General features: G+C 62.2%; 53 protein-coding genes and 1 pseudogene (2 of these 54 cut by a window edge). 20 read left to right on the forward strand and 34 right to left on the reverse strand.

The window, feature by feature from the left end:
* Positions 1-278: the 5' portion of a MarR family winged helix-turn-helix transcriptional regulator gene (locus tag AC3ANQ_RS17310; protein ID WP_488302171.1), read on the reverse strand. The gene continues 175 nt to the left of window position 1, outside the view; the window shows 278 of its 453 coding nt (coding positions 1-278); it begins with the start codon at positions 276-278; the stop codon falls past the left edge of the window.
* A gap of 54 nt (positions 279-332) precedes the next feature.
* On the opposite strand from AC3ANQ_RS17310, the gene AC3ANQ_RS17315 reads away from it, so the two are divergent.
* Positions 333-701 (forward strand): VOC family protein, encoded by a 369-nt coding sequence (locus AC3ANQ_RS17315; RefSeq protein WP_488302172.1) that lies wholly within the window; start codon positions 333-335, stop codon positions 699-701.
* A 72-nt stretch (positions 702-773) separates the two neighbouring features.
* On the opposite strand, the gene AC3ANQ_RS17320 is transcribed toward AC3ANQ_RS17315, so the two are convergent.
* Positions 774-1073 carry a hypothetical protein gene (locus AC3ANQ_RS17320; protein WP_488302173.1) on the reverse strand — a complete coding sequence of 100 codons (300 nt, stop codon included), beginning with the start codon at positions 1071-1073 and terminating at the stop codon, positions 774-776.
* 383 nt (positions 1074-1456) lie between these two features.
* On the opposite strand from AC3ANQ_RS17320, the gene AC3ANQ_RS17325 reads away from it, so the two are divergent.
* From AC3ANQ_RS17325 to AC3ANQ_RS17340, 4 genes are all read left to right on the forward strand, one after another.
* The gene (locus tag AC3ANQ_RS17325; protein WP_488302174.1) at positions 1457-2737 is read left to right on the forward strand and encodes a flavin-containing monooxygenase; all 1281 of its coding nucleotides are present in this window, start codon (positions 1457-1459) and stop codon (positions 2735-2737) included.
* A 1029-nt stretch (positions 2738-3766) separates the two neighbouring features.
* Entirely contained in the window at positions 3767-3907 is a 141-nt protein-coding gene (locus AC3ANQ_RS17330) for a hypothetical protein (RefSeq protein ID WP_488302175.1), read from the forward strand.
* 576 nt (positions 3908-4483) lie between these two features.
* Positions 4484-4978 (forward strand): hypothetical protein, encoded by a 495-nt coding sequence (locus AC3ANQ_RS17335; RefSeq protein ID WP_488302176.1) that lies wholly within the window; start codon positions 4484-4486, stop codon positions 4976-4978.
* Positions 4979-5053: 75 nt separating this feature from the next.
* Complete coding sequence (locus AC3ANQ_RS17340) at positions 5054-5419, forward strand: TfoX/Sxy family protein (RefSeq protein WP_488302177.1); 366 nt, start codon at positions 5054-5056, stop codon at positions 5417-5419.
* 154 nt (positions 5420-5573) lie between these two features.
* Here AC3ANQ_RS17340 and mgtA read toward each other — a convergent pair whose 3' ends face one another.
* Complete coding sequence (gene mgtA, locus AC3ANQ_RS17345; RefSeq protein ID WP_488302178.1) at positions 5574-8282, reverse strand: magnesium-translocating P-type ATPase; 2709 nt, start codon at positions 8280-8282, stop codon at positions 5574-5576.
* 790 nt (positions 8283-9072) lie between these two features.
* On the opposite strand from mgtA, the gene AC3ANQ_RS17350 reads away from it, so the two are divergent.
* A complete protein-coding gene (locus tag AC3ANQ_RS17350) occupies positions 9073-9321 on the forward strand; it encodes a hypothetical protein (RefSeq protein WP_488302179.1) in 249 nt (82 codons plus the stop codon).
* 329 nt (positions 9322-9650) lie between these two features.
* Positions 9651-10691, forward strand: coding sequence for a hypothetical protein (locus AC3ANQ_RS17355; protein WP_488302180.1), 1041 nt, complete (start codon positions 9651-9653; stop codon positions 10689-10691).
* A gap of 169 nt (positions 10692-10860) precedes the next feature.
* Here AC3ANQ_RS17355 and AC3ANQ_RS17360 read toward each other — a convergent pair whose 3' ends face one another.
* Complete coding sequence (locus AC3ANQ_RS17360; RefSeq protein ID WP_488302181.1) at positions 10861-11268, reverse strand: very short patch repair endonuclease; 408 nt, start codon at positions 11266-11268, stop codon at positions 10861-10863.
* 170 nt (positions 11269-11438) lie between these two features.
* Here AC3ANQ_RS17360 and AC3ANQ_RS17365 point away from each other — a divergent pair, with 170 nt between their 5' ends.
* Both AC3ANQ_RS17365 and AC3ANQ_RS17370 read left to right on the forward strand, forming a co-directional pair.
* Positions 11439-12818, forward strand: coding sequence for a DNA cytosine methyltransferase (locus tag AC3ANQ_RS17365; protein WP_488302182.1), 1380 nt, complete (start codon positions 11439-11441; stop codon positions 12816-12818).
* Positions 12819-12838: 20 nt separating this feature from the next.
* Positions 12839-13993 (forward strand): MvaI/BcnI family restriction endonuclease, encoded by a 1155-nt coding sequence (locus AC3ANQ_RS17370; protein ID WP_488302183.1) that lies wholly within the window; start codon positions 12839-12841, stop codon positions 13991-13993.
* Between the two features lie 323 nt (positions 13994-14316).
* Here the strand turns inward: AC3ANQ_RS17370 and AC3ANQ_RS17375 are convergent, their stop codons facing one another.
* The 5 genes from AC3ANQ_RS17375 to AC3ANQ_RS17395 all read right to left on the reverse strand — a co-directional run bounded on the left by AC3ANQ_RS17375 (position 14317) and on the right by AC3ANQ_RS17395 (position 18981).
* Positions 14317-14478 carry a hypothetical protein gene (locus AC3ANQ_RS17375; protein WP_488302184.1) on the reverse strand — a complete coding sequence of 54 codons (162 nt, stop codon included), beginning with the start codon at positions 14476-14478 and terminating at the stop codon, positions 14317-14319.
* Positions 14479-14934: 456 nt separating this feature from the next.
* Positions 14935-15975 (reverse strand): tyrosine-type recombinase/integrase, encoded by a 1041-nt coding sequence (locus AC3ANQ_RS17380; protein WP_488302185.1) that lies wholly within the window; start codon positions 15973-15975, stop codon positions 14935-14937.
* Positions 15972-16931 (reverse strand): tyrosine-type recombinase/integrase, encoded by a 960-nt coding sequence (locus AC3ANQ_RS17385; protein ID WP_488302186.1) that lies wholly within the window; start codon positions 16929-16931, stop codon positions 15972-15974. Before AC3ANQ_RS17385 ends, AC3ANQ_RS17380 begins: the two co-directional genes overlap by 4 nt.
* Positions 16928-18145 carry a site-specific integrase gene (locus tag AC3ANQ_RS17390; RefSeq protein WP_488302187.1) on the reverse strand — a complete coding sequence of 406 codons (1218 nt, stop codon included), beginning with the start codon at positions 18143-18145 and terminating at the stop codon, positions 16928-16930. The genes AC3ANQ_RS17385 and AC3ANQ_RS17390 overlap by 4 nt, the downstream gene beginning before the upstream one ends.
* A 140-nt stretch (positions 18146-18285) precedes the next feature.
* The gene (locus AC3ANQ_RS17395; RefSeq protein ID WP_488302188.1) at positions 18286-18981 is read right to left on the reverse strand and encodes a transposase; all 696 of its coding nucleotides are present in this window, start codon (positions 18979-18981) and stop codon (positions 18286-18288) included.
* Between the two features lie 395 nt (positions 18982-19376).
* Between AC3ANQ_RS17395 and AC3ANQ_RS17400 the strand changes: the two genes are divergently transcribed.
* Positions 19377-21482 carry a hypothetical protein gene (locus tag AC3ANQ_RS17400; RefSeq protein WP_488302189.1) on the forward strand — a complete coding sequence of 702 codons (2106 nt, stop codon included), beginning with the start codon at positions 19377-19379 and terminating at the stop codon, positions 21480-21482.
* Positions 21483-21532: 50 nt separating this feature from the next.
* Positions 21533-21895, forward strand: a complete 363-nt coding sequence (locus AC3ANQ_RS17405) for an aldo/keto reductase (RefSeq protein ID WP_488305361.1) — start codon at positions 21533-21535, stop codon at positions 21893-21895.
* On the opposite strand, the gene AC3ANQ_RS17410 is transcribed toward AC3ANQ_RS17405, so the two are convergent.
* The 7 genes from AC3ANQ_RS17410 to AC3ANQ_RS17440 all read right to left on the reverse strand — a co-directional run bounded on the left by AC3ANQ_RS17410 (position 21858) and on the right by AC3ANQ_RS17440 (position 27075).
* Entirely contained in the window at positions 21858-22739 is an 882-nt protein-coding gene (locus AC3ANQ_RS17410; protein ID WP_488302190.1) for an ISL3 family transposase, read from the reverse strand. The genes AC3ANQ_RS17405 and AC3ANQ_RS17410 overlap by 38 nt on opposite strands.
* 127 nt (positions 22740-22866) lie before the next feature.
* Positions 22867-23151, reverse strand: coding sequence for a transposase family protein (locus AC3ANQ_RS17415; protein ID WP_488302191.1), 285 nt, complete (start codon positions 23149-23151; stop codon positions 22867-22869).
* A 277-nt stretch (positions 23152-23428) separates the two neighbouring features.
* Positions 23429-24046, reverse strand: a complete 618-nt coding sequence (locus AC3ANQ_RS17420; protein ID WP_488302192.1) for a 4Fe-4S single cluster domain-containing protein — start codon at positions 24044-24046, stop codon at positions 23429-23431.
* Entirely contained in the window at positions 24036-24806 is a 771-nt protein-coding gene (locus tag AC3ANQ_RS17425; RefSeq protein WP_488302193.1) for a ComEA family DNA-binding protein, read from the reverse strand. Before AC3ANQ_RS17425 ends, AC3ANQ_RS17420 begins: the two co-directional genes overlap by 11 nt.
* The gene (locus AC3ANQ_RS17430; RefSeq protein WP_488302194.1) at positions 24803-25021 is read right to left on the reverse strand and encodes a DUF2997 domain-containing protein; all 219 of its coding nucleotides are present in this window, start codon (positions 25019-25021) and stop codon (positions 24803-24805) included. Before AC3ANQ_RS17430 ends, AC3ANQ_RS17425 begins: the two co-directional genes overlap by 4 nt.
* Positions 25018-25443 carry a hypothetical protein gene (locus AC3ANQ_RS17435; RefSeq protein ID WP_488302195.1) on the reverse strand — a complete coding sequence of 142 codons (426 nt, stop codon included), beginning with the start codon at positions 25441-25443 and terminating at the stop codon, positions 25018-25020. Before AC3ANQ_RS17435 ends, AC3ANQ_RS17430 begins: the two co-directional genes overlap by 4 nt.
* A 6-nt stretch (positions 25444-25449) precedes the next feature.
* The gene (locus tag AC3ANQ_RS17440; protein ID WP_488302196.1) at positions 25450-27075 is read right to left on the reverse strand and encodes an AAA family ATPase; all 1626 of its coding nucleotides are present in this window, start codon (positions 27073-27075) and stop codon (positions 25450-25452) included.
* A 449-nt stretch (positions 27076-27524) separates the two neighbouring features.
* On the opposite strand from AC3ANQ_RS17440, the gene AC3ANQ_RS17445 reads away from it, so the two are divergent.
* Complete coding sequence (locus AC3ANQ_RS17445; RefSeq protein ID WP_488302197.1) at positions 27525-27755, forward strand: aldo/keto reductase; 231 nt, start codon at positions 27525-27527, stop codon at positions 27753-27755.
* On the opposite strand, the gene AC3ANQ_RS17450 is transcribed toward AC3ANQ_RS17445, so the two are convergent.
* The gene (locus tag AC3ANQ_RS17450) at positions 27752-28732 is read right to left on the reverse strand and encodes a 2-hydroxyacid dehydrogenase (protein ID WP_488302198.1); all 981 of its coding nucleotides are present in this window, start codon (positions 28730-28732) and stop codon (positions 27752-27754) included. The genes AC3ANQ_RS17445 and AC3ANQ_RS17450 overlap by 4 nt on opposite strands.
* Positions 28733-29322: 590 nt before the next feature.
* On the opposite strand from AC3ANQ_RS17450, the gene AC3ANQ_RS17455 reads away from it, so the two are divergent.
* Positions 29323-29547, forward strand: a complete 225-nt coding sequence (locus AC3ANQ_RS17455) for a hypothetical protein (protein ID WP_488302199.1) — start codon at positions 29323-29325, stop codon at positions 29545-29547.
* Between the two features lie 76 nt (positions 29548-29623).
* On the opposite strand, the gene AC3ANQ_RS17460 is transcribed toward AC3ANQ_RS17455, so the two are convergent.
* The 3 genes from AC3ANQ_RS17460 to AC3ANQ_RS17470 all read right to left on the reverse strand — a co-directional run bounded on the left by AC3ANQ_RS17460 (position 29624) and on the right by AC3ANQ_RS17470 (position 32377).
* Positions 29624-30424, reverse strand: a complete 801-nt coding sequence (locus AC3ANQ_RS17460; protein WP_488302200.1) for a glycoside hydrolase family 25 domain-containing protein — start codon at positions 30422-30424, stop codon at positions 29624-29626.
* Between the two features lie 70 nt (positions 30425-30494).
* Positions 30495-31655 carry an alpha/beta fold hydrolase gene (locus tag AC3ANQ_RS17465; protein WP_488302201.1) on the reverse strand — a complete coding sequence of 387 codons (1161 nt, stop codon included), beginning with the start codon at positions 31653-31655 and terminating at the stop codon, positions 30495-30497.
* Between the two features lie 161 nt (positions 31656-31816).
* Positions 31817-32377, reverse strand: a complete 561-nt coding sequence (locus tag AC3ANQ_RS17470) for a YceI family protein (RefSeq protein ID WP_488302202.1) — start codon at positions 32375-32377, stop codon at positions 31817-31819.
* 130 nt (positions 32378-32507) lie between these two features.
* Here AC3ANQ_RS17470 and AC3ANQ_RS17475 point away from each other — a divergent pair, with 130 nt between their 5' ends.
* Positions 32508-33839 (forward strand): DUF2254 domain-containing protein, encoded by a 1332-nt coding sequence (locus tag AC3ANQ_RS17475; protein WP_488302203.1) that lies wholly within the window; start codon positions 32508-32510, stop codon positions 33837-33839.
* 19 nt (positions 33840-33858) lie between these two features.
* Here the strand turns inward: AC3ANQ_RS17475 and AC3ANQ_RS17480 are convergent, their stop codons facing one another.
* The 7 genes and pseudogenes from AC3ANQ_RS17480 to AC3ANQ_RS17510 all read right to left on the reverse strand — a co-directional run bounded on the left by AC3ANQ_RS17480 (position 33859) and on the right by AC3ANQ_RS17510 (position 40535).
* Positions 33859-35250: an APC family permease gene (locus AC3ANQ_RS17480; RefSeq protein WP_488302204.1), complete on the reverse strand. Its 1392-nt coding sequence runs from the start codon at positions 35248-35250 to the stop codon at positions 33859-33861.
* Between the two features lie 103 nt (positions 35251-35353).
* On the reverse strand, positions 35354-35770 hold the full coding sequence (locus tag AC3ANQ_RS17485; RefSeq protein WP_488302205.1) for an ester cyclase: 417 nt from the start codon (positions 35768-35770) through the stop codon (positions 35354-35356).
* A gap of 47 nt (positions 35771-35817) precedes the next feature.
* Positions 35818-36648 (reverse strand): DUF2182 domain-containing protein, encoded by an 831-nt coding sequence (locus AC3ANQ_RS17490; protein WP_488302206.1) that lies wholly within the window; start codon positions 36646-36648, stop codon positions 35818-35820.
* Entirely contained in the window at positions 36645-37262 is a 618-nt protein-coding gene (locus AC3ANQ_RS17495; RefSeq protein ID WP_488302207.1) for a DUF1326 domain-containing protein, read from the reverse strand. Before AC3ANQ_RS17495 ends, AC3ANQ_RS17490 begins: the two co-directional genes overlap by 4 nt.
* A 133-nt stretch (positions 37263-37395) precedes the next feature.
* Positions 37396-38762 (reverse strand): annotated as a pseudogene (locus AC3ANQ_RS17500) (MFS transporter).
* A 68-nt stretch (positions 38763-38830) separates the two neighbouring features.
* Entirely contained in the window at positions 38831-39751 is a 921-nt protein-coding gene (locus AC3ANQ_RS17505; protein WP_488302208.1) for a glycoside hydrolase family 25 domain-containing protein, read from the reverse strand.
* A gap of 238 nt (positions 39752-39989) precedes the next feature.
* Positions 39990-40535, reverse strand: coding sequence for a TetR/AcrR family transcriptional regulator (locus AC3ANQ_RS17510; protein ID WP_488302209.1), 546 nt, complete (start codon positions 40533-40535; stop codon positions 39990-39992).
* 129 nt (positions 40536-40664) lie between these two features.
* On the opposite strand from AC3ANQ_RS17510, the gene AC3ANQ_RS17515 reads away from it, so the two are divergent.
* Together AC3ANQ_RS17515 and AC3ANQ_RS17520 are read left to right on the forward strand one after the other, a co-directional pair.
* Complete coding sequence (locus AC3ANQ_RS17515) at positions 40665-42071, forward strand: MFS transporter (protein ID WP_488302210.1); 1407 nt, start codon at positions 40665-40667, stop codon at positions 42069-42071.
* Positions 42072-42117: 46 nt separating this feature from the next.
* A complete protein-coding gene (locus tag AC3ANQ_RS17520; protein ID WP_488302211.1) occupies positions 42118-42372 on the forward strand; it encodes a hypothetical protein in 255 nt (84 codons plus the stop codon).
* Here AC3ANQ_RS17520 and AC3ANQ_RS17525 read toward each other — a convergent pair.
* Together AC3ANQ_RS17525 and AC3ANQ_RS17530 are read right to left on the reverse strand one after the other, a co-directional pair.
* Positions 42369-42878 carry a mycothiol transferase gene (locus AC3ANQ_RS17525; protein WP_488302212.1) on the reverse strand — a complete coding sequence of 170 codons (510 nt, stop codon included), beginning with the start codon at positions 42876-42878 and terminating at the stop codon, positions 42369-42371. The two genes, AC3ANQ_RS17520 and AC3ANQ_RS17525, sit on opposite strands and share 4 nt — an antisense overlap.
* Positions 42875-43225 carry a hypothetical protein gene (locus AC3ANQ_RS17530; protein WP_488302213.1) on the reverse strand — a complete coding sequence of 117 codons (351 nt, stop codon included), beginning with the start codon at positions 43223-43225 and terminating at the stop codon, positions 42875-42877. Before AC3ANQ_RS17530 ends, AC3ANQ_RS17525 begins: the two co-directional genes overlap by 4 nt.
* Positions 43226-43357: 132 nt before the next feature.
* Here AC3ANQ_RS17530 and AC3ANQ_RS17535 point away from each other — a divergent pair, with 132 nt between their 5' ends.
* The 3 genes from AC3ANQ_RS17535 to AC3ANQ_RS17545 all read left to right on the forward strand — a co-directional run bounded on the left by AC3ANQ_RS17535 (position 43358) and on the right by AC3ANQ_RS17545 (position 46458).
* The gene (locus AC3ANQ_RS17535; RefSeq protein ID WP_488302214.1) at positions 43358-43681 is read left to right on the forward strand and encodes a hypothetical protein; all 324 of its coding nucleotides are present in this window, start codon (positions 43358-43360) and stop codon (positions 43679-43681) included.
* A 180-nt stretch (positions 43682-43861) separates the two neighbouring features.
* On the forward strand, positions 43862-45577 hold the full coding sequence (locus AC3ANQ_RS17540; RefSeq protein ID WP_488302215.1) for an HNH endonuclease signature motif containing protein: 1716 nt from the start codon (positions 43862-43864) through the stop codon (positions 45575-45577).
* 125 nt (positions 45578-45702) lie between these two features.
* Positions 45703-46458: an ArsR/SmtB family transcription factor gene (locus AC3ANQ_RS17545; RefSeq protein ID WP_268025764.1), complete on the forward strand. Its 756-nt coding sequence runs from the start codon at positions 45703-45705 to the stop codon at positions 46456-46458.
* A 77-nt stretch (positions 46459-46535) separates the two neighbouring features.
* On the opposite strand, the gene AC3ANQ_RS17550 is transcribed toward AC3ANQ_RS17545, so the two are convergent.
* From AC3ANQ_RS17550 to AC3ANQ_RS17560, 3 genes are all read right to left on the reverse strand, one after another.
* The gene (locus AC3ANQ_RS17550; RefSeq protein WP_488302216.1) at positions 46536-47864 is read right to left on the reverse strand and encodes a Fic family protein; all 1329 of its coding nucleotides are present in this window, start codon (positions 47862-47864) and stop codon (positions 46536-46538) included.
* A gap of 113 nt (positions 47865-47977) precedes the next feature.
* On the reverse strand, positions 47978-48787 hold the full coding sequence (locus AC3ANQ_RS17555) for a pullulanase X25 domain-containing protein (RefSeq protein WP_488302217.1): 810 nt from the start codon (positions 48785-48787) through the stop codon (positions 47978-47980).
* Between the two features lie 175 nt (positions 48788-48962).
* A complete protein-coding gene (locus tag AC3ANQ_RS17560; RefSeq protein WP_488302218.1) occupies positions 48963-49988 on the reverse strand; it encodes an adenosine deaminase in 1026 nt (341 codons plus the stop codon).
* Positions 49989-50086: 98 nt separating this feature from the next.
* On the opposite strand from AC3ANQ_RS17560, the gene AC3ANQ_RS17565 reads away from it, so the two are divergent.
* The gene (locus AC3ANQ_RS17565) at positions 50087-50992 is read left to right on the forward strand and encodes an MSMEG_6728 family protein (RefSeq protein WP_488302219.1); all 906 of its coding nucleotides are present in this window, start codon (positions 50087-50089) and stop codon (positions 50990-50992) included.
* A gap of 106 nt (positions 50993-51098) precedes the next feature.
* Here AC3ANQ_RS17565 and AC3ANQ_RS17570 read toward each other — a convergent pair whose 3' ends face one another.
* Positions 51099-52712: a S53 family peptidase gene (locus AC3ANQ_RS17570; RefSeq protein ID WP_488302220.1), complete on the reverse strand. Its 1614-nt coding sequence runs from the start codon at positions 52710-52712 to the stop codon at positions 51099-51101.
* A gap of 406 nt (positions 52713-53118) precedes the next feature.
* Positions 53119-55478: the 3' portion of a Tex family protein gene (locus tag AC3ANQ_RS17575; protein WP_488302221.1), read on the reverse strand. It continues 85 nt past the right edge of the window; the window shows 2360 of its 2445 coding nt (coding positions 86-2445); its start codon lies off the right edge, out of view; the stop codon is at positions 53119-53121.

The raw sequence follows: 55478 nt of genomic DNA on the forward strand, positions 1-55478 counted from the left end.
CCGACCGAAGCCTCGGTCGCCCGAGAAACAAGGCCCTCACGCTCTAGCGCCTGCAATAGAACGTTCATCGACTGTCGAGACACAAAGGCGCCTCTCGCGAGCTCGGAGTTGGACAGCCCCGGCCGCTGGGCAAGGAGCTCAAGGCAGGCGTAGTGGGTGATGCTCATGCCCAGCGGCCGCAACACACTCTCCATTGCCGTGCGAAGCGCACTAGCCGCCTCCTTTAGGAGATATCCGAGCGATGTATCGAGGCTGACTCCTGTTACGTCTTGACTCATGTCAATATTCTGACATACCCTTAGTGTCAACTAACTGACACTAAGGAGCTCCTCATGCCGGTCACCGGACCCGACTTCGTTTCCATCCAAGTGCGCGACCTCGAAATGTCTGCCTCTTTCTACGAACAGCACCTCGGGCTGACCCGCTCGCAGGCGGGGCCACCCCACGCGGTGGTATTTGACACCAAACCGGTCGCGTTCGCAGTCCGGGACCTGGCGCCGGGCGTCAGCCTTGCCTCCACCCCGCAGCCTGGCCTCGGCATCGGCTTGTGGTTGCACGCCACGGATACGCAAGCGATCCACGACAAATTGGCGGCAGCCGGTTCCGAAATCGTCGTCGAACCGTTCGACGGCCCATTCGGGCGTACCTTTACTTTCGCCGACCCCGACGGATACCAAATCACCATCCACGACCGCGCCTGACCGATTGAACGCACGCGGTGGCCCACTTCGGGCTGGTCCTGGATGGATGCCGAGCCTTGAGGCGGGAGGATCCTATGCGGCGCGCTGTTCGGGCTGACCGGCCGGGTCCTCGGGGATGGGAGTCTGGGCATGGATCGAGGCGTCGGCAGGGCGGTCCCAAGCCCGGTGTTCGTGAGTCTCCCCGTAGGGGACCTCGGGGCTGAGTGTGACGGTGTACCGCTTGTATCCATGCTGGGTGACCAGGATGCCGCGCGAGCGCTCCCGCAGGGCCTGGGTGAGTAGGGTCTCGACGGCGGTGTTCAGTTCGGTTTCGATGGTGCCCGGATCGTGCGCGGTGATTTCCAGGACGAGGTCGGGAAGGTGCTTGATCATGATGCTTCTCTCTTTCGAGGCTTGAGTCGCGTCTGGGAGGTCAGAAGTGAGTTGTTCCAGGAAGGGTGCTCAAGCGAAGTGGAAAGCGGGATTTCGTGAAATGCGCCCGGCATTCGAGATGGGGCGGTGGCCGGCCTTGAAGGTCAGGCGGGCGGGATCTTGGAGGTATTTGTCTCTCGTGGATCCAAGGACAGTTTGGCGGACAGCGCGCTGCCGGCGCAAGTGGAAACGCCGGGTTGTTCTGGCGGGTTTTTCGGGCGGTGCTCCACGTCCGCCACGGCTTCCCCCACGCGTACGCCTCCCGCGCCCGAATCCCTGAGCGTAGAGTTCTGCCAAGAAGCGGCCCCGGACCAATCTCTGGCAACAGGGAGAAGGGATCGATCATGGCGACTGACCCGCACACACCCGCCCAACAAAGCCACCCCCTGGAGGTCGACACCCTCATTGTCGGCGGTGGCCAAGCGGGACTGGCCACGAGCTACTTCCTCAGCCGGGCCGGCGTCGGGCATCAAGTCCTTGAACGGCGAGCCACGCTGGGTGGCGCTTGGCAGGATCGCTGGGACGCGTTCGTTCTGAACACGCCGAACTTCTCCCTGGACTTGCCGGGTATGCCGTACACCGGTCCGGAACCGGAGGCGTTCATGGCGCGTGACGACGCGGTGGACTATTTCCGGGACTATGCGCGGCGGATCGATGCCCCGGTCCGGACCGGCACGGACGTCACGCGGATCGCGACGTCGGACGGCGGCTTCAGCGTTGAAACCTCAGACGGAACTTGGCGGTCACGCAATTTGGTGCTGGCGACTGGCGCGTACCAAATACCGAAAATCCCTTCCCTTGCGGCAGGTCTTCCAGGGAGCGTCCTGCAGCTTCACACCCACGACTTTCGCAATCCGGAGCAGTTGCCCGATGGCGCCGTGCTGATTGTCGGGACCGGGCAGTCGGGCGGGCAGATCGCGGAGGACCTGCTCGGTGCCGGCCGTCAGGTGCATCTGGCGGTGGCCACGTGTCCGGAGGCGCCGCGCCGGTATCGCGGGCACGACATCATCTACTGGATCCTGCAGGCCGGCATCCACGGACCCGAGTACGGGCTCAACGCCCTGACGGTCGGGCAGTTGCCCTCCCCCGCCGCACGGTTCGCCTGCAACCCCCTGCTTTCCGGAACCGATGGCGGCCACGACATCCACCTCCGCGAGCTGGGCCGCCAGGGCGTCCGGCTGCACGGGCACTTGGAAGCAGCCGACGACGGCGAACTCACATTCACGGACGACCTCCCCGAACGCTTGGCAACAGTCGAGGCCGGGTTCGGCCAGCGCATGGGGCGGGCGCTCGACGCTTACATCGCCGCCGCAGGGATCGACGCACCCGAACACGAGCCGGCGCCGGCGGACGACTGGCTCCCTGCTCCTGAGCCAGCACGCTTGAACCTGGCCGCCGAGAACATCACGTCGGTGCTCTGGGCCACTGGCTACCAGCTGGACCTAAGCTTCGTGAATATTCCCGTTTTGGATGCATGGAGCTACCCACGCCATGTCCGCGGCGTCACTGAACAGCCTGGGCTGTACGTGGTGGGGCTGCCGTGGCTGACGGGACACTACTCGTCGATCGTCGGCGGCGTGGGCGTGGATGCGGAGTACGTTGCGGGGTGCGTGGCGGGGCGGTGAGCCTAACGGGACTCCCCAACCACCGTCCTCTCCGGAGGCCACGCCAGTCCACCAATAACTGCTGCAGCGCTCGCCGGAACTAGGTGCGTCCACCATGGCCACGTTGAATCCGAAACTGAGGTCAAAGCCATAAGGATCAGCAAAGTCGAAGCCCCGGTAACCACGGCGGCAAGGAGGTTCTCAAGGCCATGTCGAATTCTGGTCAGCCGACCGATGCCAAAGGTCAACGCAGCGATGATGCAACCTGACACGGCACCCACCCACGCGCCGCCAAGCCCGCTGAGTATCGCCAAGCCCGGGCCGCCGGACCCGCCCAAGGAAAGAATCACAAGCCCATAGGTGCATCCGAACACGGCCCCGAAGAATAATCCCCTACTGACTGATCTGTTCAACGTTTCCTCCTTCTCTGGCGGGCGATGAGCCGAATTTCCAAACCGCAAGAAGGGTCCCTCCGACCACCGCAACCGAGACAAAGTAGGTACCCAGGAGCATAGAGTTCGTGGGCCCACCAACGAGGAAGCGCTCCACTACGCCGGAGGAGAAAGCCAAAGCGAGAGTGGCTCCGCCTACACACAAAGGCACCGTCACGTTCGGAAGCCGCGATCGCCTGAGGCGATGAACTATCGGGCCCCATAGGAACTGAGTCAGTAGCAAACTGGCACACACGGCCGTGCCGTACGTCGATACGACGGTTTTTGCTTCGACCGGGGGGATCAAGAGTCCGAAGAGAATCACCGAACTGAACAGCAGGGAGGAAAATACGAAGGCCCCATATATCTGCACGGGATGGATTCGAAGAACGGGTCTCATCGGGCCTGCAGCGACGGTGACCGCCAATTTCTTCTTCAAAGCTTCCCCTTAGCTCGCAGTGTGTTCGTGTGAGGAAGGCTACGCTCGAAATTGTCGGCTAGGTGGTCAAAACCCGGAAACGTGCTGGCGAAGGCCAAATTGAGTGATCGTCAAGCGCCCAATGAGTGTCCGGTCGCCCGACTCCCTGCGGCCACCTCCGCGAGCCGCCGGGGCATCCGCATGCACGGACATCTGGAAGCAGCTGACAACGGCGAACTCACCTTCACGGACGACCTCCTCCAATGCCTGGCAACAGTCAACGCCGGGTTCGGCCAACGCATCTTTGGCTGCGATTTCCTAGGCCAGCACTTTCGAGATTGAACGGGGAGTCTGCACTCACTTGGCGCTTGCGGACACCTAGTCTCGTCCTTTTCCACACTCATTTTCGGTCTTTTGGCACTCATTTTCGGCTTTTTGGCACTCATTTTGACGATTTTCACCACCTAGTCGCCGAATCGAGTCATAGCCTTTGCCCACCGAAACTGTAGGTCTCGCTAGGACGTGTCGCTCCGAGCCAGTCGCCGTGGCAGCAAGGAAATGACAAGACACGAGAGCACCTTCTGAGCATCGGGCCCTCGTCTGAACACAAACCACTCATCGGGGGATTGAATGCAAGGAAAGACAAGAGCCAAACGATCAGTCGCGGCCGGGATTGACATCAAAGTCAATCAGCACACGGACGGGTACTGGAACCGCTCAATCTGGGAAATTTACAATGCCAACCCAAACTCCACCTATTTCGCCCTCCGCACCTAGATCGGAACCCTCATGAGACGGTTGCTACTGCGCTGCTGGCTTGTTCTGATCCTTGTCACGCTGTCGGCGTGCGGTCCATACAGTGGGACGCCCGGCGACCCTCCCAAGCCGGAACTGCGTGACCAGACAATCCACCAAACCATGTCCTATCTTCATGCCAAAGACGCGGCCGGCCTGAAATCCATGTTTGCTGCGAATTTCAAAGACCTTGATCAGGCGGTGGACGATTGGATCAGGATGTGGGGCGGAGTCGACGCCGCCGACTACCAGGTTTCCTACAAGTCTCCTGGCGGACTGGGCTTCTATGACACCACTATCCAGGCGAAATCGGCTGACGGTTCACCGGTTACGATTCCGATCTGGCTGAGTTGGACCAATGATCGCTGGAATATTGGATACTTCTCGCATCCGTTGTCACCCACGGCTACACCACGCAAATGGCGGAGGCGCTGCCTGCCGACGCTCATGATTGGCAAGGAATGGAGGCCTGGCGATTCACTCGCCGGGCCCCCAAACAACTCCCCTCACCGACAAGCCCACCGCGCCGTGCTCATCGGCAAGCCGGGCCAGGACCCGCCTAGCCGTACGCCGCTGTTTCCTCAGGCCCGAAGATCCTGGACCGGCACAATGCCTTGACGCTGGCCGCCCTCATCCCGTCGTCGTATGCTGCATGCAGTCCTAGGCTTTCGATCCCTACCCCGGAGCAAGCACATGCAGATACCCAAACCGTCCGATGCCGACAAGGACCGTTTCCGCGCGGTCCTGCCAGACAACCCGGATGTGGTCGTCAAGCCGATGTTCGGCAACCTGGGCGCCTTCGTGAACGGCAACATGTTCGCCGGATTGTTCGGCCCGATGATTGGCGTCAGACTTTCCGACGCCGACAAGACGGCCATCGAGGCCGAGCACCAAACGCTTCCGTTCGGCCCTGAAGGTCGCGCGATGGGAGGCTACGTCGGCCTGCCCGAAGCCTGGAGCAGCGACGAAGAACAAACCGCGGAATGGGTCGACAAGGCCTTCGCATATGTTGCGACTCTTCCACCGAAAGCCGCGAAACCGCGTTCGTCGAAGAAGTGATCGCCACGGCGCGATACTTGGTGGGCGTGGACGCTGATGATGTTGCCGGGAAGCTCCGGCATTCCACGCACTCGGGCGGCTGGGCTGCCACTGAGTTGCCGATCCTTCCGACGGGATCCAGACCACAGCGCCTACCTCTTCAGACCCCCGAAAACTACGCCGCCACCTTGCGGCGCCTGCGTGCCGGAAGCCCCGGAAGCACCGGGCGCCCCGGGACAACCGCGACAACCGGCGCGCTGAAGCGTGCTGCGCGGCGGGAGATGTGGTGGGTATCCGGCCGACGGCGGACGGGGGTCGGCACGCCGGGCAGCTGCTGCGCGGCCCGGGCGAAGAACCACTGCTTGGCGAATTCCACCAGGACCATGTAGACAACGATCATTCCCAGTACCGCCAAGAAGAACGGCACCGGCAACGGATCGAAGCCCAGCACGCCCGCCATCGGTGACAGAGGCAGGAAGATGCCCGCGGCCACGACGCCCAAGGATGCGCTCAACAGGCCAACAGAGGGACGGCTGCGCAGGAACGGAACCCGACGGGTCCTTATGGCGAAAATGATGAGGGTCTGCGTGGCGATGGATTCGATGAACCAGCCGGCCCGGAACTCCCCCGGCACGGCGTCGAAGACGAACAGCATGAGGGCGAAGGTCGCAAAGTCGAAGATTGAGCTGATCGGCCCGAAGAGGAACATGAAGCGCCGGATGAACGCGATGTTCCAGTGCGATGGTGCCAGCAGCTGTTCCTTGTCCACGCGGTCGCCCGGGATGGCCAGCTGGCCACTGTCGTAGAGCAGGTTGTTGAGCAGAATCTGCCCCGGCAGCATGGGCAGGAAGCTCAGCACCACCGACGCCGTGGCTGCGCTGAACATGTTGCCGAAGTTGCTGGACGTTCCCATCAGCACGTATTTGATGGTGTTTGCGAAGATCCTCCGGCCCTCCATCACGCCTTCGGCCAGGACGCCCAGGTCCTTATCCATCAGCACAACATCGGCAGCGTCCTTGGCGACGTCCGTGGCGCTGTCCACGGAGATCCCGATGTCCGCTTTGTGAAGGGCCAGGGCGTCGTTGACGCCGTCGCCCATGAACCCCACTGCCCCGCCGCTCTGGCGCAGCAGGGTGATGATCCGCGCCTTCTGCTCGGGCGAGACGCGGGCAAAGATGGTGGCTTCCCGGGCGATAGCGGCCAACTCGGTATCGGACAATGCGTCGACGTCCGCGCCCGTGAGGGTTCCGCCGGAAATCACTCCGAGCTCGGAGCATACTTTTTCGGCGACTTTGGCGTTGTCCCCGGTGGCGATTTTCACAGAGATGCCCAGCGTGGCCAGTTGTTCCAGCGACCCTTTCGCGTTTGCCTTGGGCCGGTCGAGGAAGACGAGGAATCCGGCCAAGACGAGGTCCTTTTCGTCGTCAGGCGTGATGTTGCTTAGCCCCGTGGCTGGGCGGGTGGCCACCGCCACGACGCGCGATCCGGCGTCGAACTGTTCGTCCAGCATTGCCTGCACGCTGGGCGAGGTCGGCCCGCAGAGGGCGAGGACGTCCTCGGGAGCACCCTTGGTGACCAGGCGCGCCGGGCCGCCGGATTCCCGCACCAGCACGCTGGTGCGCCGGCGCTGGTGGTCGAAGTCGATCAGGTCGAGGCGCTCAAAGCGGGCGGGATCAAAGGCGGCCGCCCCGGTGCTTTCCCAAAGGGCCGCGTCCAGCGGGTTCTGCCCGGCCGTGGAGAGTTTGGCCTCGGCGTAGTCGGTTTCGGTGGCCAGCAGACCCAAGGTGAGGAGTTCGACGTCGGACGCGTCCGGTGAGGCGGGCAGCACGGCGGTGAAGCTGATCCGTCCTTCCGTGAGGGTGCCGGTTTTGTCGGTGACCAGGATGTCCATGTCGCCGAGGTCCTCGATGCAGACCAGTCGTTTGACCAGGACTTTCCGCCGGGCCAGTTGGCGGGTGCCGGTGGCGAGGCTGGTGCTTACGACGGCGGGCAGCAGCTGCGGCGTGACGCCGACGGCGATTGCCAGGGAGAACAGCAGCGATTCGATCAGCGGCCGCTGCAGCAGCAGGTTCGCGATGAAAATCAGCGTGGTGAGCCCGATGGCCACCTGCAAAAGCAGGAACGAGAACCGCTTCAGCCCCAGCTGGAATTCGGTTTGGGGTTGCCGTTCTCCCAGGCCCAGCGCGATCCGGCCGAATTCGGCGCGGCCGCCGGTGGCCACCACCACGCCGGTGCAGCCGCCGGACTGGATGACGGTGCCCATGAAGACGCAGGATGCGAGGTCGCCCAGGGCCGATCCGGGCGCCACCGGGGCCGGATCCTTGCCTGCCGGAAGGGACTCCCCCGTCAGGATGCTTTCGTCGCAGAGGAGGTTCTTGGTGCTCAGGAGGCGGATATCGGCGGGGATGATGGCGCCCAGACTCAGGTGCACGATGTCGCCCGGCACCAAGGCGGTGACGTTCACGTTCTGCGTGGCTCCGTCGCGGAGCACGACGGCGCGGTGGGTCACCCGGGAATGCAATGCTTCGGAGGCTCGTTCGGCGCGAAATTCGTTGGTGAAGCCCAAGCCCACGCTGACCAGGAGGATCACTCCGATCACGATCGAATTCGTGGCATCGCCCAGGAAGAGGGACAGCCCGGCCGTGATGATCAGCAGGATGAGGATGGGGCTGGCGAACTGCCGGCCCAACACCGCCCACCCGTTGGCCCGGTGCGTCCGCACGGCGTTCGGGCCCAGTTCTTCCAGACGCTCCGCGGCCTGTTTGTTTGACAGCCCAGCCGGGCTGGAGCCCAGGTGATCCAGAACTTGGTCCGGCTGAAGGCACGCGGCCTCGGTGATCGGCAGCTGTACCGAGTGCCGCTCCTGGACTGTGAGATCTGACATGCCGTGTCCGTTCGAATGCGTCGCCTGAGGGAGTCGCCCTTGGGATAAGGGTAAGGCTTGGTGCTGGGGGCTTGGGGTGGGCGGGAGAGTGTTGTGGGTTGGGTTGTGCGGGCGGTTGAAAGGGGCGACGACGCTGCGTATGCGGAGGGGCGGTGAGTTCCTGAGGGCATATACACCTAGATCAAGCGGCGGGTACACACAGATTGGGCCCTTGTGACACCTAGTTTTGCCTTTTCAGCACACATTTTGAGGTTTCGTCCACCTAGTTGCCGATTTGGACCATAGCCTTTCTCACACGGAGACAGCAAGACTCGCTGCTGAATGCGGGCGGATTGGGGACAAGAAATGGTGATATCTGAGGTCCGGCTTGCGCGTGATTACAGAGGCTTGACCTGGGAATTGTCGGCGCATCCACAATCGTCATTGTCATCTCTGCTCAAGCCGGGGGCATCCTATTACCCGGGCTCCTGATCGCCGCCGGCATCGTGGCTCTGACCTGGCTGATCGTTCGAATGACCGTGTCCATCGCCGTCACGGAGGGGAAGATCGTCCTACGTTGTGCGCCCTTCTATTCAACAGCGATTCCCCTCTCAGACCTTTCAGCCGTGACCAGAGCCTCGGATACGTCCCTTTCTGAGGGCTACGGCATCCGCGTCTTGGGCAAGAACACCCGAGGGGTGCTGGTGGGGGGGGCCTGCGGTCGCCTTGGAAACGGAGAACCGCCGATGGGTCGTCTCTGCTGCCCATCCCGAAGAGGTCGTGGCAACAATCCGGGTTCAAATGCAACTACGTGAAAACTCCCGCTGAACGGGATCAGACTTGCTCCGGGATCGCGGGAGCATCACTCGGTTTCGCGGCGCGGACAGCCGTCAGTTCAACGAGAGAATACGCGGCACTGAACGACGACCTAAAAGCCAAACGCGAGCGGGGACAAACCATCAGCAAGCTCCGCGCCGGCGCGTCGGCGGGCATTTTAGGACTACACATGTCCGGAGAACTCCTCAGTGCAATCCAAGTCACGATGGCCGTCGTCGTATGAGCCAAGTTCGTCTCCGGCCTCCCAAACGGACCGACTTCCCGAGGACAGTCATCCTGCAAGGCTACGTCGCCCATCCGAGCCTGACCGGCGTTGCCGCACGCAACCGCAGGCGGAGATGCCGCCTTGATACGGCTCTGGTAACCTCGTCCGATGAAGCTAGGACTCGCGGTGACCGCCCCATGTCCGCACCACGACCTGATGGCGGTCGGGTTGCAAAGGAGACCACCTTCACGCGAAAGAGGCCTCATGAACCACCTGTCGGATTAGCGAGCAGCGGGCCAAAACAATTTGTACCGACCCCACCGCAAATAGCTGACGAGGCTTCCCGCATGGATTCAACACATGGAGAACCGTTCTTGCTTTATCTAGATATGAATGTCTGGATAAAGCTCGCTCAAGGACGTGCGGGCAATTCGGCGGATTGGGGTAGGCGTTTCGACCGCCTGGCAGATGCGGTGGAGGCGAGACTTGTCAAAATTCCTCTATCCTCAGCCCATTACATGGAGGTCTGGAATCGAGGCAACGAACTGTCTCGAACAAACTTGGCGCAAACCATGAAAACACTGACTGGCTATTCAACTCTGAGGGCATTGCACGAGATCCAGGCCTTGGAAGTCCACGCAGAAGTCGAACAACGGGTTACCGGCATAGCTAATCCGATTGGGCGCGAACAAATTCTGGGAGTCGGAGTCAATCATGCGTTCGGATCCGTCGATGGCCGACTTCGATTGGTTGGTAGCGTCGCCACAGAGACGTTACCTGAAGTCCCAACGACAGAGGTCCCTGAAGAGTGGGAGAAGATACAGCGTTCCGGGGAGGCCTGGGAGTGGCTGCATCTCGCCGGAGTTCAAAGTCTAATGGATTCAGAAGGGTTCGATCGAACGCCCGAACACAGGATCGGCGCGGTCTTTGCTCGGGAAGAAGCGGAGCTGCGCAACCAATGGACTCAACAACCGGAGGCGTGGAAACGCCGAACCGATATCATCGTCGGACAAGAGTTCATTCGCCTTCTCGATGAAATTAACGATGCCGCGCAGAAATTCGGGATGAACCCGCATTCTTTGTTCATGCTTTCCAGTTCCCAGTCGAAGCGAACTGAAGATATCCGAGATTTCGTAAGGAGTATTTCTACAGCTTGGACGTTGGCGACCCTACGGAACTGGAAGCACAAAGATCGAAACCTTGCTTGGGATCAACATGATCGAGTCGACTTGATTTCAATGGCCATTGCCATTCCATATTGCGACATAGTCGTAACTGAGAAATTGTGGGCACACCTAGCGACTACATCAAAATTATCGGAATACTTCGGAACGAGAGTATATGCGATATCCAAAATGGAGGAGGTCTTCGAGGAGCTTCAAATTTGATTCACACGGGAATGAAGTCCGATTCTGCATAAGAATGTCTTGGTCTAATGATGTATTCCTAATGCATCGACATGGTCCTGAGTCGAATTCTGGCACCACTTCCACCAATCGACGGGGTGCAACGGAGCAAGGACGAGCACATGGGCGGCGAGTATCGCCCTCTGACGAGTCAATCCAGAAAATCCTTCAATCGCTCCAGCAGATGTGGATCCGAGGCGATCTGGCATTCCCAAACGACGAGAGTCTCCCACCCCGCGCCGCGGAGCTCTTCGAGCTGCCTCGCATCTCGTTTCTGGTTGCGGCGCCTCTTGTCCATCCAGAACTCCGTGTTCGTCTTCGGCAACCGCACGCCAACCTGGCACTCATGGCCGTGCCAGAAGCAACCGTTGACAAAGATCACCTTTCGTCGAGCCGGGAACACCAGATCCGGACGCCCAGGCAGTCTGGGATCGTGCAAGCGGTACCTGTAGCCCTCCCTGTGAAGTACGTGTCGTACGATGAGCTCCGGCTTTGTGTCTCTAGACTTGATCTTGGACATGTGTGCGCTTCGTTGCTCAGAGCTCATGAAGTCCACCATGTCACTATCATAGGAACGCTCAGTGTTTGGTTATCCACATACGGGTACAACCGGGCGGGAAGCCTACCTCCGTGAGGCATGATTGTGAGCCTGCCCAAACCCGCCCAACAGCCTGCCAGATAGCGCAGGACGTCCGGGCATCCAAGGACGCCATCTAACATGGAGGAATCATGAAGTACGTTGACCTGTTTTCCGGCTGTGGCGGATTGTCCCTTGGAATGGAACGCGCTGGGGGCGAACTCCTTCTAGCTGTGGAAAAGTCCGACATGGCCGCCCGGACCTTCTACCACAACTTCTTCGAACCTGTTTCCGACGTTCGGGAGTGGGCCAATTACTTGACCCAGCCCGTGGAGCTGCAGGCGAAGAAAGGGGTAGCTGTCTCGGAGCTCCGAACGGTGCTAGACAGCGAAGCGATTATGGAACCTTTGGCAGCTGAGAAGCTGGATCTTGTAGTCGGCGGCCCACCATGCCAGGGATTCTCCCTGGCGGGACGAAGAAATTCAGAGGACGCCCGCAACAAGCTGCCGTGGGAGTACTTGTCCTTTGTTGAGCGGACCCAGCCCAAAGCAGTTGTGATCGAAAACGTGGTTGGAATGAGTCACAGGTTCTCAACCGACGAAGAGTCGGCGTTTAACCAACTTCAACAAGCACTCATGGAGACAGAACCAGGCTACGAAGTCCAAGGTGTGGCCGTGAATGCCGCACACTACGGAGCCCCACAGAGCCGCCCCAGACTGATGATCATCGGTGTCCGCCGCGACGTGGCTGACCGCCTGTCAATCCGCTCGACTGGAACTCTGTGGCGTTCTTACTTCAGGGATGAAATTTCGAACACCCCGGTTCCCCCAATGGCCCCACCTCCGACCGTCAATCGGGCAGATGCACCGACAATCGCCGACGCCATCGCCGACTTACAGTCGGTTTTGCCTCAGCCACACACCGAGCGTTCGCTCCGGTTCCGGAGGGAGATCCAGTCGAAAACCGCGTGGGGCTTGCCTGCCGCGCCCGATCATCGGGACCATCCGGGAAACCAGACCCCTAGGAAGCACGCGTCGCGCACTAAAGATAGGTTCCGCCTCTATCAGTGGATGCGCGACAACGCTGTACCAACAAGACTGCTAGCAGACGTCGCGCGCGGCATGTCAACGGCGGATGCAATTTCCGTCGTTCAAAACAAGAACTACCCCGCATTCGCTCCGGATGGGACGCTCATCGCTCAAGACCCCGCCGACATGGCAAAAGAATTGACACGGCTCTCGACCAAGAAACATTCCCAGAAGGCACTGAACTGGGGCGTTCAGGCGCCTACGGTAGTGACCCTTCCAGACGACTACGTCCACCCCAGCGTTCCCCGAATTTTCACGGTCCGCGAATTAGCACGATTCCAGGGGTTTCCGGACGATTTTGAATTTCAGGGCAAGGAAACCACCGGTTCAGTACGCAGACGGTTTGAAGTGCCTCAGTACTCGCAGGTGGGAAATGCTGTGTCGCCATTTCTCGCGTTTGCGGTGGGCAAGCTAGTTGCAGGTTTTGTAAGTGGAGTTAGTTAGAAGATTGGGCAACTTCTGTCATGGAACTCACTTCGGAAATTGAGATTCGAAATATTGCTCTGCTGCAGGACAGCGGCTTGGGCTTCGGCGTTCTTCGTCCATCACGCACAGGGCTCGAAAAATCAATCCTAGATGCCAACGTGTCCTTCAGAGAATTTCTCCAGACGAACGGGGTTCACAACTTCATCCTTCAGTCGAGCGGCGCTGAACACAAACGCACCGTACCAGCCGTCATCATCGATGCCGAGGGACAACCCATTGATTCCAGCGGAACAATGTATCGTCCGCGAACGAAGCGCGGAGATCCGCGGCTTTGGATAAAAGGCTTAGCACGAGTGGCCCAGCCGCAGGACCTAGTCGCTTTTATTTGGGTAGGCGGGAAGCTCTGGGTAGGAAATGCATCGCGTCAGGACCTTCAAATCGTTTTGCGACTGGCCGAGGTCAACCTTAAAAAGCCTGTCGAATTAGAAAGCAGTCCGAGCATTTTCGAGGATCTACTTTCAAAGTTGAGGCAGATCTCGGCAAAAGGCTTTATAGCGGCGCCGGTGAGTGGCCCAACCGCCATCGGCCGACTGCTCGAGAACGAGCTCGGTATCCCAATGAATTCTTCGAAGGAGCCTGATTTCCGAGGGATAGAGATCAAATCGGCGCGGGCTGGTGGACGCCGGGCAACCATGTTCGCACAAGCACCCGACTGGCGTCGAAGCGGCTTTGGAGGGTCCGGGCACTTGCTCGATGCATTTGGATACGTCGGGCCTGACGGCCGGACGCTATCCTGCACGATCAACGCGCGGAAAAGCAACCCACAAGGCCTCTACCTCCAGATAGACCGAGACGCTGACCTTCTTCATGTCCGCGAAAATGAGCTCGATCCGCACGAGGTAGTGCTTTGGGAGCTCGAAACACTCCGGGCACGCCTAAAATCCAAGCATGCTGAAACAGTCTGGGTTGAAGCTGCCGCTCGTCACGTAGGAAACCAGGAGTACCTGCAATTCCAGGCGGTCCATCACACTAGAGATCCCCGACCCGATCAGCTGGTGCCTTTGTTGCGGAGCGGCGCGATAACTTTGGATTTCCTGATACGGAAGGATAGCGACAGGGGATATCTGTTCAAGATTGGTCTTGGGGAGCTTGAATCACTCTTCGACCACTCCAAACGATATCTCCTTCGCTAGCAGGCGTGACTGGCGCCAAGGTTGCGGCGAGCTTCCGGGGAGCACATCATCACATGCGTAGACGCTCCAGCCTGCCCCCTGGGCCATCGTCAATTTCTTGAAAGACGGTACAGCTGGCAACCGGCCGCCCACATCGTCAGCCGCGCTGCTACGCGGACGTTTTCAAGTGAGGCAACGTATCCGGCTCCGGACCTTTCACATGAGTCAACGCGCCCCCCGCCTGTTGTCTCATTGCAATATCTCCGGGAAGAGTAATACGTTGCCTCATTTGAAAACCTCCGGATGAGTGGCTTCGTTGCCTCGTTGAAGAGCCTCCGCGATGCCTAGTTGTTCCAAGCGCGGTTGACGGGTTTGAGGGGTGCTGGTTTCTTGGCTAAGGCCAGTGTTTCCAGCTGCCCGGTGAGCGCCAGGATCTGGCGTGAGAGGGCTCCAGGCTTGATGCGTTTGAAGGCTGCGTTCATCTGGATGACCGGGCGTTTGTGCATCCGTTCATGCCGGATCGCGCGTTGGTGGGGTGTGGTTGGCGCGTCGTGTTTCTTGGTGACTTTCGCGCCGCGCCGCTGCTTGGATAGTAGCTTCTGCTGGGGCAGCAGGTAGTTGGTGAAGACACGGTCCAGCTCCCAGATCTCGTTGAGTTTGGCCAGTTCCGCGGCGGTGTCTTAGCGCAGGTAGCCGACCAGTTCCCGGACCCTGGCCCAGTTCTTCTGCTCCACGTGGGCTCCGTCGTTTTTGTTGCCGGGCCGGGAGCGGGTGAAGGTGATCTCGTGCGCGTGGCAGTAGGCCAGCAGATGCTCGTTGATGAACTCGGAACCGTTGTCGGTACTAAACCGAATTCGGTTTAGTTCGGATTAAGCCGAGGAAAACGCTAAGCCGAGAGATGCCGGTTTTGTCCCGGGTTTCCGGGGATTCCGGACCATTTCTTCGGCTTAGCATTTTCGTGGTTATCGGAGGGTGTAGAGCTTCTGCAGGTTTTCTTCGCTGAGCCATTCCACGGTGGCCTGGCTGATGCCGGGAGCTGCCGTGTTCAGGGCTGCTTTCATCATGTCCAAGGTCGCGAAGGCGTAGAACGCCGAGGTGGTGCTCTCGCTAACGTGTCCAAGCAGTTGCATGATGATCGGCAGCGGGATTCCTTGCTTGTAGAGGTCCATCGCCTTTGTCTTACGGAACAGGTGGCAGTGCAGCTTGACGGGGATCGACGGACAAGTTGCCCGGGCGATGTCCCCGGCCTTCTTGAGTATCGTGGCGACGCTGTCTTCCGAAAGCCGGGTCGGTTCGCCATGGTGGAGGCTGTTGAACAGCGGACGTGTGGCCGGCAGGGCCGCACGCTGGGGATGGAACTCCTGGAGATAGACCTGCAGGTGCTCGACGGTTTTGTCGCCAAGGGGCACCACGCGGCTTTTGTTCCCTTTCCCGGTAAGTGTCAGGTGCGCCGGTTTCGCCAGCGTCAGGTCACCGAGGGCAAGTCCGGTGAGTTCGCTGATGCGTGCCGCGGACTCGTAGAGGAGTATCAGCAGCATGCGGTTGCGCCGCGACTTCGGGGTGGAGCCGGTGCAGGCTGCAAGGATCGCGGCGGTCTCGTTCTCCTGCAGGTATTCGATGGGCTTCATTGCCGCGGCGGGGGCCTTGAGCGCCTTGGCTGCTTCGTGCAAGGCCACCAGCCGGAGGTCCTCCTGGGAGGCGTAGCGCAGGAACGCCTTGATGGCGGTCAGGCGCAGGCCCACCGTCTTCGGCTGGTAGTGCTTGGTTTCGCGCATCCAGATCAGCCATGCCTTGAGGAACTTCCGTTCGAAATGCTCGAAGCCGATGTCCTTACGCTGGACGGATTGCTCGTCCACGAGGTAGCCCACGAAGCATTCCAGGGAAATCCGGTAGGCCCCGATGGTCTTCGGGGACAGGCCCCTGACTTGGGGCATGTATTCGTGCAGGTAGTTCCTTGCGTAGCCCCAAAAGTTGGGGGTGTCGTTCCTGGTGTCGCGTTTCATCCGAATCCCACCTCGGGAAGAATCCCCTGGCCTTCACGGACGATGTCGGCGTAGCCGTTCATGAAATCCGGGGATGTATGGATGTAGTAGTACGTGCTCTGAAGCGAGGCGTGGCCCATATACCTGGCCAGGTAGGGCAGCATCGCGTTGACGTCGGTGCCTTCGGCCATCCAGCGTTCGATGTTGGCGTAGGCAAAATGATGCCGAAAATCGTAGGGCCGCGGTTGCTTCCCTCCCGGGGGCTGCGGCAGCCCGGCCTGGTCCCAGATCTTGTGGAACATGGACGCAGCCATTGATCCCGTCACCGGGTCGCCGGTGGAGGAAACGAAGAAGGCTGCCCGTTCGTTGCCGAAGACGCCTCGCGAAGAACGATCGCAATCAGCCAGAACGTCAACGATCTGATCGGTGAGGAGAAGTTGCCGGCTGCGGTTACCCTTGGACCAGAGCACGTCGATGATGCCCGCGGCCAGGTTCACGTCCCCCGGCGCCAACCCTCGCGCCTCGCAGGTGCGCAACCCGCACGAATGCATGAGGGCGAAGAACGCGGACCCCTGCCACCTCCACGGGGACCTGGTCTCCAACCGTGTCGCGGCATCGAAGAACCTGGTGATCTCCTTGTTCGTCAGCAGGTATGGCTGCGGGCGGACGAGGTCGGACCTCCACTGGTCAGACAGAACGTAGGCGTCCTCATCGCCACTGAGTCGTTCCCAACGGCCGAAGTCCCTGATATATGACATCCACGACCGGCGGCCGTTCGGGAGGCATGCGATCAGGGAAGAAACCCAGCCTTCAACGGTGGCCCGGTCAAGGTTCTCCACGGCTCGTTGCGTGCAGTAGCGGTCGAAACTCCTCAAATACCAGACCCGGGTGTCGCAGTAGATGCCCATGCTTTTCTTGAAGGCAAGGTAACGCTCCAGCTCGGGGCCGAGCGCGCTGGTGAATCTGGGCCCGTTCACCGTCCCGCTCCTTGTTGCAAAGCCGGTGGCAGCGGGAGGACGCACGCTCGCATGTGCTCGGTGTCGGTGGAGAGATACGCGTTGGTGGAATCCGGGCCGGAGTGGCCAAGGACCGCCGAGATCGTCGGCAGCGGGGTCCCCGCGCGCAGGAGCCTGGTGGCGGCGTTGTGGCGCAGCAACCTCGTCCCGACCTTCGGGCGGTCCGTTCCTGCCGCGCTGAAGGTTCGTCTGGTCACATCATAGATGGACGAATGATCCGAGAACTCGGTGTGGGGCGCCACTGACCGCAAGAATACGTGGTCGTTACCGACATCGGGACGCTCGGTGAGGACATACTCCGCAAGCCTGTCTGCGATCGCCGGCAGCAAGGGAAGCGTCAGCGGGTTGCCCGTTTTTTGCTGCACGATCCCGATCGTCGATTCCCGCCAGTTGATGTCACCCAACCGCAGGGCGATCAGGTCGCACGCGCGCAGGCCCGTCACCAACGCCAGCAAGGTGATGGCAGCATCCCGGGCCGCGACCAAGCCCCCGGTGCAGGCCCGGAGAACCGTCTGTTCATCCTCGTCGCCCAGGGTTGGAAAGATCCCGTGATGACGTTTGGCGTTGGCCAAGTCCAGGGCGTCCTGCAGGTCGTCGCGGTCCAGGAATTTCAGGAAGGCCCGCAGATTGAGGACCGCCGACCACATCGATGATTCCGCCCAGGGTCCCCGCAACGATCCAAGGAACCCCAGCACGCTGGCACCCCCGGCCTCCCGAAGCGACGTCACCCCTTGGTCTTCAAGATAGAGAAGGTACCCGCGAGCCTCGCGGTCATAAGAGTTCCGGGTGTTCACCGCCAGGTGGCGTTGCCCCATCTCAACTGACCACCCGGCCAGCAGCCGGCAAAGCTCCTCGGACCGCGGAGCGGCCTTGCCACCACCTCGCGGCATCATGGAAAGATCCACCGAACCGGTCAGAAAGTACGAATCCAGCAACCTCACCAACCGGCCGTACGACTTTCGACGCTGGTCACTGAACTTGCCGGTCCGCGGGCTCGTGGTCATCGAGGCGAATTCCGCACCTAACCCTACGGTATAAAGGCCATCCTGTTTCCGGGCGAGCAACTCCAGGCGGCGAAGCCATTTCCTGTATTCAAGCATCGTCGACTGCTTGTAGCCCGCCGCTTCCAAGGCGGCCACCACCAGCTCACCAAGCCCGATAACTGTCGTCTCCATGATGCCTTCCCTTCGTTGGGTTTATGGACACGACGAAGGTAACGCCAAAATCGAGGCAAAGCGCTAAACCGAGGAATGGTCCGGAATCCCCGGAAACCCGGGACAAAACCGGCATCTCTCGGCTTAGCGTTTTCCTCGGCTTAATCTGAATCGATGCCGATGATTGGGAACGGGAACACGGCAGTGACGTGCTCGAGGGCCTCGAAGACCCATTTGGCGGCCTTGTTCCGCACCGACCGGTTCACGGTCCAGCCCGTGGCGATGTCCGTCACCGTCAGGGTGCAGCAGAACTCGCCGAAGCTGTTGCCTCCTTCGTGGCCCACCAGGTCGATCTCCACAAACCCCGGGACGGCGTCATCCCATTCGGCCCAGGTGCGGACCGGGATCTGGGATTTGAGCAGCGTGCCCGGCTTGGTATGGGACCGTCCCCGCGGGAAAAGTTTTGCCCGTTCGCCGGCGAGTTTCCGGTCGATGGTCGCTGCGCTCATCCGCATCAGCAATCCGGCCTGTTCATCGGTCAGCTCAAGCTCCCGGTCCCGGCGCAGCAGCGGCACCAGGACAGGCAGCATCGGGGCCAGCAGCCTGCCGGCAGGGGCGCGCAACACGGCCCAGCACTTGATGAGGGCAGGCAGCAGATCAGGCCCGTACACCGGGGTCCGGCCCGGTCTGGGCCTGACGATCTTCAACGCCAGGGCATCCCGCAACGCCGCCCGGGCGTAGTCGCGGTGCCAACCGGTCAGCTCGACCAGTTCGTTCAGGATCCGGGACTTCCCGGCACGATCAGCACCCTTATAGGCGAGGGCCTTCTTCTTCGTCACAGCTTGCCGCTGGGCCATCGTTAGCTCCATGAAAACGGGCATAGCCCCCCAACCGCCGCCACACTTGCGAACCACGCCGCTACGCGGAGGTTTTCAATGAGTCAACGCGCCCCGTTGACACCCCGGGACTTTGGGGCTAGATTGCTAAATTACATGACTGGAACTTCGCAAGAAGCGGGGATCGACCAGATCAGTGCTCTAACAGCGGACCCAATGCAATAGATGGACCGCAGTTTGAGAGTGATCGAACGCCGACCGCGAGGAACCTATCCCATGTGCCCCATGGCGTCATTCGGCGTCCGGGCAAATATGGGTCTCCTGCCTCGGCGGGCTACCCAGAAAGACCCTTTGAACCCAAAGGGTTTACCGGAGGGGCCATTGGGCCCCGCATTAGCCCAAGAGAGGCTTTTTTCATGTCTGATAAAAATCGTGCCGCTACCGTCGCTCACCATCTACAGCAGAGCAAAGAGGACACACAATTTGCGACGCCGCACCGGCTTGTAAGTTCAACGCTGAGGGCTCAGAACGCCAAGGCTCGTGCCAATGCAGTAGATCTGCTCGTTGAGGAGTTTGGTCTTCACCCATTCGACGCTTCAACCGTTGCGCGCTCCGCCGCAGATCTGAGCCAGCTTAAGGATGCGGCTAGAAACCCGCAAACGCGTCGCTATGGCCAGTTCGAAGTGACATTTATCGAAGTCGACGTCGTCACCTGGCGGATTCTCCCGTCGATTGAAAACATCCGTTTCGAAGGTGAGCGGGCCTGGAAGGCTAGCAAAGCACTCCGGTACAGCAATGCGTTGCCTGGTCATCCTGTGCTCGGACTCCAGTCAGCCGATCCCGACCTGGTTATCCGGTCCCTGCGCGACCAGACCAAATCCATCTGGGACAAGAATCCGCACTCACGATCGATTCCGATGCGAGGCATCGAAACACCAGGCTTGCTGTCGATCACTCGACTTGCACTGGGCGACAACGAGAAGATTGGCGTACTTGATGCAACAGACGGATTCAGCAGGACTGTAGGTGCCCAAAGAGGCTCAGGGATCGACGTTGATGAAGTCTTGTTCGGTCTCCAGCGCGACGCGACGGAAAACAAGTTGCGGCTCGAACTCATCGACCTTCGAGACTCGGGTGAGGCTGACTTGGATAGCGAAGCGGGAGAAGTCGCAGCAGCCCGACTGCGTTCGAGTGTGATGCCGCGTGCGCAAGTTATTGTTGGCTATCGCAAAATCGGTGTCGCACAGGACGCCCAACCTCCCTTCGACGAAGTGCGCCGTTCATTGGTTGGGCATATCCATCTGGAGCCACCATTGCGGTTTCTTGACACAACGGAAAACGCCCTGAAGGCGAGGATCGCGCTGGAAGCCGTGCATGCTGAGAACATGATGCCTGTGGTTTCCGGCATCGCCCCCGAGAATTTGCTCAACGTACTTAGGTCCGAAGCACAGACAGACGTCACGGAGGGCCTGCTTCCGGATTCACTTGGTGGCCTCCAACCTGACGAGATCCTGCTTCTGGCCACCGAGGCACTGGTCTCTGCGGGGGAACCCAAACGGGTCAGGGCGGTAAACGCTGCCGTTCTTTCGCTGACAGGAAAGAAGCCTTCAAAACTGGAGCGTGCAGGCTTGGCTGCGGATACGGCCATGCGCGTGAGTCGAATTTCTCGCGATCTTGAGCTTGACACGGCTTTTAAAGGCCGTCGCTCGACTATCCAAAGAGTGCTGGCGGCTTCAACGCTTAGGGCTGCCACACTCACAAGGCGTCCCGTACTGCAAATCCGGGATGAAGCCATCCAAAAATTGAAGGCCCAGCGTGAAAATCTGGAGGACGTGAGTAAGGAGATTTCGCCGGACGCGGCCGAGCTGGGAGTGCTGGGCCTCTACTGCCTGGTTGAGGGCGTAATGGGTCTCAAGGACGGAGAGGCGCAGCCACTGTTGATCCGTTCGAACGCACGAGTAAATGGTGAATACATGCCCGAGCCGCAGCAAATCATCGAAAAGATGGTCTCCACAGAATCAGGGCTGCAGCAGTTGGCGCAAACCATTCTCGACGTCCGAGGAGAACGGGCACCGCGTCGGCTTTTGGATGGAGAGACCGCTGGGCACGACGCTCATGGTGATTGGAAGCTCCTTGAAACAACGGATCTTTACCGCTACAAGCTGGGAAACTGGTCGGGGAAGATCGATCCGTCGTCGGATCCATACGTGGCTCTGGAACTCTACCGAAAGCAATTGGTGGATGGGGTAGCGGCGCTCCGCGACATCTCAGAAAACCTGAAGCGCATCGAATCGCCCACCGGTGAAATCCTGGTAGATGCTGAGGGCATCGTTCTTGAGCCTGAGTGGAAGGTTCTCGACGACTTGGCCTACGAGCTCCGCACCTGGAATCGTACCGCCGGAAATAGAGGACCTTCGGTCCGCGTCGTTCCCTCGGAAAACGAAGACGAGTTCGAAAGGGAGGATCCAGACGAGTCCGACGAGGATGATTTTCTGGATGAACCGGACCTCATGCATTCCTAGGGCGACAACTCGCACCTTTTGCGCTGCCAAGCGGTGACTCTGAAAGGAAGATCGGCCCCGATGCCGCTGGTCATCGGGGCCGATTTTCCTGTTCTGGGGACGTCACCCGCAATCTGGAACTCGTGGACCGCGTGAAGGAACTCGCAGACCAGAAGCAGTGCAACCCGGGTCAGCTCGCCCTCGCCTGGCTGCTGGCTCAGGGAGAGCACATGGTCCCGATCCCCGGCACCAAGAAGCGCGAACGCCTGGCAGAGAACCTGGGGGCCACCTCCGTCGAACTCTCCGAACAGGACCTCAAGCGCCTCGATGGGCTCGCCCCGGCAGGGTCAACTGGGCTCTTGGTGGTTGGTGGGGAAAGGGATTCCCGGATGAGTGTCATGCCGCCGTCCGGACGGCACTTCTCAAGAGAATAACCGATTCGTAGTTGGACGGGTTGCGGTGACCGCGGGCGGTGCGTTTGATGTTCTTTATGGCGGTGTTGTTGGCTTCGACCTTGCCCCTGGCGGACCCGGTAATGATCAGCACCTCGATCTCTTTCCACCACCGGCAGACGGTGCGGTAGAGCCTGTTCGTCTCCGGTCGTGCTGCGCCCTTGACCAGTTCCTCGAGTTCGTTCTTCGCCGTCGCGGCGTCCTCCAGGGAGCCGGTGCGCAGCAGGACCCGCAGCTGTTCCTTGACCTTCCAGACTGCCTGGAGCGTGCCGGTCGGATCGTCGGCGGCGAACACTTCTGCTAGCCGGTGGGCTGCCTTCTGGGTGAGGGTATCGCCAGCGCGCGGGAGCAGCATCCGGTGCGCCCAGGCCTTGTCGACGGCCCTTCCCCGGCGGCCCTTGACCTGTTGGGAGAGGTTCTGCCGTGTCTTGGTCACGGCCTGGTTGGCCAGGGAGATCAGGTGGAAGTGATCGACGGCGACGGCCGTCCGGGGAAGCCACATGCGTAGCGCCTTCCGGAACGCCGCCGAAGGGTCGATCGCCACGACCTGCACGGCCAGACGCCATGCCAGGGGCCGGGCGAGGAGCCACTCCCCGACGCCCTTGTGGTCCCGGCCGTCCACGACGCCCAGGACCTGGCCGGTGTCCAGAGATCCACGATCGTGGTCATCCACGGCTCGAACCGTGTCCAGACCTTCGATGCGGGGGTCTTGGAAGTAGCGCACGGACCGGAACCGGTGCTCATCGATGCCCAGCATTCTTGGGCTCAGCTGGTCCACATCCGGAAGGGTGAGGAAGCAGGCTTCGTTGAGCGCGTCCCGGACCATCCATCAGGACACCGCGAACGCGGCAGCGGTCTCGGAGACGGCCCGGCCCGAACGGATGACAGCATCCACGAGCTGGTCCCGGAGCCGTCCGGTCGAGCGGGCACGCCGCGGGACCTGAGCGGTGGACTCAAAGAACGAGAGCCTCTCGCACCGGTTCTTCGCAGTACCAGCGGTACTTGGACCAGAGGACCTCCACGGGTCCGGCGACAGGAATGTCCCGGATCCGCTGGAAGCGTCGTTCCTTCCGCCGTGACGCAACCACCCCGCAGGTAGGGCAGCCCGGGGGCTGGTCGGTCTCGACAATGACCCGGCGACCGCCTTCGGGGCTCAGGCTGGTGGAGATGACACGGTAATCGGGCAGGTTGAAGATGCTGGTGGCAGCGTCGGCTGCTACCCCGGTAGGCTCGTTCAAGGCTCGTGGTCCTGTTCCAGGTTGAATGCTTAGACACACTCATCCCAGCAGGGCCACGGGCCCCTTTGTCTTCAACGACACGAACTCAATTCCCCACCAACCACGAAGAGCCGGTTTGCCCACGAGGCAAACTAAGGTGCCTCCTTCGGAGTCGACACCCCGCCGATGGTCAGTATCAGTAGAGCGAGTCTCTTGCGCGGGGACAGGAACTGATGTCCCCCATTGTGAGTCCAGTTTGGCCAGCACAGCCAAACTGGACTCACGCACACGCCCCAGACTAGCGGCGTCGTCGCCTACCCGACATCGCTGCTGTTAAACCCGCAACCCCTGACGAGTCGAGAAAACCTGCGATATCGATCGTTCCATCCTTGTTCAGAGCGATTTCAACCCTGTCCTTCGTCGAAACGGGATCATAGCTCGAGTACCGATCCGTGAGGTGGATGAATCGTTGGTTTGTTGAGCCGACAAGCGATCTTAATTCCTCCAGTGAATCCGCAACGAATGGACCGTCGACTATCAGGTCGGAAGACTTAAGAAGATCACGGGAAGCCTCGTCCCGTTCTCGAAGCTCTTCAACCGTATAGCCCGTGAAAGTGATAACGCCGAGCCCCGCCGCTTGAGCCGCTGAAGCTAAGTAAGCTGCTGGGGCCGCCTGGTCGAAGGGTTCTCCTCCGATTAGAGTTAATCCCTCAACCCCCGCCGCCACCGCATCGCCGAGGATTCGTTCCGGCGACATTTGAGTGCCACCTTTAGGGCTAAATAATTGTGGATTGATGCATTGCGGACACCGAATACTGCAGCCTTGAAACCATATGGCCGTTCGTCTACCAGGGCCTTCAACCGTTGTTCCATGAAGAACCCTACTGACCTGCAGGAAAGGCGTATCAGAGGTCATGCAAAGCGTGCTTGTTGTTTGGTTTTGTAACCGGCGGGATTGGCGAAGGTGCGCTGAACGACAAGCGATGCCTGAGGGGCAGGAGCAGGTGAGGCTGAATGGCTACTCTGCCAAGTAAGTCCTCGAAGGACGCGAATCCTTGCGAACCACGTGCGCTAACGATCGCATTCGCTATTTGAGGATCCAGAAGCAGGGCATTTTGGAGTTGCTCCGATGTTGCTCCGTTTATCTCGATAGCCTCCAATTCGGCTCGGCCTGAAGACTGGGCGATCGGCTGTGGAAGTAGGGTGCCCGCAACGGCTCGCTGTCCGGCGGATGTTTGGCCGACTCCACTCAGAGCTTGGTAAACCATGGACTGAGCAGACGGCGGAGCTTGGACCGAAGAGGTTTCCCCATACCATTTGCTTTCAGTTGCGTGAGCCTTCCATTTCAGCCACGATCGATTCGTAATGATCATCATGGTCAAGCTACCGGCAAAGCTGGCGAACCAGATCCAGCCCCACACAGTGGACATTAGAGTCGGGGTGGGGTTCGCCTTGGTACCAGATCCGGCGTTCATCGACCCAGACGAGATGAACTCAAACAGTCCGACGGCCAAGAATCCAATACCAAGCCACAGCCAAAGCCGATTCTTAGCCTTGATACCCCGTACTAGCAGGCCAACTCCGCCAAGAAGGCCAAGGCTCAGAATAGGCCAGAGCATTCCTGCACTGTTGCGAATACGCCACGACCGGGAACAGAGTTTTTCTTCGGGGGTCATGCTTGATTGCCTTCCTGGACACGCTGTGACTCCACGTCGGCAGCCGATGTGGTTTGGAAATACTCGGGCGTTAGCCGTGAACTAAAGACCTGCGCTCCGGGGAACAGATTGTGAATTGTCTCGAGGGCGTCGGTGCAACGGGGGCCTTGATTACCGACGGCGGTCGCTGAAATTGTTCCATCAATTCCAATGGAAACCACGATTCTCTGACTCATGACGAATGCTCCAAAACTAGCTGGATGTTTCCGTCCTCCATCTGCTGGGACACGATCACCATGCCCATGGCCGCAGCTTGTAATCTGACAGCTTCAAATGATCGTAGCTGCGACACTCGTCCTGCGGCGGCTTGCAATTCAGCAAGGAAGGCTGGTGTGCCCGCGTCATTGCCGTCCAATCGTCCCAAGAACACATTTCCCACATTTTGGAAGGTGAATGTCCCAGATGTCGTACGCCCGGTGACGCGTCCTTGGCCCTGGCTAATTTGGGTAATACCAAGAGCACCAAGTGCCTCTACAAGCAGTCCTTGATCGGTGATCGTCGTTGCCTTGCACTTTTCGCAGAGTCTGCTGCTGCTGGCTTCTCTGATAGCAGCGATCGCTGCTATCCCAAGGGGGATAAGCAAGACTTCGATACTCATGGTCGCCTACTCAACTTGGCGTCCGCCACGCCAGCTCTTGACATCGGTTGAGTCGCTGCCGTTTGGAGAGTACTGATCCTCGCTCTTTTGGCGCGTGGCACTCACCGCGCGGGTCGCTGCCCACTCGCGAATGTCCTTGATCTTTTCCGCTTGCGTGACCGAAAGCGGAACAGTGTTCCGTATCGACTTCTCCAAATCACCCAAGCTGAGGGCTCTTCGCTCAGAATAGGCCTCGAAGCATGCGCTTACCGCTACTTCAGCGATTTCTGCCCCGGAGAATCCTTCAGTTTGAATCGCGAGGTTCGTAAGGAGAGTGTCGTCGACATTCAGGTTCCCACTAACCGGCTTGCCTGGAATCAAGCGCTGATCCAGCTGGATCTCCCAAATCGGTTTGCGCTCTGAAAGCGTTGGCAAATCAACAAAGAATATCTCATCAAAGCGTCCCTTACGGAGAAACTCGGGAGGAAGACCATCGATCTTGTTGGCGGTGGCGATAACGAAGACCGGGCTCTTTTTCTCTTGCATCCAGGTGAGAAAAGTACCGAAAACACGTTGGCTCGTGCCGGAGTCACCACCGCCGGAGGCTGATCCGAACCCTTTCTCAATCTCATCGATCCACAACACAGCCGGCGCGACACCTTCGGCAAGTTTCAGGGCGCCCCGCATGTTCTGCTCACTTGATCCAACTAGGCCTGAAAAGACTCGGCCGACGTCCATGCGCAACAGCGGCAACCCCCACATGTTCGCCATGCTCGTTGCGGTTAGGCTCTTTCCGCATCCGGGAACGCCAGTTATCAGGACGCCTTTGGGAGCTGGAACCGACCAGTCCTTGGCATCCTGAAGCCATGCGCCATTCCGCTTGTTGAGCCAAGCCTTCAGAGTTTCGAGTCCCCCAATGTCGCTAGCGCTGCTGGAAGGGGAGATGAACTCCAAGAGTCCAGACTTACGAATCGTCTGTCGCTTTTCATCGAGCACAAGCGCCACGTCGTCGGCGTCAAGCCGCTTATCTGATGCGATAGCTCGAGCGTATGCATTTTCGGCCTCACCGAGGGTCAGCCCTTGAGCCGCCTGAACGAGTCTTTGTTTGTCTTCAACGGACAAATCGACCGTGATCGATTGGGCGTTGGCACCGATGATGTCGTCTAGGAGTCTCTCGATTTCAGTGGGCCCAGGAAGCGGCAGGTCGACGACTGTGACGTCTTTCTCAAGATCCAGCGGGATAGTCAGCCCAGGGGAAACGATGATGAGCGTGTGGGGCGCACCTTGTCGGAAGGATGTGGAAGCATCCAGTAGGGCCCTAATGACGCCAGGTTCCGCGGGCCGCCCTTGCGATCCAAGGAAATGATGAAGATCGAAAAACACGAATAACGTGGGGTCCGTAGCCCGAGCAGCCTCGACCAGGGCCTCGGCAGGCGCACTGGCCCTGCCATTTCCTCCCGGACTGTGAAGCCCATTTGAAAGGGTGTACATCACGATTCGGCGTCGGACCTTGAGCGCCGGATGTTGCGCTACCTCTTCGAGTGCACGGACTACCCGATCGCCCTCATGCGTTTCAACCAGAAGTACAGGGTGCCGCGCCCGGACCAAGTCAAGAATGGTGTCGTGGAATTTCGACGCCTCAGTCGCGATCAAAGTGGTCCCCTCACAGATTATGTTGTCCGACGCAGTCTAGAGGACTGATTACGTCCCCGTGTGGAAGTTCGGCTTACGTGTTGGTTGGGTTACAGAACTCCCGACTTCAACAACTCCGGAGGACCCGAGTAGCGGGTCACGCGCAGAGCTGCCAAATGGCCTATTCATGAACATCCTCAAAAGGCCCGCAGCCAAAATAGGCTGAGCTAGAAGCCATACGGACGCTAAACACTTATGCCGCCGCGGCCCCCGTTTCGAGGCGATAAAGATGTTCTAGATCCGGAAATTGCTCCCCAGCCGAACGACCGCCCAAGGCGAATTTGAACATGAAAGGGCACACCCATGGAACTGCCAGACATCCTTTCAGATGCCCGCATCCATGAAGCCGCCGAACTGGTTCGCGACTCCTACGGCAAGACATTCAAAGAACGGACTCCGCCGGACAGGGAGTGGACCGGAAGCAATGCACCCCGGGGCAGCTGGCCCTCGCCTGGCTGCTGGCACAGGGCGAGCACATCGTCCCGATCCCCGGCACCAAGAAGCGCGAACGACTGGCAGAGAACCTGGGGGCCACCGCCGTCGACCTCTCCAAACCAGACCTCAAGCGCCTGGACGAACTCGCCCCGGCAGGGTCGACTGCCGGAGCGCGCTACCCAAACATGGCAAGCATCGACACCTAAGTCCGCACAGTCCCCGACCCCGCCACCGGCTCCTTGCCCAGCACCACGTTCACCGGCGCCTCGCCGGCACGCAGCAACGAAATCTGCTTCTCGATCAGCCGGACCATCCGGGGGAACATCGCCGAGCTCGCCCCGCCCACGTGGGGCGTGATCAGCACACCAGGCACCGTCCACAAAGGATGGTCGGCGGGCAACGGCTCCGGGTCGGTCACATCCAAAGCAGCCCTTAGCCGTCCCGAAGAAGTCTCCCGCAGCAAGGCTTCCGTGTCCGCCACAGGGCCCCGCGCCACGTTCACCAACAAGGCCCCGTCCGGCATGGCGGCGAGGAACCGGCCGTCCACCAGCCCGCGGGTCTGCTCGGACAACGGCACACTGACCACCACGATCTCGTTCAGCGGCAGCATTTCGTACAGTGCATCGATACCGAAGATCCGGCCGTGTTCATCGTCCCGTTCGCGGCTTGCCATCCGCATCACCTGCGTTTCGAACGGCAACAGCCTGGCTCCAATGGCCTTCCCCACTCCCCCGTAGCCCACCAGGAGAACACGGCGGTCCGCCAGGCTGGGTCGCTGGCCGGCACCCCATGTACCGGTCGATTGGTTCCGCACAAAGTCCGGAATCCCACGCTGGCTGGCGATCATCATTCCCAAGGCGAGTTCCGCCGTCGACGTCTCATGGACTCCTGCCGCGTTGGCGAAAACGCAACCCGACGGCAAAACGTCAGCGACGCCGTCGTACCCGATCGACTGGCTCTGCACCAGTCGGACGGTCACACCGTCCAGCGCCGCGAGGGCATCTGGCCGGCCCATGTAGGGCGGCACGAGCAGGTCAAAGCCGGCCGCCGGGGCTGGACCAGTCAAGTCCCACACCACGAACTCGACGTCGGCGGAAGGTTCCATGGCGTCCAGGAGTTTCTGATCGGGTAGGCACACCCGCAGCCGGGCGGTGTTCGCAGCACGCAGCGCGGTTTCGCTCATTCCTCTTTTCCTGCTTCCCTTTTGCGGTCGATTTAGCGGACGGCATGTCGTGTTCCAACACAAATTTACTTTCCCGCCGCGGTCCATTTTGGATCACGGCCGCGTCGGGTCTCCTGATGGTCGCGCTCGCCGCCGTCGTGTTTTGTTGGATGATCGGAATTGAGTCCATCGAATCAGCCAAGTACTTCGCTGAGCTCTTCGGCGGTTAGGACGCTTTACCGTGGGCCCAGGTCTGGGACAACAGGTGGGAACCCGGCCTATAGTGTGGCATGACCGGGAAGGAACCCAGGATCAAGCGACTGCTGGCGATCGGCCTTGGCTATGCCGTTAGCGCGGCTTTTGCTTCGATCGTCCTTCTGTCTCTCGGCTGGGAAAGGCCCACCTCAATTCCCATATTCTTTATCACTTTGGTGGCCACTTGGATTGTTTCACTAGTGGTAGCCCGTGTAGTCAACCGGCTCAGGTTCAAGTTGTGGCGACAGCGCGGGTGGACGGAATTCTGGGTTCGTTCGCCCGAACCATTGCCCGGCGCCCCAGCCTACAGTTGGGTGCGCGGGCTTCTTTCCGTCCGCGGACCGCTTGTGGACTTCGTGACAGATGAGTCTCGGGACGGTGCCTGGGTCAATCCCGCCACGTTTCTCGTCAATGGCTGGACTTCTCCAGAACGCAGGCACCTTACGGTATGGGACTACGTGGCAGTCAACTTCGGACCGGGTTTCCGAGTGGTTTCACTCCAGACCACACGCGGACCCATCGATGTGGCCGGGTATCCCGAAGCCCTCGACCAACTCGAGGCAGAACTGTTCGGCCAGTAGACCGTCAATAGCACGCGTGTTCGCCTCGAAACTGGTCAAAGTACTCAGCGGTCACCGCTGGCGCGAGCGAGCCTGCTCAGGGGCAGGAATAGTCGTAGTCGAGTCCGGCGGACACGTACTGGGTCACAGACACCCGGCTTCCGGACGTCAGGCCAGGCAAAGAACAATTGGACTTCGCTCCGCGCAACGTGTTGGCACCGGGAAGCCAAGTCGCCAGCCCCGCGAGCGGACTGCTGGTGGGCACAGTTCCGGCGATGGTCCCCCATTGACTTGCCGTCGAATAGATGCCGACACCTGCACCGGCAGTGCCGGAATTGATGCTCTTGAAGTAGGTGACCATTCCTTCAAGGTCGGCCCTGTTCAGTGCCGTGGTGGTCTGCCAACTGTTGCTGGTTTCCACATCGAGCCACCAGAAATAGTTCCCGGGGTTGTTCACGCCGCGGATAGTGGCATCGTCATACGCCTTCGCGTAGCCGTACATGTAGGAGCAGGCAAGATCGACCGCACCGCCGCACGTCCCGTAGGGATTGGCGACCTGTGTGCCGGCGTAGGTGTTCGACGACGGCCACCATGAGCCCGCGAGTCCTGGGTTGGCGGTGTTCACGTACAGGGCGACCTTGGGCTGCGCTGTTCCTCCCGTTGAGCCAGCCGCCCACGCCAGTTGCTGAGCCAAGCAAGGGTTGGTGTTATTGGCCAGGCCGCCGGTCACGCCCACGATCGCGAACGCTTGCCCCGCGGGGAGGGTTTTGCCGCACTGTGGCCAGGAAACGTCGTTGCCGATCAAACTCTGAGTCCGGGGAGGCGGGGCCGCTGCTGCCGGGGCCATCCCCGCCAGCGACAGTCCAAGAAGAGCCAGGAACGTGCATGCCATCTTCATTCCAAAATGCGCCATGCCCCATGGTACGCCCGCCCACATCACCGGCTCTTGGAGTGCGGGGTCATCCCTCTCAGTGACTCTGGTCGCGCTCGTCGAGGCCGGTCATCCACGCCGTCATGACCCGCAGGGAAAGTTCGGTGTTGCCGACGTGCACATGGTTCTGGGCATTCTCGGCGTTCGTGAACAGTCTCGCAGTGACCGATCTGGCCGAGGTGAGCGAGTCTAGTTGATTGCCGAGCTGTCCCCGCGGGACGTAGTGATCCTGTGACCCTGCCAGGAGAAGCACGTCCTGGGTGACACGGCCGGAGACCGATGTCGTCTCATACCTTCTGGCGCCCCGGAGAAAATCGTAGGGGGTGGCCGCGCCGGTCGTGTGCATTCCCTGCCGCAAACCCCACTGGGCCACCAAGCTCTTCCTCATGGCCCGTGAGGTGAGCCAGTTCACGGCGCCTCTGGCGCGGAGGGCGAGCAGCGTGGCGAGCGCCCGTCTGGTGCCCGCCCGCAGCTGCCCGAGCGTCACGTCCAAGAAGTCGGTGAGGATGTCATCGCAGATCACCCGCCGGATGCGCGGCTCTTCCGCCGCGGCCCGCACCGCGAGGCATCCGCCGAGGGAGTATCCCATCAGGGTGACGTCCTTCAGGCTGAAGTGGTTGATGACCGCGAAGACGGCCGGGGCCCAGTCCGCGGTCATCGGCAGACCGGATTCCTCGAGTACGGATCCTTGCCCGGGGCCTTCGAAGATGACCACGTCGTATCCGGCGTCGACGAAATATGCCTGAGTCGCGAAGAGCTCTTCCATGTAGCTGTCAAAGCCGCCGAACAGAACCATGGAGCCGATGGGCTCGTGGGGGGTGATCCGGTAGGCGCCGAGGTGGTCGTCGCCGTACGGGATGCGCTCCTTGTCTGCTGCAACCACCCCGAATACCTCGCGCATCGACTCGATGAAACGCAGCCGCGCCGAAGTCTTGCGCGGGTCATCGGGCAGCATGTAGAACTCCGCCGAGCGCAAGTACAGAGCGCCGGCGAGGGTTCGCCCGTCTGCGAAGGCCGCGTCGGAGAGCGTGCGGAGTTCGCGCGTGTAGTCTGCGTAGTCGGTTATCCGCGGTGCGGCCCCGCTTAGCTCCGCGACCGACGCCGGGGTCCCGTCCGAGAATCGGTTGAGCTGATAGTTGATGCTCCTGTCGGGGTGGAAGGCGTGGTAACCAATAGTGAAGGACAACGCTGATTCCATGTAGATCTCCTCAGTCAACGGCGTGAGCGCCGTTGTCGATTGGCGAGAACAAGTCCACGGCTACACCAAGCACGCGCACGTGCCGCGCAACGCCCCGCAGGCCAGTCTTTATGTCGTCCCAACCGTGCTTGACTGGGAGGGCCAGTTTTTAGGCCTATCCACTAATACGCCGCAGACTCGCCCTGCTTGACCAAGGCAGCCTCAAGGTTGATCTTCACCTTGTCGCTCACCAGGAAACCTCCGGTCTCCAAAGCTGCGTTCCACGTCAGTCCGAAGTCCTTTCGGCTGATCTCGGTTTCGGCGGAGAACCCGGCGCGGGTGGCGCCGAAAGGATCAACAGCGACGCCGGTGAACTCCACTTCCAGCTCCACGGGCTTGGTGATCCCGCGGATGGTGAGATCGCCCGTGAGAGTGTAGTCATCACCGTCGCCCTCTACGCTGGTGGCCCGGAAGGTCATCTCCGGGAACTCCTCGACGTCGAAAAAGTCGGCGCCGCGGACGTGGGCGTCGCGGTTGGCGTCGCCGGAGTCGAAGCTCGCGGTCTTGACGGTTGCGTGGAGGGACGCGTCGGCCAGGGACTCGCGCACGCGGGCCTCTGCATTCGCTTCCGTGAAACGGCCGCGGACCTTGCTGATGCCAGCGTGCCGCACGCTGAAACCGATCTCGCTGTGGGACATGTCCAGCAACCAGACGCCGGAAGTCAGGCCTGTGGGAAGAGCCATGGTGGATCTCCTGATTCGAAAGAATTTCGCTTGGATCGATCCCCTCCACCCTTGTTGAGCCTCACCATGAAGTCAAGCAGGCCGGCGCGGCCCCTTGACTGGCGGGGACCGTCGGCCGAGAGTGTCACATGTGAGGCGTGAGGCCGTTCGGGAGTATCTGGCGAGTGCCCTGTGGGCAATGCCGACGTGCGCCGTCGTCCTCGCGATCATCGCGGGGGCGGGCCTCTCCGCGGTGCAGCTCGGCCCGGAGTCGCCCCTCGCCGTCCTCCTCTTCCAAGGGACGTCCGACGACGCGCGGAACCTGCTCATAGGGATCGCGAGCACCATGGTCACGGTCATCGCCGTCGTGCTCGGACTCACCGTCGTAGCCCTGCAGCTCGCGTCGACGCAGTTCAGCCCGCGGCTGCTGCGGAACTTTCTGCGCGACATCCCCAACCAGGTGACGCTCAGCGCGTTCGTTGCCACGTTCGCGTACAGCACGGCGGGCCTCTACACCGTCGGCATCGCCAGCGGACAGCGCACCCAGGACTACCCGCGCCTCGCTGTGAGCGGCGCACTGCTGCTGCTGTTCGTGAGCATGGTCATGCTCGTCTTCTTCGCCCACCATCTGTCGCATTCGATCCAAGTGGACCAAGTCATGAAGGGCGTCGAGAAGGCCACGCTCAAGGTGATCGAGAGATCGTTCGTCCCGGGCGATCCCGCTATTCGCATGCCAAACCCACCGCCCGGCGCCACGGCCTTCCTCGTACCGCAGTCAGGATATGTTCAAGCCTTCCATGTCGACGCGTTCGTCGGGGTGCTCGCGAGCCGGGGCCTCACTGCCCGTATGGTGCCCATGATCGGCCGGCACGTCATCGCCGGGTCGCCGCTCGCTTGGGTGTGGAAAGGCACCGGCGACGGCGAACATCCCCTTGCCCCCGACGCCGGCGCTGAACTGCGCCGGGCGCTCGCTCAGAGCGTTCGGATCGGTTACGAACGGACCCTTGAGCAGGACGTCGCCTTCGGGATCCGGCAACTCGCCGACGTCGCGTCCAAGGCGCTCTCGCCCGCCATCAACGACCCCTACACCGCGAACCAAGCGGTGGACCATCTCGGCTCGATCCTCGCGGCCCTCTCACTCCGGCAGCACGGCCCGCAGGCCGTGGCGGACGCGCAAGGCACCGTGAGGCTGCACCTACCGGCTCGCGATTTCGCCTACCTCTTGGATCTTGCCATCGGACAGGTGCGGCGGTACGGCGCGAACGAGCCTCGCGTGGTCCGGGCCCTGCTGCGCGTGTGCCGCGATCTCGCGTGGTTCGGCGACGCGGCCCACCACGCCGTCGTGCGGCAGTACGTAGAGACCCTCCTCAGCGATGTGACCCGGCTCGTGGCCCAGCAAGCCGATCGCGAACCCCTTCTCGCGGAAGGGGCTGCGGTGCTTCAGGCGTTCGACGTCGCGGACGGCGCGAGCGACGCCACCTAGCCTGGGGGCGGTGGGTGCGTCATTCGATTTCCGCTTCCGCGGCTGCGTTGCGGATGCCGCGGGGACGTCCTGCTTTGGTCCAAGCCCAGTGGAGGAGGCCCGCGATGGCGAGGGCAGCGGAGAGGCTGACGATTGGGAATCCGCGGGAGAGGTTGGCAATGAGAGTGAACGCCACGATGATGGCTCCGACGGTGTTCAGGATGAGGAATCCCGGTTGGCGGTCCTTGCGGGCAAAGAGTGCCATGGAGACCAAACCGGCGAGGAAGCTGAGGAAGACCGAGACGGCGTAGAACAGGACAAGCACCTGGTCGTTGCCGCCGGCGATGGCGGTGACGGCTCCGGCTAGGACGATGAACAGGGCGACGCCCCAATAGGGCGTGTGGTGGGTGTTGGTGCGGCCCAGGGAGGGAGGAAGGATGCCGACCGTCTCACCGTTGCGGTTGATGTGGCGTGCCAGAGCCTTGAGTAGGCCCGGTCCGGCCTGGAAGCCCGACGAAGCCGCCGCGAGCAGCAGCAGGGCAGTGACGGACTGGAAGGCGGCGAACACTGGCGCCGGGGTAGCGAGGCGGGCGAGTTCAGCGATCTGCGTGCTGTCTTCCGGAGGGATGCCTACTTGGAGTTGGGTGGCCTCCAGAGCGAGGCCCAGAGTTATGATCCCCACGACGGCGAGAGTCAGCCAGAGGGTGAGCTGCCCGAAGCGGCGCTTCCCGGCGTTGTCGAGCTGCCCTAGCTGGGCAACCGCCGAGGTCGCTGCTTCCACGCCGGTGGCCATGGCCATGGCGACGGGGAAGGCAAGCACGACGGCAAGGATCGGTTGATGCCCAGGAGCGCCGGTGATCATGCCAACCGGTCGAGGCGCTGCGCCCAGACCGCAGAGAAGGACGACGGCGGAAACGACAATGAAGGCCACAGTCATCGCCGCGAAGACCAACCTGCCCAAGTGTCCGAACCAGGTCGCAGCACCGACAAGGACCACCAAGCCCAGCCCGAGCGGCAACCGCCAGGGGGCAAGGGCCGGGAAATAGGCGATCACCGCCGAGGACCCCGCCGAGGCGCTGATCGCGATGGTAAGCACGAAATCCACCACCAGCGCACCGATCGGGACGAAGGACCAGCCGTCTCCGAAGGCTTCACCCACAGCGGCGGACGCCCCGCCGCCTCTCGGGTAACGGGCGATGAGTTGCCGGTAGTTCACGATGACCAAGGCGACGATGGCCACCACCAGGACCATCGTCGGGACCAACAACGCCAAATCACCGTTCAGGGCGCGCAGAGCAGCTTCGATGGCGTACGCCACAGAGGAGACAGGATCGGCCATGACCGCGAAAGCAAACGCCAACAGCAGCGCGGTGCGGGAGCGCAAGGCCCTGCCCAGGCCACCTCTGGTGGACTTTCCGCGCGAAACTTTCACGGGGATCTCCGGTTCCATGGCAGACCTGCCGACCTGCCGACCAGACTTCCCGGCTCACCTCCGAATGCCTCCCGCCCGCGGCTAGGAGCGCGGGCGGGGGACGCTACTGGGGAATCGCACCGATCTGCTGCATGAGGCTCAGGTTGTTCGTGGTTCCCCAATGCTCAGCGGCCTTGCCGTCCTCGACGCGAATAATGTCAGTGCCGTCGAATTCGACGCTGTTGCCCGTTGCTGGAACTCCCGCCATGTCCCCACTGTGAGTGCCCGTCAGAATCACGTGGCAGGCCTCCAGGTTTCCGTCAGCCAACGTCGGCTCGATCGTCTTGATCTTGATATCCGGGAACGCCGCCCGGATGGCGCTTACGAAGAACCGGACGCCATCCTTGCCGGGCGGTTGCCCGGGAAGAGCCTGTTCGTGATCGACGAAGCCGTCGGCCGTCAGCTCATCAATGAGATCGAGATTTCCGCCCTCGACGATCTCTTTGTAAAAACGCTCGATCAGTCCAGTGCCATTAGCCATTTTCCGAACTCCTTAATGAATGAGACCGTCCCGTTTTTCCCCGAAACCTACATCCCGAGCCCGGGCACCATCCCCGGCGCAACGGCGACAAACACCGCTATGAGGCCCAGCGCCACCGCAACCGACCGGTTGGCGAGCCGTTTCCACGGGAGCATCTTCTCGAGCGCAATGAACGCCCCGACCACAGCCATCCAGCCCACGCTCATCACGCCGAGCGCGAAGAGCGCCACCATCAACGCCCAACAGCACGCGACGCACCATGCGCCGTGCTCGAGTCCAAGGCGCAACGCACCAATGGGCCCGTAGCGGATGCGGTGCAGGATGAAGTCCATGGGCGTCCTGCATTTCATCAGGGAAACGTTCTTGGCCGGCGTGAGCTGGTAAACGGCCGCGGCAAAGATCACTCCCGCAGCCAGATAGCGGCCGCCAGGATCAGACGAAAACAAGCCAGGGACCAGCGCCGCCACCGCTCCGTAGAGCGCGTAGGCAGCAAGACCGAAGATGGTCCACGAAATCAGGTAGCCGGCAACGAACACAGCCGTAGACCCCGGCGGGGCGTATCGTCCGGTTTCGCGGCGGTGCTCGGTGATCCGGGCGTAAGCAACCACCATTGGCGCCACCGACGGAAACATCATCGCCGCCAGCATCACAACCCAGGTGGTGAGGAAGAAGCCCAGTGGTCCCGGGTCTGTCCAACGCCCCATGTCCATTCCGGACATTTGCACGGCCGAAACGATCCAGCTCACCGCTGCGAGGACGAGCAAAACCGCGACCAAGCCAGCTTCGCGCAGATCAACACGGAAAACTGTGGCGCGCGCGGTGGAGCGCGCCACAGTTCCCGGGATCAACCTTCTGCGCGGCACGTGCCCGGCCGTCATGCCCGTCCCTTGGGGGCGCCTTCTGCCATCTCGCTTGCGTAGGTGAATTCCCCGCTCTCGCCATAGATCCCGTCGAAGTCCAGGCCGAAGAGATCCGAGTGCCCTGGCGCCTTTCCGATCATGTAGTCGGCGGCGAAAGCGTACATCGCGTTCTTGACGGTGGTGACACTGCCGCCCGGTCCGGGCAGCGTCTCAAGGGTGAAGTTCACACCGTCTCCCACTGTGGCGGACGGGTTATCGCCATCCGAGAATGTGACACTGGCTCTCTGGACGCCCAACCATTCGCCATACAAAGCCGCCAGATCCCCGAACGGGCCGCCAACCTCGCCGTGCAGGATGCTTTCGACGGCGGTCGCCTGCCCGTCCGATGCGCCTCCATCGAGGACGACTCCGACCTTCCAGCCACCCGCGGTGAGGTTTGACGGGAAGAAGTTGACGAAGGCGAAGTCGACACCCGAAAGATCGGTGTCATCGAGCTTCCCAGCCGCAACATGGAACACAGCCACGCCACGGCACTCGCCGTTCGTGCTGTTGGGCCTACCGTCCACCGGGCACGGGCAGATCAACGCGCAACTACAGTTGGCTACATATTTTCCGGACATTTCCCAAGACATTGAGGACTCTCCTCGCTAGTTCATTCGACTAGCGGAGCTCCCCCAGAGGCAGCGCCGAAAACACTGAGAACGAGACCACGAACCTCGTAAGGCCGAGATTATTCCCGCCTCATTTGAGTGTCAATAAGATTTCCTAACCCGCCGCATCCGGGTTCCTCCACATCATCGCAAGCACGAACACCACAGCGCTCAGACCCAGCATCACCAGCACCATCAACCCCCAGTTCGCCTGATTGACGCCGGGCCCATACAGCACGCCAATCAGCACCGTCGCGGTGATGGCCCCGAGGTAGCGGCAGGTCTGGAAGATCCCGGCGGCCACTCCCCTGTCCTGGGGCCGCGCGGACACATACAGGCCCTGGTTAGACGCCGTGCTGACCACGCCATACGGGACACCCATCAGCGCGGTGAGCACCAGCACCAGCGGAGGCCAGAAGGACAAAGTAAGGATCCCCAATGCCCCGGACGCCAGGGCCAAAAGCACGACGCCCGTGATCATCACGGAACGCACGCCGAACCGCTCAATGAACCGCACCGCAACCGGGGTCACGAAAACTGACATGGCAGCAAGGGGCAGCATCAGCAGGCCGACCACGCCGGCGTCGTACTTTCCCGCCTGCTGCAGCAACTGCGGCAGCCCGAAGAACGCAAAGTAATAGACCGCGCTGAACACGGCGAATCCCAAGTACAACAGCAGCAGCGGCCGGTTCCGGCCCAGCAGCCGCAGGTCCAGGAACGGCGGGCTGAACCGCAACTCGCGCCACGCAAACAACCCCGCCAGGACAACAGCGACGGCGATGAACCACCAACGGTAGGCCGGCATCACGTTGAGCAGCGCCATCATCGCCAGCGTGAGCGAGGCGAGAAAAGCCAGGATGCCCGGAATGTCGGAATCGCGCAGAAGCACGGAGAGCTTGCCGCTTTCGCGTCCGACGTCGGGCGGCGCCACTTTCCGCACCACAATCAGGGCCAGGAGCGAGATCGGCACGTTGATCGCGAACAGCGCTTGCCAGCCCACCAGACTCACCAAAAGGCCGCCGACGACGGGTCCCACCGCAGCGGCCGACGTGTTCGCCATCTGGATGCGCCCCAGGGGGCGGGTGGAGCTGATGTTCGCCTGCCGGCTGAGTGCCGAAACCATGACGACGGCGCACGGGTACGCCGTCGCGGTCCCACCGCCATGAGCGCCCGGGCAACGCAGACCAGCGCGAAGTTCGGCGAGAATGGAGCCAGTGCGCAGGCAATAGCCACCACCGCCATTCCGAAAGTGAACAATCTCCGCGGACCGAAACGATCGGCGAGGCGGCCCATCAGCGGCTGGCCGGCCGCCGAGGCGAGGTAGAAGGACGTAATCACCCAGGTGACCGTGGCGACGTCGAGCGCAAAGTCCTCGCGAAGCACCACCAGCGCGACCGCGATCATCGATGAGTTCAACGGATTCAGCGCCGTCCCCAGACTGAGTGCAGCGATCGCTAGGCCGGGGCGGGGTTTGTTGGTCACGCCCCTAAGTCTGGTCCATGGTTGCCTTGGGTCACGAAACGATGGGCGACACGGCCGTCACGCGGGCCTCAGCCCTGCGGTATGGTCTCCACCGGCTTCAGCTTCCCATTGGCGTCTGTAGTCAGCGTTGGGGCTGGCGGCTTCGGCGGGGCCACTACCGGCGCGGGTGGAGGGGGCGGGGGCGGTGCGGGCGGAATGCACGAGTAGTTGTAGTCGAAGTCTGTGGTGAATTGGGTGAGCGCGACGACACCGCCGGCTGTCAACGGAGGCTCCGAGCAGAGTTCCGCTGCGGACTCCGGTGACGTTGCACCGGCAAGCCAGCTCTTGAGTCCGTTCAACTTGCTGCCAGGACCAGGCTGGCCGGCGATGAGCCCAAACTGGTAGGAAGTGGAATAGATGCCAACCTGGGCGCCGATGCTTTGCAGAAATCCCGTCATGCCCTCGAGGACGGCGGCGTTGGCCACGGTGTCCCAAGACCATGCATTCCCGGTCTCCACGTCCAGCCACCACATACGCTTGGCGGGGTCGGGCACCCCGTGCCGGATAACGTCGTCGAAGGCCACGCCGTAACCGTAAAGGTAGGAACACGCCGCCGAAGCTGTGCCGTCGCAGCTCCCATACGGGTTGGGACCGCCGCCCAGGCCCACCTCCTCATCGGATCCCGGCCACCACTCGGCTCCGAACGGTCCAGGATTGGCGGTATTCGCATACAGCGCGGCTGCGGGTTGGCTAGTCCCGCCCGCCGAGCCGCTGGCCCAGCCCAGCAGCTCGGCGAAACAGGGATTCGCGGTGCCGGGCCGTCCGCCGTTCACTCCGACAATCCCAAACGCCTGGCCCGCAGGAACTCCGCCCCCACATTGGGGCCAGGATATGTCGCTGCCCAACACGATGCCCGAAGCCTCCATCGGTGCAGCGTTCGCGGCGGAGAACGGCGTGGCTACCCCAGCAAAAAGGAGGCAAACGAGGGCCATGAGTTTTCCAGCTTTCATGATGTGCATCCTCGGCAGGGTCAGGACCCATACGGGTTGGTACTGCCGCACATTGCTTCCCGAAACAATGGCAGTGAGCCTCGTTTTCGGCTCACATTGGATGCTACGGAGCCGTTTCCGGGCAGCCGTGAGTGATTCCTACTGGACTTAGTTAATGAGTTTGCGAGTAAGTGGTGTTTTGCACTTGGAGTACAGATCAGCTGCCGGGGTACTCAGCGCGGCAGCTGGGGCCGGCGCGTCAGGACGCGAGCAGTCCGTCCGCGACGATCGCGAGCATCGATGCTGCCGCGTCGGCGGGAAGCTCGCTGTTGTCTACGACGGCGGCCACGCCGCCCACGAGCCGGCTGATTTGCATTGCCTCGACCCCGGGACGCAGGGCAGAGTCCAACGCGTCGATCACGCGCTGATTGGCGCCGAGGTAGGTCTGGCACTTCGCTGCAAACGGGGACCCTGGGTCGCCCAGCGCGGCAGTGATCCGCGCAGCCGCACCCTTGTGTTCTGTCAGCATGGCCGCATAGTCGGTCAACCAGGTCACCAGCTGCGCCCGCGGAGCGTCGAGGGCCAGCGCTCGCTCGACGGCTGCGTTGACCTTCTCCGCCCAAGCCTCCAGCACCGCGTCGTACAGCGACTCTTTGGTCGGAAAGTGGCGGTAAAGCGTGCCGGGGCCAACCCCGGCCGCCTTGGCGACTTCGTCCATCGAAACCGATTCGAAGCCTTTGGTGCGGAAGAGGGCACGCGCAACTTCCACGATTCGATCGCGGTTACGTTGAGCGTCAGCGCGCACGGAAACCAGCCCTTCCAACATTCAAAACAAAAATGATTGCAAAACGGAGAGTGTCTCCGTATAGTTCTAAGCGGAGTAACTCTCCTCTTAGTGTACTTCAGCCCCCTCGGCTAGAACAGGACACCTCCCATGACACCCACAATCGCCACACGCGCACCCGCCGGGATCGCAAGATCCGGCCGCGCAGGCAGCATTGGCCTCTGGCTGGTCATGCTGGCCCAACTCATGCTTGTCCTCGACGCGACGGTCGTGAACGTCGCGCTCCCCCACATCGCCACCGATCTCCACTTCAACCGGGCCGAGCTCAGCTGGGTCTTGAACGGCTACGCCGTCGCGTTTGGCGGCCTCTTGCTGCTCGGCGGACGGATCGGAGACGTCTTCGGCCGTCGTCGCACCTTCCTGGTGGGCGTCGCGGCCTTCACGCTCTTCTCCCTGCTCGGCGGCCTGGCCACCTCGCCCCTCCTCCTCGTCCTCGCACGCGCACTGCAAGGCCTCGGTGCCGCGTTCGCCGCCCCGAGCGTGCTCGCACTCATCACCACAAGCGCAAAGGACGACGGCGCGCGGAACCGAGCGCTCGCATTGTTCTCCGCGATTGCCTCAATGGGTGGCGCGCTCGGTCTCATCCTCGGTGGCTTGCTCACCGACACCACCAGTTGGCGGTGGACGCTATTCATTAACGTGCCGATCGGCGTCGTAGTCCTCATTGCGGTGCCGCGCCTGGTTGCCGAAACTCCACGGAGGCCCGGCCGTTTCGACATACTCGGAGCGGTAACCGCCACCGGCGGCGCCGTCGCCATTGTGTGGGCCCTCATTCAAGCGGGCGACGTCGGCTGGTCCAGCCCGCGGACCATCGGCGGCCTGGTTGTCGGCGCGGCGCTGATCGCAGCGCTCGCCGTCACCGAACGGAGAGTCGCCCACCCCTTGCTCCGCCCGCAACTGCTACGCAGCCCGAGCCGAGTGGCGGCGCTGGCGGCGATGGCGGCCACCTATGGCGGGATGCTGGCGATGTTCTTCCTCATGGTCCAGTACCTCGAAGACGATCTACACCTCACGCCCATGGTGACCGGCCTAGCGTTCCTGCCGATGCCACTGAGCATCTTCGCGATGTCACGGATCGTTCCGCGACTGCTCGAGCGGCTGGGAGCGGTCCCGCTCGTCATCCTCGGCGCCGCACTTCGCGTCGTCGCCTTCCTGCCCCTCACGCAGCTGAACGCGGACACCCCTCTTGCCCTTGTCTTGCTTGCCCTTCTGGGCACCGGAATCTCCGCCGGCCTAACGTTCATGCCGCTCACGACGCTCGCACTCCGCAACGTCGAACCCGAGCATGCAGGGTCCGCCTCCGGGCTCTTCCAGACAATGCAGCAGCTTGGCGGGGCCGTCGGCCTGGCCATCGTGGCTTCGACCTATGCGGCCTTCGCCATCCCAGGCGACTTCCTGACCGGCGGGCGCGCCGGGTTCTGGTCCGCGACTGTCCTCTCCGCGCTCGCGCTGGCTGCCGTCGTCGGGCTGGTCTTCAAACCTCGCAAGGTGGCCTGAGAGGCGCGTCTTCCCCGGCGGACGCAGGACGTGGCAGACTTCGGCCATGAGTATCGAGCACTGGTGGCCGAAGCTGAAGCCGTCCACCCGGAAATGGCTGATCGAGAATAATGGCGACGCCGTACCCCAGGAAGTGGTTTCAGAGATCACCCAAGCTGGCGGGCCCGCCACTTCCGATGCATGGTGGGCTGGTCAGAACGAGCCCCCGGGGTTCTATTTCCCGGATGACGCGGTCGACTGGATCGAGGCGGTCGCGAACGGCGAGGCCGTAGCGAACGGCGAGGAGCCCGGCCGGCCCTAACGGTCCGAAGACCTCAGTCCCTTGGCGTACGCCGCTTGCCCCACGTGCTGAAGGCAATCGGCAATAGTACTGACCAACCGCACACCGAGAGTGACGGGCGGGTTCCAGCGGGTGTCGACGATGCGATCAAGGTCCCCATCGCCGAGAGTTTTCAGGAACCCCACCGTCTGCTGGTGGACGGCGTCGTAATATTCGAGCAATAGCTCCGGCGGGGCCTGGACCGCGTCGACTTTATCGCTCGTGTGGCCGTAACCGGTATCCCGTTCGGGCAGCGGCAGCTTGAATCGACCAGCAAACTCCTGCGAGGTCCAGGCCTGTTCCAGGCCGGCCGCGGCGGCGACTTGGACGTCCTCTACCCTGCTGAGGTGCCAGATCAGCCACGCAATCGAGTTTCCGATCCCCGCGGGCCGACGGACCAGAGACTCGTCGTCGACCCCCTCGAGAGTCGCGGCAACGGTGTCACGGATCCGGCCGAAGGCATCCAGCAGCAGTTCGTTGGATTTCATCGAGTCTCCTCAGGTGTTCTTCGCTGCGACCCCACGAAGTCCAAAGCCTCACGAGCCAGGGCCAGCCATGACTCCTCTTCGTCGGATGTGACGGTGAGCCACTCCCTCATCGGACGGCCTTTGCCGGCGTCAAACGGCGCACCAACTCCAGTCCCGATCAGCGTCTCGACCCTCTGGTGCGGCAACTTCACCACAAGCCTGCCCCCGGAAATCATCGCAAAGATCGCGCCGTGGACCTTCAGCGCGTCCGAACCGAATCCGCGCTTCCCTGGTTCACCCGGCACGCTCACGCCGGGGCTGGCCCGGAATTCATCGACCAGTGCGTTGAAACGCTCCTCAGGCAACATGGGAACATCTTCCCGCCCCGGATGTCAGGGAACAACCGATAACCGTCAGCGAATTTACCGGGAGGACGCATCCGGCGATCCACAGGCATAAGCTACAAGCAGAACGTCTCTTCCATCGCCGGGGAGCTCATCATGGACACTGAATTCGCAGACGTCATCGGTCATGATGTCACCACGATCACCTGCCTCTGCGGTAATACGGTCAGCAAAGAGGGGTTGATTCAGGCCAACTCGCAGGGCATCCCTGTTTACGCCGGAGGAGACTCCCCTGTTCCGCCGGGGCTGGCCGCATGGCCCGAGGACGAGGACCTATACACCCTGTGTCCGTCCTGCGGCCGCGTGTATAGCGACATGGTCATCGAAGAAACCGGGACCGCGCCTGTTGCCTTCCAGGTCGAAGTCACCGCCGGCCCGGTCGCGGAGGCGATCCGGGTGCACTGGGACCTCAACACTTAGGTGTCTTCCCGGGGCGTGTCTTCCCGCGGCGTGTCTTCCCGGGGCGTGTCTTCCCGGGGCGTGTCTTCCCGGGGCTGCCGGCCGGTCGCGGCCGGCAGGCTCCTAGTTTTCTCCCACAGTCTTCGGTCGATGGTGAGGGCGGGGGCTAAAAATGTCCGAGCCTCGTGACAGTGTTTGTTTATGGAAGGCATCGGTCAATTAGCGGCACGTCGGGCGGCCCCGCCCGATGGCGGGATTGCGCCGCTGGGGCGTCTTTCCCGCCGCCTGAAGCCCGCCCCTGCCCGCCATGCCGACATCAACCGGCTGGAGGTCTGCCCCGGTACCGGGCCTGAATCCGTGCCGGGCCTGGCAGGTGGCCTTGATCAGGCAGCGGAGGCGATGGATGCGCTGCGTTCAGCTGCCGTCTCCGAGGCCCGGCTGTTTGGCTTCCCCGAGGCCGCTGAGTTCGCCGGCAAGGTCGAAGAGATCTCGCGGACGGTGGAGTTTTTGCAGATCGTAGCGGCCGAGGCCGTGGAGCGGACGCGGCGCGAAGCCCAGGCGGCACGGCAGTCATCCCCGGCGCCGGCGTGGATGACCGGCTGGACCGAGCCCGCGGCAACCGCATCAGAACCGGCAGCCGGATCCGACCCCGGGGCGTCGGCGTCGGCACCTGCGCTCAGCCCCACGGAAGTGGCAGCCGTGGTTGACGACGGTTACCGGAACGCGGCCGAATTCCTGCGGGCCAGGTTGCGGATCGGCATCGGCGAGGCCCGGCGCCGGCTCGCACAGGCCGCCGCCGTGCTTCCGCAGGCAGGGATCGCCGGGCAGGAAATACCGGCACGGCACGGGGTCCTCGCCGCGGCCCTTTCCTCGGCAGCCGTGCCGTCCCGTTCGGCCACGGTGATCAGCGTTGCCCTGGACCAGGTACGGCACATCGCCGATCAGGACACCGCCCTGCAGATGGAACAGGCACTGACCGGCACCGCGGTGCAGAGCGATCCCGATTTCGTGTCCCGGATGGCGAAGCGCTGGGTCCACGCCATCGACCAGGACGGGCCAGAACCCGGAGAGGAAGAACTCCGCCACCGCCAAGGCGCGTTCATCCGCACACCCCGCCGCGGCCTGCATCACCTGGAAATCTTCGCCACCGCGGAACAATTCGAAACCCTCGCCACTGTCATGAACACCGCCACCAACCCGCGCCTCCGCCACGATACCGGCGGATCACCGGACGCGGATTCCGGCGGGACCACCGGCGGGGCCGCCGGAGGGTTTTCGGAGCACGACGCCGTGGCCCACCCGTCGCTGGATCGCCGCTCACGGGCGCAGAAGCTGCTAGACGGGCTCGTCGGGGCCTGCGCAGCGGCCCTGTCCACCGGTGAGCTTCCCGCCGCGGGTGGTCTCCGTCCGCAGGTGATGGTCACGATCGACTACCGCGAGCTGCTCGAGCGCGTCGAACACCAAACCACCGCAGCAAGCCCCCGCCTGGGCACCGGCACGTCCACGTTCCAGGGCCCGATCCACCCCTCGGCCATCCGCAAGATCGCCTGCGACGCGGACATCATCCCCGTCCTGCTCGGCAGCGACAGCCGCGTCCTGGACATCGGCCGCACCACCCGGGTGTTCCCGCCCCACATCCGCAAAGCCATCACCGCCCGCGACCAAGGCTGCGCCTTCCCCGATTGCGACATCCCCGCGCCCTGGTGCGAAGCCCACCACACCACCTACTGGTCCCACGGCGGCACCACCGGAACCGACAACGGCGTCTTGCTGTGCAGCCACCACCACCACGTCATCCACAAAGAACAATGGACCATCACCACGGACTCCGGAGTGGCATGGTTCAAACCCCCACCCCACATCGATCCCCGCCAAACACCCAGACGCAACCACTACTTCAGACCCACCCGGACATGAACCCGCCCGGGGATGAAATCCGTCCCGAGATGGAACGCGCCTAAACACAACAGGAACCCGTTGGCCGTCCCCTTTGGCCCTCGGAACCATTGACATGTGACCAAATGGTCACCTATCCTAAACCCATGGACGCCGTCTTCAAGGCACTCTCCGACCCCACCCGCAGGGACCTGCTCGATGAGCTCTTCCGCGAGGACGGTCAGACGCTGAGCGCGCTTGAAGGACGGTTCGATATGACCCGCTTCGGGATCATGAAGCACCTCAAGATCCTTGAGGAGGCCGGGCTGGTTGTGACCCGCCGTCGTGGTCGCGAAAAGCTCCATTTCCTGAATCCGGTACCCATCAGGCTCGTCCACGACCGCTGGGTGAGCAAATATGCAGAACCATGGGCCGCTGCGTTGAGCGACCTCAAAACCAGATTGGAAAGTCCCGTGGAAAAGATCTTCGAAATCTACATCAAGACCACTCCGGAACGGCTTTGGGAAGCCATCACGGACAGCGACATCCGCAGCAAGTACCAGTTCGGCAACACGCACACCGCGGACTGGACGCCCGGCGGCCACTACGAGATGCACAACCCCAAGGCCAACGGAATGGTCCTGGGCGAAGGCGAGAACGTGGAGGTCGATCCCCCGCGCCGGCTCGTCCAGACCATGCGCGCACTCTGGGGCGAGGACGTCAAGGCCGAGGGCACCTCGCGCGTCACCTGGGAGATCGAACCGGTGGGCGATTCCTGCCACCTGACCGTGACCCACAGCGAGCTGCGGGAAGGCGGCAACGACCAGATCTACGGCGGTTGGCCGATGATCCTCTCCGGCCTGAAGACCTGGCTGGAAACCGGCGAGGTTCTCACGACTCCGGGTTCGCTGATGTACGCCTAGGAGCGCACGACGGCGGCAGGAAAAGTCCAGATTTTCTCCAAGTCAAGATTTGGACTTGGAGAAAACCTTGGAAAATCTCATTTCCGCGCAAGTTTTGCCGCCAACCGCGGGGTTGCCCTCCACACGAATGCCTTGCCGACTCGGCTTTTGTGAAGGTACCCACGAGTTACGAGATCGTTGAGGTCTGCCCGGGCCGTTTCGTCCGAGACGCGGTTTTTTGCGGCATGGGAACGAACAGTGACTGCCTTGTCCCCGTCGCGGACCAAGTGCTCCAAAACATCGATCTGGCGACGATTGAGATCAACACCCGAGTCGAGCGCCATCCGCACTTCCAATATCTCTTCAGCTTTGGCAGCCAAGTATTGATCGAGTTCATTGAGGGCACGGATGAACACGTCGAGCTGATAGTGGATGAAATACGTGAGATCGCCTTCATCGTCTTCGGTGTATAGGTATGCGCGCGCATAAACAGACGGTGCCGTCTTGAGTATTTTCGAGATGGTCACATACTCGCTCAGCCAATACCCCTGGTTAAGCATCGTCCAGTAGAAGAGGGCACGGGCGGTTCGGCCGTTTCCATCGGCGAAATAGTGGTCATAGCCCACCATGAAATGGACAATCACGGCTCGGACCACCGGCGGAATGTACGCCGAACTGTTGCCACCCCCGTTTGCGAAGCGGCAAAGTGCGGCCAAGCGCTCGGGAAGCTGAACCGCGGGGGGCGGCTCGTGGAGTTTGACGTCATTGTCCCAGACCGCCACTCGCGGATGATCGGGTGTCTCCAGCCGACCGGCATCGGCTGGATCATCCAGGGTGTCCTCAGTGAGCATCCGGTGGAGTTCAAGGACGAATTCCGGAGTCAAAGGAGTTTGTGCGGCGTCCCGGATCCGCTGCATCGCCAGATAGTTGTTCACGATCATGACTTCGGATTTGTCGCGGGGCTCCCTGCCGGATTCCAATAGCTCTTTGGCAACCCGCCGTGACGTCGCGGCTCCTTCCAGTTGGCTGGAAGTTATCGCTTCCTCAATCAGAGACTTCACAATGTATTCATTGCGCCCTTTTGAACCCACAACGTGTTCCTGTGACTTGATGCTGCCACTGGCCCGGCGCGCTATTTCCTCTGACCCCTGAAGTAGGGCGTCGGTCATGGAAAACCAGAATGGCGCCCCGTCTTGGTCATATAGTTCGACAGCTCTCGGCTGGAACGAACGCCGCACTTTAAGTGCTACCCACAATTCCTCCAGCGTCCAACCCGACGGCGGCTGCTTGTAACGCAACTCATCCCAGTGCAGGTAGCGGGAATCATCCACGCTCTCAGACAGCAGTGCGGTTACTCGCCCAGGACTCTTCTCGATGATCGATTTCAGGAGTTCAGAGTAGTTCGGCGACGGCATGGGCAGCTTCACGGGGACAACTCCAAGGTTTCTCCAAGTTGCGATTTGGACTTGGAGAAAGACTAGTTCTCCTCCAAGTTTTCTCCAAGTCCAAATGCGGACTTGGAGAAAACCTGGATGAACGGCTAAGCCGTGACGATGTCCCGCGTGGCGTGGTCGTACGTGAAGGTGACCTTGCCGCCGTCGTGGTTTAGCTCGTGGTTGGCGCCATCACGCGCGCCGAACGCGCCGTAGTTCTCGTCCCACGAGCGGTTCAGGGCGATCTTGTACGTGTAGAAACCGGCGGGAAGCGTTGCCGAGAGGGTCCAGACCTTACGGCGGGTATTGAACTTCATCTGCACCTCGTCGTACTGCGGAGCCCAATCTTCCGGAGCGCCGAGGATCGTGTTGAAGTCACCTGCGATCGCGACGGCGGACGGCTGCTCGAGCTTCTCGACGGCGGCAGGCGCTTTGGGTGCGGCAGCTTTCTTGGGCGCTGCTTTTGCGGCCGGGGCCTTCGTCGCGGCAGCTTTGGCGGCAGGTGCCTTTTCAGCGGCGGGCGCCTTCTTGGCGGCAGCCTTCTTGACGGGGGCCGTCGGGAGCGGGGTACCTGCCGGCACGGGGGTTCCCTCAGCGAGTGCCGTGGCGAACTCGTCCGGCTTGGCGAAAGCGACCGTGGCACGAAGTCCGTCGTCGGTGATGGTCCAGCCCGAACGGCCCTTGACCAGCCAGCCGGCCTTGACCAGCTTCGCGGTCTCAGTGGTCAGGTTCTTGTGTCCGCGCGGAATCCCTCCGCTGAGCAGTTCGCTCTCGCGCGTATCCAGCGGGACGCGCACAATCGCCTCAGCCAGGATCTCGCCTGCATTCAACGACTGCTCGGACCAGGTTCCCTCTGCCAAGACGTCTAGGACGGTCTTAAGGCGGACACTGCTTTTTTCGACGGTGGACTTGGCCAACGTGTCTCCTTCAACGGCGAACATTCCTTCAGCAGTCTGCCAATGTTCTGTAAACTCTGGCGACTGTTCTCGGTAAACACCGTGTGTCGTGACCCACTATTACGCCCAAACAGCAACAAGTGATGGAAGAGTCTCGGGTACCGGTGGGTAGCTAACGGTTGGAGTACCCTTTCCCCTACTCGCCCGCGGCTTTCTCCCACGCCGAGACCTCGGCCAGCAGCTCAGCCTTCCGGGCCTGGTCGGCGAACGATGAACGCACCGAGTTCGCGGCGAGGCGTGCCCGGTCGCCGACAGGCAACCCGTGCACGGCGACCAACTGCTCAAAGTTGTCGTCCACGTAGCCGCCAAAGTACGCGGGATCGTCCGAATTCACGCTGACATTCAGCCCGGCTGCCAACATCGCAGGCAAAGGGTGATCGGCCAGGGTATCCACTGCACGCAGCCGCACGTTGGACAGGGGGCACACTGTCAGCGGAACCTGCTCGGCCACCAACCGCTCCACAAGGGCCGCGTCTTCCATGCAGCGGATACCGTGGTCGATCCTCTCTGCGCCGAGCAGATCGAGGGCCTCGTAAATATACGAAGCGGGCCCTTCCTCGCCGGCGTGGGCGATCCGTCGCAGCCCGGCCTCCGCCGCGCGGCGGTACAGGCGTTCGAATTTCGACGGCGGATTGCCCACCTCGGCCGAGTCCAGGCCGATGCCGGCAATCGCCGCCTTCATGGCAATAAGCTGGTCCAAAACCTCCAGCGCGGACTCCTCGGACATGTCCCTCAGGAAAGCGGCAATCAGGAGCGTCGAGACGCCAAAGTCCTCCACCGACGTCGCGAGCGCAGACGCCACGCCGTTCACGCATGTCTCCAGGGCGACCCCGCGCGAGATGTGGGCCTGCGGATCCATCATGATCTCGACGTGCCGCACGCCACCGGCCGCAGCACGGGCCAAGTAAGCCCTTGTCATGTCCGTGAAGTCCTGCTCCGTCCGCAGTACGGCCATGTTGGCGTAGTACAGGTCCAGGAACGACTGCAGGTCCGTGAACTCATACCGCGCACGCAGCTCGTCCAAATCCGCGTACGGAAGCTCAATCCCGTTCCGTTCCGCGAGCGCGAAAATCAGCTCGGGCTGAAGCGTCCCCTCGATGTGCAGGTGCAGTTCGGCAACCGGGGGTGCCGCCGTCGTCGTCGATTCGCCAAAAGTTTCCACCCGACAAGACTAGGACGAATACCCCAGCAAGCCCTCCCGAGGTGAAGACCACACCGCGTCAACTTGGATCTGCGCCCTCCGGCCCCCAAACTGAAAGGATGCAGACCTTCCTCCCGTTCCCCGATTTCAAGCAAAGTGCTGCCGTCTTGGACACCGCCAGGCTTGGCAAGCAGCGTGTCGAAGCACTGCAGATCCTCCGCGCATTGGTGATCCCCGAGTTCGGCCGGCCCTCACACCCCGCTATCCGCATGTGGATGGGCTACGTCCCCGCACTTACCCTCTACGGCCTGGCCATGGTGGACGAATGGGTTGCCCGCGGCAATCCGGACAACACCCGCGCCAGCATCACCGAGTTCGCACCCCAAGCGGCCCACCCGGACTACGCCTCCAAGATTCCGATGCCGCCATGGCTCGGCGACGCCGATTTCCACCTGAGCCACCGCTCCAAGCTGCTCCAGAAAGAACCCCGCTTCTACGCCGAGCTCTTCCCTGACACTCCGAAGGACCTGGAGTACCTCTGGCCCGAGCCCAGCCACGAGTTCATTCCCGAAGACCCCTACGACGACTTCATCTGGGTCCTTCGCGCCCCCTTGGGTGACGTCGAACCTGAGAAGATCGACAAGGTGGGGATGCCCGCCCCGGGCAAGGCCAAGGCAGCCGATAGCGACGGCGACGGCTACCAGTTCGTCTACGAGTCCGAGAAATCCCGCCGCCCGGGCAAGACCGCGCGCAAGGCACCCAAGCAACTGGTGAAGAAGCCCACCCGCAACCGCCAGCGCCAGGACGAGGCCTTCAGGACGCTCCCCGGCAACACCCCAGTCCTCATCCCCGTCGAGGGCGGCGCTAAGTTCGCCTTGGGCAAGATCCACGGGCGCCCGATCACCCTGGAAGACGGCCGCTTCGGCCGCAACTTCGAGGTCACCAAGATCGTCGACCGCGCGGACTTCGACTACCCGGCCCTGTTGCAGGATCCGCGGGCGTTCTTCCCGATCCCGGCGCCCTAGCGGGTTGACTTAAACGCGCACGACGGCGGCACTCGGGTTCCTGACGAAAGGAACCCGAGTGCCGCCGTCGTTATCTGCCGCTTAAACGAGTGCCGTGCCTTCAGCCTTATTTGACCAGCAATGCGTTCATCAGTTCGGTTCCGTCGGGCACGCCCAAACCGGTGCAGGCGTCCCAGCCGGGAGCCGCCTCGAAGGTCCCGTTGTTTCCCTCCGTGATGTCGCGGAAGCCGGGCGGTGTGCTGCCGGCTTCGGAGTCGTAGATGACCGGTTGCAGCAGACCGAATCCGTGGCCTGCTGCCTGCGCCAGGCGCGCCACAAGCGCCGCCCACAGCGGCGCCACCGCACTGGTCCCGCCGATCACCATGTCCGTTCCGTCGACCCGAACCTTGTAGCCCGTCTGCGGGTCAGCAACGGCGGCAACGTCCGGGACTGCGCGGCCGTTCGGCGTCACCGCTGGTTTGTCTGAGGCCGTTACCAAGATGTTCTCCTGCCAGGAGGGCACCTCGAAGGTATCGCTAACGCCTCCTCCTGTGGCGGGTACACCTTGCGCGTCATTCCAGACGGTCTCCGAATCGACAGCGCCCGTGACCGGGTCAGCTTCTAGCCGGGTACCGCCACACGCCAGTGCGTGAGGGCTGGATGCCGGGAAATCCGCATGGTCCCTTCCGTCGCTGGCCCCGTCGGTGCTTCCATTGTCGCCGGCGGCCGCTGTGACGGTCACGCCGAGTACGGCGGCATCCACGAGGGCCTGGTCCATAGCGCCGCGGGCCTGGGCCGTCCATTCATCCTCGTTTTGACCCCAGCTGATGCTGATCGCGGTTGGCGTGGGCGAAGCGTGTGCGGCCTGGCTGATGGCGTCGACGAAGCCGGCGTCCGTGTTGGGGGCAAAATAGACAACGATTTCGGCTCCGGGGGCCAGGGCGCCGGCCACTTCAATATCCAGCAGCACTTCTCCGTCGGCGCCTCGCGGATCTTGCTCGGGCTGGTTGGAGGCGCCGTCCACGCCGACCGCGGTGACACGGGGGCCATTGATGCCGAGGCCCTCGAAGTAGGCGTCGAGGTCCGCCTGGTCGAAGCCACCGCCAAGTTCGATGATCGCAATGGTCTGCCCGCTGCCGTCAAAGTCGGCCGGGAATTTGTAAATTTCCCCGAGCTCCAACGGCGTGTAACTGGTGTTAACCACCGCCGCAGGAGCGATGTGGAATTGGGCGCGTGACTGGGGCCTGTCATCGAGGCCGAGTACGGCGGTGACGACGCCGTCCAGCACCGCTGGCACACTCAGGCCGCCTGTGCGGTGGCGGTGTATGGCCTGCTTGCCGCTGGGTGCCCGGCTGGTGACCCGCTCAAGTGTGGTGCCGAAAATCCCGCTCAGCACCCCGGCCGAACCGGAGACCCGGATCCGGCGCGAGGCGGGGTCCGTTTCAATGATCCGGGCGCCGGCGTCCGTAAGGGTCCTAGTGACGAGGTCGACGTCGGCAGCAGCGGCGCCGTAGCGTCCCGAGAGCTCCTCCCGCGACATGGGCGCAGCATCGAGGGCGGCGTTGGGTATCTCAGCCTGCCGGCGCAGGATGACCGTAACCTCTACAACTTCGTCCGGCTCAATCCCCCTCGGAGCCTGCGCAAACTCGAGTGCCGGGCCGCGTTCGCTGCCCGGCAGCGGACGGAGTGATTGACCTTGAAAATTTGGATCCAGGTTCGTTTTCTCGTCGTAATTCGACATTTCGACCTCCGTTAATTGCATCCAAGGGCCGAGTGCACGGTGGGCAATGATGCATAGACGAAGGCATCCCGCGTTTCCAAGCTTGTGAGCCCTCGAGTAAACGTTTGGCACGTTCCATGTGCACCGGCAAAGGTGTCTTCCATTGAAGAAAAAATACGGGAAGCCCTTCGTGCCTTCCTCAGAAAGCACTTGCTACGTGTCAGTGGTTGGCATCGGCCATGCTGGGCACAACCACACTGTCGATTCCCACACCAAAGACGTTTGGCTTCCGCTGAAACCCCAAAAAATACCTTCTATAAAGCTGGGATCATGGCAGCCCCCACTGCGGCGATAAAACGGATTGCAGGAGAAGCATACGGCCGAGTTCGAACGCTGACAACCCGTCGCGGGCAATCCAAGCCGGCGGCTACTTCCCCAGCCCAGCGCGGCGGAGCGCTTCGGCCATGGCCGTGTTCACGGGCGGCTGAGGAGCCGCCTTCGCGGGAGCCGCCTTTGCCGGCGCCGCGTTCCGACCTGACACACCCTGTCCGGCCTGCGGCGCCGGGCGACGCTCGCCTCGCTCGCCGCCACTGCGCTCGCCCCCACGCGAGCCGCGGTCACGCCCGCCGCCGCGCGAACCGGACCCGCCCGCGGTGCCGGGTTCGTCGTCGAGCCTTAGGGTGAGCGAAATCCGCTTCCGCTCCGGATCCGCCTCCAGGACCTTCACGCGCACCACCTGTCCGGATTTCACGATCTCGCGGGGATCGGACACGAACTTGTTGGACAACGCGGACACGTGGACCAAGCCGTCCTGGTGCACTCCGACGTCCACGAACGCCCCGAACGCCGCCACGTTGGTGACGGTGCCTTCCAGGATCATTCCCGGCTTGAGGTCGGAGATCTTTTCGATGCCCTCGGAGAACGTCGCTGCGGCGAATGCCGGACGGGGGTCGCGGCCGGGCTTTTCGAGCTCGGACATGATGTCCCGCACGGTGGGCAGGCCGAACGTCCCATCCACGAACGCCTGAGGGTCAAGCGAAGACACTGCAGATCCACGGGAAGCGGCCACGATCTTCCTTGCCACTGAATACGCTTCCGGGTGGACGCTGGACGCGTCGAGCGGTTCCGCTCCCCCGGTGATCCGCAGGAAGCCCGCACACTGTTCAAACGCCTTGGCACCCAGCCGCGGCACCTTCTTGAGGTCGGCCCGTTTGGCGAACGGGCCGTTCTCGTTGCGGTACGCCACAATGTTTTCGCTCAGGAGCGGCCCGACGCCTGCCACCCGCGCCAGCAGCGCCGGCGACGCCGTGTTCACGTCCACGCCCACCGCATTCACACAGTCTTCGACGACGGCGTCCAGCGAACGGTCCAGCTTCGCCGCGGTGACATCGTGCTGGTACTGCCCCACACCGATCGACTTCGGCTCGATCTTCACCAATTCGGCCAGCGGATCCTGCAGACGCCGCGCGATGGACACCGCGCCGCGGAGCGACACGTCCATGCCAGGCAGTTCAGCGGCCGCGAGCGCGGAGGCCGAGTACACCGAGGCACCTGCCTCGGACACCACGAGTTTCTGCAAAGTGGGACCGCCGGAGGCTGCCAGCGCCTTGATGAGCTGGCCAGCGAGCTTGTCCGTCTCGCGCGACGCCGTGCCGTTGCCGATCGCCACGAGCTCGACGGCGTGCTGCCGCGCCAAGCGCTCCAGTGTCACCAAGGCCTCGTCCCACTTCCTGGCCGGAGCGTGCGGATAGACGGTATCGGTGGCCACGACCTTGCCGGTGCCATCGACTACCGCCACCTTCACACCGGTCCGCAGTCCCGGGTCCAGGCCCAGCGTGGCGCGGTTTCCTGCTGGCGCGGCAAGGAGTACGTCGCGGAGGTTGGCTGCGAACACCCTGACGGCTTCATCCTCGGCCTGCGCGAACATGCGGCCGCGCAAGTCGTTGGTCAGCCGGTCCAGGATGCGCGAGCGCCACGCGATCTGGGCGGTCTGGACAAGCCACGAATCGGCTGACCGGCCACGCTCGGCAACCCCGAGGCACTTGGCCACAGCGTTCTCGTACCGGCCGCGCGCGGCGGCCAGGGCGTCGTCGTCGGCTGGTTCTGCCTCGGCGAGATCCAGCTCGAGGACGCCGTCGTTCTCACCGCGCAAGAGCGCCAGCACACGGTGGCCGGGCATGCCGGAAGGCACCTGGGAGAACTCGAAGTAGTCCTTGAACTTCTGCCCCTCGGTTTCCTGGCCCTTCTTCACCCGCGAAACCATGCGCCCCTGCGTCCACAGCCGCTCCCGCAGCGTCTCGGCAAGATCGGGGTCCTGCGACACCCGCTCCACCAGGATCGAGCGGGCGCCGGCGAGCGCCGCGGCGGCATCGTCAATGGAGTGCTCAGCGTTGAGGTACTTGGCAGCCTCGCGCTCAGGATCGAGCTGCGGATTCGAGAGAAGCGCGTCGGCGAGCGGCTCGAGCCCGGCTTCGCGGGCGATCTGGGCTTTCGTGCGGCGCTTCGACTTGAAGGGCAGGTAGATGTCCTCGAGCCGGGATTTGGTATCGGCGCCGACGACGGCGGCCTCCAGTTCCGGTGTCAGCTTGCCTTGGGAGGCAATCGCCTCAAGGACCGTACGACGGCGGTCCTCCAAGTCCCGCAGGTAGCGGAGCCGTTCCTCAAGCTCGCGCAGCTGGGTGTCATCGAGCGTCCCGGTGACCTCCTTGCGGTACCGGGCGATGAACGGAACTGTGGATCCGGCGTCGAGCAGTTCAACCGCGGCTTTGACCTGCCAGGACTTCACGC

It is taken from the genome of Arthrobacter sp. DMZ02-1R (assembly GCF_057747935.1).

Excerpts from the sequence above, each read along its gene's own strand:
- AC3ANQ_RS17315 (WP_488302172.1), top strand. The coding sequence starts at position 333 with ATGCCGGTCACCGGACCCGACTTCGTTTCCATCCAAGTGCGCGACCTC.
- AC3ANQ_RS17320 (WP_488302173.1), bottom strand. The coding sequence starts at position 1,073 with ATGATCAAGCACCTTCCCGACCTCGTCCTGGAAATCACCGCGCACGAT.
- AC3ANQ_RS17325 (WP_488302174.1), top strand. The coding sequence starts at position 1,457 with ATGGCGACTGACCCGCACACACCCGCCCAACAAAGCCACCCCCTGGAG.
- AC3ANQ_RS17330 (WP_488302175.1), top strand. The coding sequence starts at position 3,767 with ATGCACGGACATCTGGAAGCAGCTGACAACGGCGAACTCACCTTCACG.
- AC3ANQ_RS17335 (WP_488302176.1), top strand. The coding sequence starts at position 4,484 with ATGTCCTATCTTCATGCCAAAGACGCGGCCGGCCTGAAATCCATGTTT.
- AC3ANQ_RS17340 (WP_488302177.1), top strand. The coding sequence starts at position 5,054 with ATGCAGATACCCAAACCGTCCGATGCCGACAAGGACCGTTTCCGCGCG.
- mgtA (WP_488302178.1), bottom strand. The coding sequence starts at position 8,282 with ATGTCAGATCTCACAGTCCAGGAGCGGCACTCGGTACAGCTGCCGATC.
- AC3ANQ_RS17355 (WP_488302180.1), top strand. The coding sequence starts at position 9,651 with ATGGATTCAACACATGGAGAACCGTTCTTGCTTTATCTAGATATGAAT.
- AC3ANQ_RS17360 (WP_488302181.1), bottom strand. The coding sequence starts at position 11,268 with ATGGTGGACTTCATGAGCTCTGAGCAACGAAGCGCACACATGTCCAAG.
- AC3ANQ_RS17365 (WP_488302182.1), top strand. The coding sequence starts at position 11,439 with ATGAAGTACGTTGACCTGTTTTCCGGCTGTGGCGGATTGTCCCTTGGA.
- AC3ANQ_RS17370 (WP_488302183.1), top strand. The coding sequence starts at position 12,839 with ATGGAACTCACTTCGGAAATTGAGATTCGAAATATTGCTCTGCTGCAG.
- AC3ANQ_RS17375 (WP_488302184.1), bottom strand. The coding sequence starts at position 14,478 with ATGCACAAACGCCCGGTCATCCAGATGAACGCAGCCTTCAAACGCATC.
- AC3ANQ_RS17380 (WP_488302185.1), bottom strand. The coding sequence starts at position 15,975 with ATGAAACGCGACACCAGGAACGACACCCCCAACTTTTGGGGCTACGCA.
- AC3ANQ_RS17390 (WP_488302187.1), bottom strand. The coding sequence starts at position 18,145 with ATGGAGACGACAGTTATCGGGCTTGGTGAGCTGGTGGTGGCCGCCTTG.
- AC3ANQ_RS17395 (WP_488302188.1), bottom strand. The coding sequence starts at position 18,981 with ATGGCCCAGCGGCAAGCTGTGACGAAGAAGAAGGCCCTCGCCTATAAG.
- AC3ANQ_RS17400 (WP_488302189.1), top strand. The coding sequence starts at position 19,377 with ATGTCTGATAAAAATCGTGCCGCTACCGTCGCTCACCATCTACAGCAG.
- AC3ANQ_RS17410 (WP_488302190.1), bottom strand. The coding sequence starts at position 22,739 with ATGGTCCGGGACGCGCTCAACGAAGCCTGCTTCCTCACCCTTCCGGAT.
- AC3ANQ_RS17420 (WP_488302192.1), bottom strand. The coding sequence starts at position 24,046 with ATGACCTCTGATACGCCTTTCCTGCAGGTCAGTAGGGTTCTTCATGGA.
- AC3ANQ_RS17425 (WP_488302193.1), bottom strand. The coding sequence starts at position 24,806 with ATGACCCCCGAAGAAAAACTCTGTTCCCGGTCGTGGCGTATTCGCAAC.
- AC3ANQ_RS17430 (WP_488302194.1), bottom strand. The coding sequence starts at position 25,021 with ATGAGTCAGAGAATCGTGGTTTCCATTGGAATTGATGGAACAATTTCA.
- AC3ANQ_RS17435 (WP_488302195.1), bottom strand. The coding sequence starts at position 25,443 with ATGAGTATCGAAGTCTTGCTTATCCCCCTTGGGATAGCAGCGATCGCT.
- AC3ANQ_RS17450 (WP_488302198.1), bottom strand. The coding sequence starts at position 28,732 with ATGAGCGAAACCGCGCTGCGTGCTGCGAACACCGCCCGGCTGCGGGTG.
- AC3ANQ_RS17460 (WP_488302200.1), bottom strand. The coding sequence starts at position 30,424 with ATGAAGATGGCATGCACGTTCCTGGCTCTTCTTGGACTGTCGCTGGCG.
- AC3ANQ_RS17465 (WP_488302201.1), bottom strand. The coding sequence starts at position 31,655 with ATGGAATCAGCGTTGTCCTTCACTATTGGTTACCACGCCTTCCACCCC.
- AC3ANQ_RS17470 (WP_488302202.1), bottom strand. The coding sequence starts at position 32,377 with ATGGCTCTTCCCACAGGCCTGACTTCCGGCGTCTGGTTGCTGGACATG.
- AC3ANQ_RS17485 (WP_488302205.1), bottom strand. The coding sequence starts at position 35,770 with ATGGCTAATGGCACTGGACTGATCGAGCGTTTTTACAAAGAGATCGTC.
- AC3ANQ_RS17490 (WP_488302206.1), bottom strand. The coding sequence starts at position 36,648 with ATGACGGCCGGGCACGTGCCGCGCAGAAGGTTGATCCCGGGAACTGTG.
- AC3ANQ_RS17495 (WP_488302207.1), bottom strand. The coding sequence starts at position 37,262 with ATGTCTTGGGAAATGTCCGGAAAATATGTAGCCAACTGTAGTTGCGCG.
- AC3ANQ_RS17505 (WP_488302208.1), bottom strand. The coding sequence starts at position 39,751 with ATGAAAGCTGGAAAACTCATGGCCCTCGTTTGCCTCCTTTTTGCTGGG.
- AC3ANQ_RS17515 (WP_488302210.1), top strand. The coding sequence starts at position 40,665 with ATGACACCCACAATCGCCACACGCGCACCCGCCGGGATCGCAAGATCC.
- AC3ANQ_RS17520 (WP_488302211.1), top strand. The coding sequence starts at position 42,118 with ATGAGTATCGAGCACTGGTGGCCGAAGCTGAAGCCGTCCACCCGGAAA.
- AC3ANQ_RS17525 (WP_488302212.1), bottom strand. The coding sequence starts at position 42,878 with ATGAAATCCAACGAACTGCTGCTGGATGCCTTCGGCCGGATCCGTGAC.
- AC3ANQ_RS17530 (WP_488302213.1), bottom strand. The coding sequence starts at position 43,225 with ATGTTGCCTGAGGAGCGTTTCAACGCACTGGTCGATGAATTCCGGGCC.
- AC3ANQ_RS17535 (WP_488302214.1), top strand. The coding sequence starts at position 43,358 with ATGGACACTGAATTCGCAGACGTCATCGGTCATGATGTCACCACGATC.
- AC3ANQ_RS17540 (WP_488302215.1), top strand. The coding sequence starts at position 43,862 with ATGGAAGGCATCGGTCAATTAGCGGCACGTCGGGCGGCCCCGCCCGAT.
- AC3ANQ_RS17545 (WP_268025764.1), top strand. The coding sequence starts at position 45,703 with ATGGACGCCGTCTTCAAGGCACTCTCCGACCCCACCCGCAGGGACCTG.
- AC3ANQ_RS17565 (WP_488302219.1), top strand. The coding sequence starts at position 50,087 with ATGCAGACCTTCCTCCCGTTCCCCGATTTCAAGCAAAGTGCTGCCGTC.
- AC3ANQ_RS17570 (WP_488302220.1), bottom strand. The coding sequence starts at position 52,712 with ATGTCGAATTACGACGAGAAAACGAACCTGGATCCAAATTTTCAAGGT.